Source organism: Kitasatospora sp. NPDC001540 (genome assembly GCF_042894345.1).
GTDB classification, from domain to species: domain Bacteria; phylum Actinomycetota; class Actinomycetes; order Streptomycetales; family Streptomycetaceae; genus Kitasatospora; species Kitasatospora phosalacinea_C.
Window position 1 is genome coordinate 5,253 of sequence record NZ_JBIAVO010000048.1, and the last position, 50,121, is coordinate 55,373.

Genomic DNA, 50,121 nt, shown 5'->3' on the forward strand with positions numbered 1-50,121 from the left:
CTTTTTTTTGTTCAAATAACAGTTGATTCAAAACCCCCCCCCCGGCCCCCCCCCCGGGGGGGGGCGCGGGGCCGGCCGGGGGGTGGGGGGGGGGGGGGGGGCCCCCCGGCCCCCTCCCCCTCGGCGGGCCGTCAGGCGCGGGCGCGGTGGGCGGCGATGAGTTGGGCGTAGCGTTCGCCGCTGGCCTTGAGGGTGCGGACCTGGGTGTCGTAGTCGACGTGGATCAGGCCGAAGCGCTTGTCGTAGCCGTACGCCCACTCGAAGTTGTCGAGCAGGGACCAGGCGAAGTAGCCGGCCAGCGGGGCGCCCTTGGCGACGGCGCGGGCGCAGGCGGCGAGGTGGGACTCGAGGTAGGCGGTGCGCTCGGGGTCGTCGACGCGGCCGTCGGCGGTGACGGTGTCGCGGTAGGCGGAGCCGTTCTCGGTCACGTAGATCTCGCGGACGCCGTAGTCCTCGGTGAGGCGCAGCAGGAGCTCCTCGATGCCGGGGGCGTGCACCTCCCAGTCCATGGCGGTGCGCTCGGGGTTGGGGCCGGGGACCTGGCGGAAGTGCGGGACGGGGCCGGTGGGGTCGTCCTCGACGATCTGGCGGAAGTAGTAGTTGAGGCCGACCCAGTCGAGCGGGGCCGAGATCAGCTCCAGGTCGCCGTCCCGGACCGGGAGTTCGACGCCGTAGAGGTCGACCATGTCCTGCGGGTAGCCGCGGCCGAGGACCGGGTCGAGCCACCAGCGGTTGATGTGGCCGTCGGCGCGCCGGGCGGCGGCGAGGTCCGCGTCGGACTGCGAGGCGGGCTCGATGGTGGAGAGGTTGTTGACGATGCCGATCCGGGCGCCGGGGACGGCGGCGCGCAGCGCCTGGACGGCGAGGCCGTGGCCCAGGTGCAGGTGGTAGGAGGTGCGGACGGCGGCGGTGAGGTCGGTCAGGCCGGGGGCCATCTTGCCCTCGAGGTGGCCGATCCAGGAGGAGCAGAGCGGCTCGTTGAGGGTGCACCAGTCGCGGACCCGGTCGCCGAGGCGCTCGGCGACCACGGCCGCGTACTCGGCGAAGCGCTCGGCGGTGGCGCGCTCGGGCCAGCCGCCGCGGTCCTGCTGGGCCTGCGGGAGGTCCCAGTGGTAGAGGGTCGGGAACGGGGTGAGGCCGCGCTCCAGCATGCCGTCGACCAGGCGGTCGTAGAAGTCGAGGCCGGCCGCGTTGACCCTGCCGTCGGCCAGCGGGACGACCCGGGGCCAGGCGATGGAGAAGCGGTAGGCGTCCAGGCCGAGCGAGGCGGCCAGGTCGAGGTCCTGCGGCCAGCGGTGGTAGTGGTCGCAGGCCGTGTCGCCGGTGTCGCCGTTGTCGACCTTGCCGGGGGTGTGCGAGAAGGTGTCCCAGATCGACGGCGCGCGGCCGTCGGTGCTCGCGGCGCCCTCGATCTGGTAGGCGGCGGTGGCGGCGCCCCAGCGGAAGTTGGCCGGCAGCGCGTCGAGGTGGTTCACGGGGGGTCCTTTCGAGGGTGAGGGGGCGGCGGTCCTGGCGGCGCGTCAGTTGACGGCACCCTGACGGTGCCTCACTTGACGGCACCGGCGGTCAGACCGGCCACCAGGTAGCGCTGCAGCAGCAGGAATCCGGCGACCACGGGGAGGCTGACGACCAGCGAGGCGGCCATCACCTGGTTCCAGTAGACGTCGGTCTGCGTGGCGTACCCCTGGAGCCCGACGGCCAGCGTGCGGGTCTGGTCGTTGGTCATGACGGAGGCGAACAGCACCTCGCCCCAGGCGGTCATGAAGGCGTACACGGCGACCGCGATGATGCCGGGCAGGGCGGCCGGGACGATGATCTGCACCAGGGTGCGGATCGGCCCGCAGCCGTCCACGGCGGCGGCCTCGTCGAGGTCGCGCGGGATGGAGTCCAGGTACCCGGCCAGCATCCAGATGGAGAACGGCAGTGAGAAGGTCAGGTAGGTGAGGATCAGGCCGCCGCGGCTGCCGTAGAGCGCGACGCCGGTGGAGTTGCCGATGTTGACGAAGATCAGGAACAGCGGCAGCAGGAACAGGATGCCGGGGAACATCTGGGTGGACAGCACCGTGATGGTGAAGACCTTCTTGCCGCGGAACCGGTAGCGGCTCACCGCGTACCCGGCCAGCAGCGCGATCAGCACCGACAGGCCGGTGGCCGAGCCCGCGACGATCAGCGAGTTGGTGAAGTACTTCGCCAGCGGGACGGTCTTCCAGATGTCGACGTACGGCCGGAAGGTCAGGTGGCTGGGCATCCAGCGCCACGGGCCCTGGACGTCCTGCAGCGGCTTGAGCGAGGAGCTGAGCATCACCGCGACCGGGGTCAGCGTGAAGACGGCCAGCACCAGCAGCACGACGCGGCGCAGCCAGCGGAAGGAGGCGGGCGGGTTGATCATTCTGCTTCCCCCCGGCGGCGGTTGGTGGCGAACAGGTAGACCGCGGTCACCAGCAGCAGGAAGAGCAGCAGCAGGACCGACATCGCCGAGCCCTGGCCGAAGTTCCAGGTGATGAAGGAGGACTGGTAGATGTGGATCGAGATCAGGTCCGCGGCCTGCGGGGCGGACTTGCCGAACAGCACGAACGGCGTGTTGAAGTCGTTGAAGGTCCACAGGAAGAGGACCAGCACCAGCACCAGGTTGACCGGGCGCAGCGAGGGCAGGGTGATCCGGCGGATCTGCTGCCACACGCCCGCGCCGTCCAGCGCGGCGGCCTCGTACAGCTCGCGCGGGATGTTCTGCAGGCCCGCGGTGAGGGTGAGGAAGGCGAACGGCCAGGACTTCCAGACCGAGACGGTCAGCAGCGCCCAGAAGCTGTTGTCGCCGATCAGCCAGAACGGCTTGTCGTCGGTCAGGTGCAGCTGGTCGTGCAGCACGTGGTTGATCAGGCCGGTGTCCCGCTGGAACATGAACGACCAGGTGATCACGGCCGCGAACACCGGCAGCGCGTACGGCAGCATGAAGGCCGCGCGCAGCAGGCCGCGGCCGCGGAAGGCGTCCTGGGTGAAGATCGAGGCGGTGACGCCGATCAGCCAGGACAGGCCCACCGACAGCACGGTGAACATGCAGGTCACCCAGAACGAGTGCAGCAGCGCCTTGCCGACGGGGGCGTTGAACTCCAGCGCCACCTTGAAGTTGTCGAAACCGGACCACGGGGCCGAGGACCAGTCGCGGATGAAGAACTGGGTGAGCTGCTTGAACGCCATCACGATGCCGGTGACCATCGGCACCAGGTGGATCAGCAGTTCGGCCAGCAGGGCCGGGAGCAGCAGCAGGTAGGGCAGCGCGTTGCGCCCGAACCTGCCGCGGAGGCGTCGGCGGGCGGGGGCCGCCCCCTGCGGGGCGGCCTCCTTGCCGACGGTCGGGTGGTCGATCACTTTCTCGGGCACGTCGGTCAGCTCGCCGGCATCTGCTGCTGGGCCTTGGACAGCTCGTCCTTGACCGTGGCCTCGGTGATCGGCTTGCCCGCGGCGGCGGACGCCAGCAGGTTCTTCACCGCGGTGCCGATCAGGGTCTCGAACTGGCTCTCGGTGGGGACCTGCGGGAGCGGCGCGGCGCTCTTCTGCAGGACGCCCGCGAGGGTCTGCAGCTCCGGGGTGGAGAACGCGGCGTCGGACTGGGCGGCCTTCACCGGCGGCAGCGAGCCGTAGGTGCCGTTGAGGGTCTTCTGCTCCTCGTCGCTGGTCATGAACTTCACGAAGTTCAGGGCGCCGTCGAGGTTCTTGGTGTTCTTGAACACCGCGAGGTTGATGCCCGCCACCATCGAGGTGGTGGCCTTGTCGCCGGTGGCGCCGGCCGGGGCCGGGACGGGGACGACGCCGTAGTCGTCCGGGTTCATGCCGTGCGACTTGAGGTTGGCGCCCGCAGACTGCCACATCAGCATGGCGGCCTTGCCGGTGGCGAAGTCGGTCACCGACTGGTTGGCGGCGTACTCGGCGTTGCCCGGGGCGGCGATCTTGTCGTTGGCGATGAAGTCGACGTACTGCTTGACCGCGGCGACGGCCTCCGGGCTGTCGAAGGTCGGCTTGCCCGAGGCGTCGTAGAAGCCGGTGCCGTGCTGCATGCCCAGGGTGAAGGCGTGGTGGACGTTCTCCGAGACGTTGCCGCCCTCGATCGCCAGGCCGTACTTGTCGCCCGAGGTCAGCTTCTTGCCGTCCTGGACCAGCTCCTCCCAGGTGGCGGGCGGGTTGGCGATCCCGGCGGCCTGGAACAGCTTCTTGTTGTAGTAGAGGCCGTAGGCCATCGAGTACAGCGGCACGGCCGCCGGGTCCTTGCCCTTGGCACCCGCGGAGGCGATGGTCGACTCCAGGAAGCGGTCCTTGCCGCCGATCTTGTCGAAGGTGGCCTGGTCGAACGGGAGCAGCGCCCCGGTCGCCTGGAGGGAGGCGGACCAGGTGTTGCCGATGTTCAGCACGTCGGGGCCCTGGCCGGACGCGGTGGCCGCGAGGATTCTGTTCAGCAGGTCGGACCAGGGGATGACCTCCAGGTTGACCTTGATGCCGGTCTGCTGCTCGAACTTCTTCAGCTCGGGCTCCAGCACCTGCTTGTCGTTCTCCAGGCTGCTGCCCTGGTTGGAGGCCCAGTACGTCAGGGTCTTCGGGCTGGAGTTGCTGCCGCCGCCGCTGTCGCCGCCGCCACAGGCGGAGGCGGTCAGGACGATCGCGGCGGTCAGGGCGAGGGCGGCGGAGATCCGGTGGGTGCGCATGGGAGGAGCCCCTCTCGGGCTGTCGTCTCGTGGGGGTGAAGAGGCAGTCTGCGCTGCTTACTTCACGCCGAGATTTAACGTCTGAGAAAAGTAGACGTCAAGAGGCGTGACGGCGTAGATTCTGCAACGAAGAAGGGAAACCGATGACACCGCGAGGCAAGCAGACCGTTCGCGACCTGCGCCGGAGCAGCCGTTCCACGCTCCTTCGCCACCTGTACTTCCACGGTCCGCTGAGCCGCCAGGAGCTGGGCACCGCGACCGGACTGAGCGCCGGATCGGTCAGCAACGTCACGGGCGAGTTGCTCACCGACGGGCTGATCGAGGAGTGCGGGTCCGTCGACTCCGACGGCGGCCGCCCCCGCATCCTGCTGCGCGTCACCCCCAGCCAGGCCCACCTGGTCGGCATCGACATCGGCGAGACCCAGGTCCGGGTCACCCTGTTCGACCTCGCGCTGACCGAACTCGCCTCCGCCGACCAGCCGCTGCTCGCCGCGCACGACCCCGAGCGGGTGGTCCGGATGATCGCCGGCGGCCTCGACCAGGTGCTCGCCGCCGCGGGCGTCCCCGCCGAGAACGTGCTCGGCATCGGCATCGGCGTCCCCGGCATCGTCGAGCAGGGCACCGGCGCCGACCCCGGGGCCGACACCGTCGTCCACGGCCAGACCTTCGGCTGGGACGCCGTCCCGTTCGGCCGGATGCTGCGCGAGCACACCCCGCTGCCGCTGTACGTCGACAACGGCGCCAAGACCCTCGGCCAGGCCGAGATGTGGTTCGGCGCCGGGCGCGGCAGCCGGCACGCCGTGGTCGCCCTGTTCGGCTCCGGCGTCGGCGCCTGCGTGATCGCCGACGGCGCCCGCTTCCGCGGCGCCACCAGCTCGGCCGGCGAGTGGGGCCACACCAAGGTGCACGTCGGCGGCCGCCCCTGCCGCTGCGGCTCCCGCGGCTGCCTGGAGGCGTACGTCGGCGCCGAGGCCCTGGTCGAGCGCTGGGACGGCACCGTGCCCGGCACCAGCGAGAAGGCCGGCCTGGCCGCGCTGCTGCGCGCCGCCGAGGAGGGGCAGCCCGGCGCCGTCGACCTGCTCGACGAGGCCGCCGAACTGCTCGGCGCCTCCATCGCCGACCTGGTCAACCTGTTCAACCCCGAGCGGATCGTCATCGGCGGCTGGGCGGGCCTGCTGCTCGGCCCCCGCCTGCTCCCCGCGATCGGCGAGGCCGCGACCCGCCACGCCCTCGCCTACCCCCGCTCCCGCACCACCATCACCCTCTCCGACCTCGGGCCGGACGCGGTGACCCTCGGCGCCGCGACGCTGCCGCTGACCCACTTCCTGGACAGCGGCGGCGAACTGCCCGACCACCTCGCGGCGGTCGCCGTCGTCTGACCCCGCCCCGCGCCGTCCCGCGCCGTCCCGCACCACCCCGCCCCACCCCCCGAGACGCCGTCCCGCCCGCGCCCCGTCCCGCTCAAGACGGCGCGGGCGGGACGGTCCGTTCCGGGCCCCGGCGGTCCGCTCCCCCGGCTGGACGGTTTGTGCCACGGCATGAAACGACCACTCCCGAATCGTTCGGGCACCGAGGGGAATGGTCGAAGATGGGAGCATGTACCTCATTCATGCGCGCATTCGGATACCGGACGGCGGCGGAGTCCCCCCCGGCCTCGCGGGAATGGTCCGCTCCCACGCCTCGGAGGGCGACGCGTTGGAGCACGTGAGCGTCCATTCGGAGATCCCCGGCGAGGTCACCGTCGGGCTGTTCAGCCTGGCCCCCGGCCTGGTCGAGGCCGAGTCGCTGGCCGCCGCACTGCTGGAGCGGGTGGTGGCGGTGGAGCCCGAACTCGTCGGCTTCGCCGTGCTGTCCGTGGGCGCGGCACCGGTTCCCGGGCCCTGGTGGGGCTTCGAGTGAGGCCGGCGTGGACGGCTTAGGTCAGTGCATGTTCCGTCCAGCCGTCCGCTGTTCCCTCCGGAGCGCGGGAGGCGCACAGTAGTGGTGTCGGCAGGGGCGAGCGCCCCGGCCGGGAAATCCCGGAGGGATTTCCCGGGAGAAACCACTGATTCCGAGGAGAATTCCGTGCTGGTCACCCGTGTCTCCAAGTTCGTGCTTTCGCTGGCCGTTGCCGCCGCCGCACTGACCGTTTCCGCGGGCACCGTGGAATTCTCCGGAAACCTCGCGGACGGCGCCGGGGCCGTGCAGGTCGACCCGACCGCCGCCCCGCACCCGGCCGTCACCCCGCACCCGGCCGCCTCCCCGCAGGGCGACGTCACCTGGGGCGGCTGAGTCCCGTCCGCACGACAAGCACGGCCCATAGGACCCGATCGCGTTCACGGGGGTGAAGGACGATGGAATTCCTGGTACTGGGCGCCCTGGAGGCCCGCCAGAACGGTGCCCCCGTGGACGTCCGGGGCATGCGGCAGCAGCGGCTGCTGGCACTGCTCCTGCTGAACGTCGGCCGGGTGGTGTCGATGGACTTCCTGGTGGACGAGCTCTGGGAGGACCCGCCCTCCTCGGCCCGGCCCCAGGTGCACAACGCGATCCGGGACCTGAGACGCGTCCTGGCCGTCGGCGAGCACCGGCTGGTCACGGCGGACGTCGGCTACCGGCTGGCCGCCCCGGAGGACGCGGTAGACGCCAACCGGTTCGCCCGCAAGGTCCGGGAGGCCCGGGCCGCGGAGCGGGACGGGCGGACCGCGGAGGCGATCTCGCTGCTCCAGTCGGCGGTCGACCTGTGGCGCGGCGAGGCCTTCGCCGGCATCCACTGCCCGGCGGTGACCAGCGCCGCCGCGAAGCTGAACGAGCAGCGGCTGACCGCCGTCGAGGACCTGATGGCGCTTCGGCTGAAGGCCGGTGAGACCTCCTCGCTGGTGGGCGAGTTGACCGCGCTGCTGGCCGAGTACCCGCTGCGCGACTCGCTGCGGCGGAGCCTGATGACGGCGCTGTGCCGCAGCGGCCGACAGGCCGACGCGCTGGCGGTGTACGACGAGGGCCGGCGCTTCCTGGCCGACGAACTGGGCCTGGAGCCGAGCCCGGGACTGCGCGCCCTGCAGGCCGAGATCCTGGCCGACGGCCCCGGCGTGCACGGCGCGGAACCGACCGGCACCTCCCCCCAACTCCCGCCCGTGGCACGGGAGTCGGCCGGGCGGCCGAACTGCCTGCCGCACGACCTGGCGGACTTCACCGGTCGGCGCGCCGAGTGCGCGCTGCTGCTGGAGGCCGTCGAGCGGCGGGCGCCGGGCGCGCCGCTGATGCTGGTGGTCGACGGCATGGGCGGCGTCGGCAAGACCACCCTGGCGGTGCGGATCGCGCACGAGCTGACCGACCGCTTCCCGGACGGGCAGTTCTTCGTCGCGCTGGACGGCTTCGACGAGTCGCGTCCGCCGGTGCCGCCGCTCCGGGCGCTGGCCGCGCTGCTGCGCGCGGACGGGCTGCGGCCGGAGGAGGTCCCGGCCTCGCTGGAGGAGCGCAGCGCGCTGTGGCGCTCCCGGCTGGCCGGGCGGCGCTGCCTGCTGGTGCTGGACGACGCGGCGGACAGCGCGCAGGTCCGTCCGCTGCTGCCGGGCGCCGGGGAGACCCTGGTGCTGGTCACCAGCCGCCGCAAGCTGGGGGCCCTGGACGGCTCGGTGGCCCTCCCGCTGGACGTGCTGCCGCCGTCCGACGCGGTGGAGCTGCTGGCCCGGGTGGCCGGCCGGGCCCAGGTGGCCCGGGAGCCGGACGCGGCCGCCGAGGCCGTCGCGCTCTGCGGCCACCTGCCGCTGGCGGTGCGGATCGCCGCGACCAAGCTGCGCGACCGCCCGGCCTGGACGGTCGCCGAGCTGGCCGCCCGACTGGCCGACCCGGCCCGGCGGGCGCACTGCCTGCGCACCCCCGACCGGGACCTGATGGCGCTGCTGCGCGCCTCCTACCAGTACCTGGACCGCTCGCAGCGGCGCTTCTCCCGGCTGATGAGCCGGCAGGGGACGGAAAGTTTCGACGCCCGCCGGGCCGCCGCGGTCACCGGCCTGAGCCCGGACGAGGCCGAGGGGGTGCTGGACGTGCTGTTCGAGCACAACCTGGTCCGGCAGGAGGCGTCGGCGCTGTTCTCCTTCCACCGCCTGCTCCGTGACTGCTCGTCTGCCCTTCCCGAGCCCGCCGCCGAGGCCTTCCCGGAGCCGCTCCCCGAGGTGGCCGAGCTGGTCGGCCGGCTGCGGGTGCCCGCCGCGGTGTGAACCCCGTACGCCCGTCACCTGCTCGTCCGTTGTCGGTCGTCCTTCCGGAAGGTCACCGTAGGTGCGCGGTTCCCCCGAATCAGTAAGCTCTGGCTCCGAGCAAACGTTACTGGCGCTGATCGAAACGGGGATCGATTCATGCTGGAGGCATTGGGGCTCGACACCGAGGCCGAATCCATCTACCGCCGGATGCTGGCCGAACCGCAGTCCGGGGTCCTCGCCCTGGCCCTCGGCCTGGGCATCAGCGAGGAGCGGGTCCGCCGCGGGCTCGACCGGCTGAGCGAACTGGCCCTGGTCCAACCGTCCGCCCGGGAGGGCATCGGGTTCCGGGCGGTCGGCCCGGAGACCGCGATGGAGATGCTGCTGGCCCGGCAGCAGGCCGAACTCGCCGCCCAGCAACTGCGGGTGGAGGCTTCCCGGGCCGCGGCCGCCCAACTCATCGCGGAGTGCTCGGCGTTCCGGCCGACCGCGACCGACGCGGCCTCCGAACAGCTGAGCGGGCCGGAGGCGATCCGCGAGAGGCTGGCCGAACTGGCCGGCTCGGTCTGCCACGAGGTGGCGACCTTCGCCCCCGGCGGCGCGCACTCCGAGGAGGACCTGCGGGCCAGCCGGTCGCCGAACGCCGCCCTGCTGGAGCGCGGGGTGCAGATGCGCACCGTCTACCTGGACAGCGTCCGCAACCACCGGCCCACCCTGGAGCACGTGACCTGGCTGAACCAGCACGGCGGCCAGGTCCGGACGGTGCCGGAACTCCCCATCCGCATGATCATCTTCGACCGGCGGCAGGCCGTCCTCCCGATCGACACCGAGGACGCCCGGGCCGGAGCGGTGGTGCTGCGCGGCGCGGGCACGGTCGCCGCGCTGTGCGCCCTGTTCGAGAGCGTGTGGGAGAACGCGATCCCGGTCGGCAACGTCCCCAGGTGCGGCGCGGACGAGATGCCGCCGCAGGAGCTCGCCGTCCTGAAGATGCTCGCCCAGGGCCACACCGACGAGGCCATCGCCAAGCGGATGGGCGTCTCGCCGCGCACCGCCCGCCGGTTCGCCGCCAACCTGATGGAACGCCTGGACGCCCGCAGCCGCTTCGAGGCCGGGGTGCACGCCGTCCAGGACGGCTGGCTCCCCGCCACGCGCTGACCGCGGGCGTCCCCCCGACGCGCCGTCAGACCGCCCGCGCCGCCCGGCGCTTCTCCCGGAGATCGGCCAGGAGGAGCGCCAGCGCGGGCAGCAGCGTCACCCCGTACACCCCCAGCAGCCACCCGAAGGTGTGCGCGAACGCCGCCGGCACCATGCCGCGGTGCGCCTTCGCCGAGTCGGACAGCACCACCGTGACCACCGCGACGGCCAGCGCGCCGCCGATCCGCTGGGTCAGGTTGAGCTGCGAGGAGGCGTCCGGGATCGACTGCTGCCGGATCGACTGGAACGCCCGGGTCATCGTCGGGACGATGGTCAGCCCGGTGCCCAGGCCGCGCACCACCAGGCTCGCGCAGATCAGCGGGTACGCGGTGGTGCCGGTCAGGCCGGTCATCGGGACGGTCGCCAGCATGGTCAGGCCGATGCCGATCAGCACCGTCGCGCCGCCGCCGATCCGGCGCAGCAGCACCCGGGACAGCCAGGCCGCCGTCACCACGCCCAGGCCGCCGGTCGACATCAGCAGGCCGGTGGCCACCGCCGACTCGCCGCGGGCGTCCTCGAAGTACAGCGGGATCAGCATCATCGGCGAGTACAGCACGAAGCCCAGGCAGAAGACGTTCACCACCGCGGCCGCGTAGACCGGGATCCTGAAGAGCCGCAGGTCCAGCAGCGGCGCCTGCGCCCGCAGTTCGCGCACCACGAAGACCGCCGCGCCCAGCACCGCCAGGCCCACCGGCACCAGCAGCGCCGCCTCGGCCCGCGCCCCGTGCTCGGCGTACTCGTGGATCGCCAGCACCGTCGAGACCGTCGCCGTCGCCGAGGACACCAGGCCCAGCACGTCCAGCGGCCGCGCCCCGCCCTCCGCCGGCGCGTCCCGGCGCACCCAGCGCAGCGCCGCCGCCAGCAGCACCGCGCAGAACGGCACGTTCACCACGTACACCGCCGACCAGCCGCCCCATCCCACCAGCAGGCCGCCGATGGTCGGGCCCAGCAGCGGACCGATCAGCATCACCGAGCCGTTCAGCGCCTGCACCCGGCCGAGGTGCTCGCGCGGCACCCCCCGGGTCAGCAGGATCGTCGACACCGGCGTCAGCACGCCCGCCGCCGCACCCGACAGGCCGCGCGCCGCGACCAGCTGGTCCAGCGACTGCGCGGCCGCGCAGCCCGCCGACCCCAGCGCGAACAGTGCGACCGCCGCGACGAACACCCGCTTCGTCCCGAACCGGGTCGCCAGCCAGCCGGTCGCCGGCATCACCGCCGCCAGCGCCAGCAGGTACGCCGTCACCACCCACTGCACCTGGTTGAGGCCGCCGAACCGGGCGGTGGTCTCCTGCATCGAGACGTTCACGATCGTGGTGTCCAGCAGCGCGATGAAACCGCCGGCCATCGCGATGACCATCGTGAGCAGCGCGGCCTTCGACGGCGCCTCGGCGGACGCGGGGGCCGCCTGCTCGGGGGCTGCCTGCTCGGGGGTCGGCGTCGCGGCCGCGGGCGTCTCGGCCGCGGCGGGGCGCTCCTCGACCGCGACGGGTGCCTTCGCGGCGGACGCGGACGTCTTCGCGGCGGACGCGGGCTTGGGCCTGGACGCGTCGGCGGTGGGCTTCGGGGCGGGCTTCGGGGCGGGCTTGTGGCCCGGCCCCGGCTTGCGGCGGGCCTTGCCCTTGGCCGCGTTCACCGTGGTGCGGGCGGGTGTGGTGGGCATCTTCGCAGGTCCTTCATCAGCGGGGAGGAGAGGATCGGGGGCCGGGCCGGGGTCAGTCGGCCGCGAGCAGGGCGCGCTCGACCTCGTCCAGCACGGCCTCGGCGGCCGGGCGGGCGTCGGGACGGTTGCGGCAGGACAGGGTGAGCTCGGTGCGGTCGTCGACCTGACAACTGCTCAGGAACATCTCGGCGTACGGGACGAGCATCGGCAGCGTGTGGTAGCCGGTGGGGCGGAAGTCCGCGGTGCGGTACAGCCCGGTGTCGATCCGGCCGTGGTCGGTGAGGATCGCGGTGCACGGGAAGCGGCTGCCGTCCAGCTCCCGGGCCTCGCGCAGCGAGTTCGCGAACGGGTTGTCGCGCAGGAAGTCCCTTGCCAGAGAAGCGACTTCGCGCTTGCGGAGCATCGCGGCGAGCAGCTGGCTGTGCAGCCGGTTCCAGCGGTCCTCGCGGTGCAGGTCGAGCACCAGCTGGGAGGTCAGGTTGGCGGTGGAGCGCACCTCGCGGTCGTGTCGGCGCAGGTCCACCGGGATGATCAGCCGACCGCCCTCGGCCGCCAGCAGCCGGGAGATCGCGGCCCCCACCCGGGCGGTCACCGCGGACGGCGTCGCCGCGACCGAGCGGCGCAGCCACAGCGCGCCGCCGTCCGCCGCGCCCTGCCCGAGGATCGCCGGGAACCCGGCCACCCGGGCCGGGACGGGCGCCGCCGGGACGGGGGCGGCGGCGGCCCGGAAGTGCGTGTCGTCCACCGTGGAGTCCGCCCCGAGCAGCGGCTCGCCGCGCAGCGCGCGGAACAGGTCCTCGATCCAGTACCGCAGCCCCCGGCCGTCGGTGACGATGTGGCTGGCCCGCACCACCAGCCGGGTCACCGGCCCGTTCGCCAGGCCGAGTTCGCACACCGGGCCGGTCACCACGTCCAGGTCGCGGTGGAAGAACGGGTGCGCGTACCCGGCCTCGGCGGGCAGTTCGGTGATCGGCGGCAGCGCGCCCTCGGCCCGCCAGTTCGCGCCCTTGCGGCGCACCGCGAGACCGGGGTTGGCGGCGGTCGACCGCCGTACGGCGTCGGCGAGTTCGGCCGGGTCGATCCGGCCCTCCCCCTCGATCACCATCTGGATCAGCTGCGGGGTGCCGGTGGCGTTGGCGTTCAGGTAGCCGCGCTCGATCTGGGAGATCCGCCGGGTGTACGCCTTCCCCGGGGCGGCGGTGGCGGTGGCGGTGGCGGTCATGCGACGGACTCCAGGGACGGGGTGGGGAGGGGGACGGCCGGGGGGGGGGGGGGGGCGGCCCCCCCCCCCCCCCCCCGCGGGGGGGGGGGGGGGGGGGGGGCCGGGGGGGGGGGGCGGGACCCGCCCGCCACCACCAGCGGACGTGGGCGGGGGCGTCGGTGGCCAGGGCGAGCTGGAGGCCGCCGCCGAGGTCGGCGGAGCGGACCAGGTAGCCGACGTTGGTGGGTCGCCAGCCGGGCGTCCAGTCCGGGAGGCGGACGCCGGCGAAGGTCTCCTTGCGGATGTGCGAGGCCTTGATCAGCGCCTCGCACTCGGCGAAGTCCCGCATGGTGGCGGGTTCGCCGTCCGGGCGGCCGAGCAGCGCGCCCAGCCACTGCATCGCGAACGGCCGGTCCCGGTGGTCCTGCAGGTCCACCCCGACGCTCTGCCCGGCCACCAGCGCCACCGTCGAGTAACCGGCGCAGTGCGCGACCGAGGCGGTCAGGCCCAACTCCGGCACGCTCCACCGCCGGTGCTCGTCCCGGGCCAGCGCGCGGGGCGGGATCCGGACCCCGTGCAGGTCGTCCACCGCCTCGGCGATCAGCCACCGCCCGGCGTCGTTCAGCCGGTTGCCCATCCGGTCCCGGGGCAGGTGCGGGTGCCGGGTGACCAGGCAGTCGACGACCGCCTCCGGCTCCGCGCCCGGCACCGCGGGCGCCGCCGCCGTACGGGGCGCGGACCGGGCGGGGCCGCCGCCCGGCCGTCCCGCCGCCCCGCCGCCCACCAGCCGGACGGTCAGCCGCCGGGCCGCGAGGCACGCCGCGGCCAACCGGCCGCCGGCCCCGCCGACGCCCGCAGGGGCCGTCGGCAGGCCGGGACTCGCCAACGCTCCTTCGAGCGAAGCGAGTCGGCCCACAGGCCACCCGACGCCGATCGGAGCGAGCACCAGGCCAGCACCTTCCGACCTCCCGCGGTCCGAAGCGGGCCAACCCACAGGCCCCCCGACGCCAGCCGGAGCCGCCGGGAGGCAGGTCCCCGCCGAGGAACCACCGCGCGGGGCAGGACGCTCGGCACCCGCAGGGGCCGTCGGCCGACCGGAACTCGCCAACGCCCCTTCGAGCGAAGCGAGTCGGCCCACAGGCCCCCCGGCGCCAGCCGGAGCCTTCGGCAGGCCGGGACCCGCCAGCGGAGCCGGGCTCCCGGCGTCGGCCGGAGCCGTCGGTAGGAGGGAGCCTGCCGACGTCCTGGCGCCCGAAACGAGTTGCCCCGCAGGGACGTTCGCGTCGGCCGGAGCGAGCGCCGGGAGGTCGGGGCTCGTCGGCGACCCTTCGAGCGGAGCGGGTCGCCCGGCCGGGCCCGCCGCGTGCTGGAGCGGGCCGAGGCTGGGCGACCGGCCGGCCGTCAGGGCGGTGGAGCCGGTGGCGGTGCGCAGGGTGGCGCTCATCAGGACCTCGCGTCGAACACCGCGGCGGCGTAGGAGCCGCCGTAGGCGAAGCTGGAGAGGAGCAGGCGGCCGGCCGGGGCGTCGCCCGCGAGGGCGGCGACCAGGCCGAGGGCTCCGGCGGAGCCGTAGGTCTCGCCGAGTTGGGCCTTGGGGGTGCGGGTGGGGCGGTCGGCGAGGCCGGCCAGGGCGAGGGCGCGGCGCTGGGCGAGGTCGACGAGGCGGTAGCCGGAGGCGGCGGAGACCACGGTGTCGATCTGCTCGGGGGTGGTGTCGGCCTCGGCGAGGGCGGCGCGCAGGGCGCGGGCCCAGGCTTCGCCGTCGCGGCCGATCCGGCCGATGCCGACGGACTCGCCGGAGGCCCCGAAGCCGCGGACGTCCGCCAGGACGGTCGCGCCGCGGGCGGCGGCGGAGGCCTCGGACTCGAGCAGGATCGCGGCGGCGCCCTCGGCGAGGACGGTGCCGGTGCCGCCGTCGGGGACGACGTGCGCGGTCTTCGCGTACCCGGGCAGCCGGGCCTGGGTGGCGAGGGCCTGCTCGGGGAACTCGTCGGCGACCACGACCATGATCCGGTCGGCCATGCCGCGGGCGATCACCCGGGCGGCGAGTTGCAGGGCCAGGACGGAGGAGGTGCCGCCGTTGGCGATGGTCGCGGTGTAGCCGCGGTAGCGGTGCAGCATCGCGACGTGTCCGGCGGCGGCGTTGACCACGGTGTTGGCGAACATCGCCGGGTTGGCGCCGGTGATGCCCTGTTCCAGCACGCCCTGGTGGAAGTTGAGCACCGAGGTGACCGGGCCGTAGCCGGTGGCGAAGACGATGCCGGTGCCTTCGGCCTCGGCCCGGGAGGGCTTGCCGTGGCGCTCGTACAGGTCGCCGACGGCGCCGGCCGCCAGCACGCCGAGCGGGTCCATCCGGCGGGCCTTGCTGGGGTTGAGGCGCTTGGTGACGGCCTTGACGTCGACCCGGCCGATCGGACGGTCGCCGATGCCGGTGACGTGCTCCACGGCCTCGAAGCCGACCCGGCCCTCGGCGAGGGCGGCGGTCAGTTCGGCGGTGGAGCCGGCCGAGCCGGCCAGGCCGGCCACGCCGGTGACCACGACGTGCTGGACGGGCTGGGTGTGCCGGGCCGAACGGGCGGGCCGACCGGGCTTGTTGAGGACGACGGTGGCGTTGTTGCCGCCGAACGCGAAGGAGTTGGAGGCGACCACCTCGAGCGGCGCGGGCCGTCCGGTGTCGGGGACGATGTCCAGACCGAACGGGGAGACGGTGCCCCGGGTGTTGACAGTCGGCGGGATGACGCCCCGGTCGATGGCGAGGGTGGAGACGATCGCCTCGACCGCGCCGGCCGCGCCCAGGGTGTGGCCGAGCATCGACTTGGTGGAGCTGGCGGGCGGCAGCTCGGTGCCGAACAGCAGCTTGACGGCCTTGGGCTCGGACACGTCGTTGGCGGGGGTGCCGGTGCCGTGCAGGTTGACGTAGTCGACGTCCTCCGGCGCCAGTCCGGCGGTCTTCAGGGCCTGGGCCATCGCGGCGGCGGCGCCCTTGCCGCTGGGGTCGGGGGCGGTCTGGTGGTAGCCGTCGCAGGAGAGGCCGTAGCCGCCGAGTTCGGCGAGCGCGGTGGCGCCGCGGGCGGCGGCCCGTTCGGCCGACTCCAGGACCATGAAGCCCGCGCCCTCGCCGAGGGTCAGCCCGGTGGAGGCGGACATCGGCGCGCAGGGCTCGGGGTCGAGCGCGCCGAGGGCGGAGAAGCCGTACGCGGAGAGTTCGGCCAGCGGGTCGACGCCGCCGCAGATGACGTGGTCGACCTCGCCCTTCCAGAGCAGTTCGGCCGCGTAGCCCAGGGCCACCGCGCTGGCCGCGCAGGCGTTGGAGAGCACGATGCGCGGGCCGCGCAGGTCGAACTCGGCGGCGATGTAGTCACCGACGCAGGGGAGTTGGGAGGCGGCGGCGGCCGGGGCGTCCAGTTCGCCGTCCTTGACCAGGCCGCGGTGGACGCTCTCCAGGGTCGGCATCGCGCCGAGGCTGGAGCCGACCACCACGGCGACCCGGTCGCGGTCCACGGTGTCCAGGTCGAGGCCGGAGCTGCGCAGGGCCTCGCGGATCGCGGTGGCGGCCAGCGCGTAGCAGCGGTCGAGGTCGGCGGGCTGCTCGGCGGTGACCATTCCGGCCCAGTCGGTGAGCAGTTCGGTGGTGTCGAAGAGGGTGTTGGTCTTGATCCCGGAGATGCCCTGGGAGATCGCGGTCCAGCTCTTCTCGGCGTCGTCGCCGGCTCCGGTGATCAGGCCGATCCCGGTGAGGGCGATCCGTTCGGTGGTGGTGGTGTCGGTGTCGGTCATCAGTGGATCCGGGTGGTGAGGGAGCGGGCGATGACGCGGGGCTGGGTGACGGTGCGCAGCGGGGTGGCGGCGTCGTCGGCGGCGGCGAGCTCCAGGCCGGGGACCCAGAACGGGGCGTCCAGCAGGGCGACGACCAGCTCCTCGTCGGCGTTGGCGGACGGGGCCTGCCAGAGGACGGTGCCGACCCGCTGCCCGCCCGCGGTGACGGCGGTGCCGGGGGCGACACCGGCGCCGGCGGGGGCGACCAGGGCGGTGGTCCTGGCGGTCTCGGCGGTGGGCTTGACCAGGTCGTCGGAGCCCTGGAACTCGCCGATCCGGTTCCAGTCGACCATCCAGGCGAGGTCGGCCTCGTGCACCGGCAGCCCGGCGAAGCCGGTCGCGTAGACGGCCATCCCGGCCTCGGCCTGGACCCGGGCCAGGCCCTGCGGGCCGACCTCGGCGCCGCCCTCGGCGGTGACCGCCTCGACGACGGCGGCGTGCGCGGCCTCGGGGGCGTTGGAGAGCAGCAGGTAGCCGTACTCGCCGGTGGTGCCGACCCGGGCGAGGTGGGCGAGCGCGGCCGGCTCGCCGGGGACGGCGGACTCGGTGACGCCGTGCAGGGTCAGGCCGGAGATGTCGAGCTCGACGAACTTCGCCGCGGCGGACCAGGCCTGCGGGCCCTCGAAGGCGCTGGCGCCCCAGCCCTCGGGCTCGACCTCGACGGTGACGTCGGACGGGGCGTCGACGGCGTCCAGGTAGGCGGTCAGCTCCGCGGCGGTGACCGGGGTGCGGGGCAGCAGCCAGGAGTCGTCGCCGATCTCGAAGTGCAGCAGGATCGCGAACGGCGAGCCGTCGGTGTTCAGCGCCAGGGCCTCGCGGACGGTGTCCGGCTCGACGTACTCGCTGGACTTGGCCAGGAACAGGTCGAGGAACTCGTAGCGGTCGCCGCCGGAGATCCGGACCAGCGGGGCGGTGATCCGGTAGGCGCCGATGGTGGTGCGGACGGTGGTGTAGTCGTCCTGCGCGGTGCGGGCGGGGGCGGTGGTCATGGTCTCTCGGTGTCCTTTCGGGGAGTGGTCAGATCGCGGGTGCGGGGTGGACGGACAGCTGCCAGGCGGCCTCGGGGTCGGCCGAGGCGCAGCCGACCAGCAGTCCGGAGGAGGTGGTGCGCAGGACGAGCTCCCGGGTGCCGACGGGGTCGGCGGGGTCGGCGGGAGCGATGTGCAGCCAGTGGCCGCCGCTGAGCCGGACGGAGGCGGCGGCGGCCCAGACCTGCCGGAAGGCGCCGCTCTCCAGTTCGTGCCGGGTGCCGGCCGTGTCGATCACCACGGTGGTGTCGGCCGGGGTGTCGGGGGTGAGCCACAGGACGGTCTCCTCGTCCGCGCCGGGGGCGCGGACGTCGATCCGGACCGGTTCGGCGGTCCGTTCGGGGGCGGTGACCTCCCAGCTGACGCCCTCCTGCGGGGCGGCCAGGCCGAGCGGGTGCTTCTGCTCCCACTCCGGGGTGGCGACGCCCCAGCCGAGGCCGGTGGCGAGGCTGTGCCGGTGGTGTTCGCGGGTGACCCATGCCCCGGCGCGCCAGCGCGGGTTGCAGCCGAAGGCGCGGGTGCGGGGGGCGGGGCTGCGCAGCACCTTGGTGCCGGCCTCGGTCCAGCCGGTGATCCCGCCGGCCGCCGCCTTGACGGTCACCTTCCGTTGGCCGTCCAGCGGTCGGCCCTGCGTGGCGACGCGGGGAGCGGCCGCCGCGGTGCCGGTGGCGAACTCGGTGCGCAGCCGGGCGGTGCCGTCGGCGTCGGGGACCAGGTGGCGTTCGACCAGGGTGGCGGTGATCAGCCGGACGGGGTGGTCGGCCGGGAGCGCGACCCGGGTGGTGCCGTCGGTCCAGGCGAGCGCGCTGCCCGCCGGGACGGTCCGGGCGGCGGCGACCACCTCGGAGGTGTCGCGGACGCCGATGCCGGTGCCGATCGGGTGCCGTTCGGCGCCGTCGGGGCCGGTCAGGGCGAACTCGCCCTGGCGCAGTCCGACGGTCTGGAAGATCCGGCCGGGCCGGGTGGTGTACGTGAACCGCTGCTCCAGCACGCCCCGGTGGAGCGTGAGGGTGCCGGTGACCAGGTTGCCGTCGGTGCGCTCGGAGACCTCGACGCCGTGCTCGACGGGCCTGACCTCCAGCGTGCGGGCCTGGCCCTCGCGCCAGCCGGCCGAGCGGTCGGCCTCGGCGCTGGGCCAGGTGGAGACGAACACCGGACCGTGGTGGCCCTCGGCGTGCACGGTGAGGGTGCCCTCGGCGGGGTCGAGTTCGGCGGTGAGGCCGTCGTCGCCGAAGCGGTGCGGCGGTCCGCCGGCCGACTCCTCGACCTCGTACGGGGCTTCGGCGATCCGCAGCGGCCGGGTGGCGCCGTCCGGGTCGGTGAGCGTGGCGCCCAGCAGCAGGCCGCGGTCGACGTCGATGTCGGCGGTGAGGGTGAAGCCGCCGAGCGCGAGGGCGTAGCCGACCGTCCGGACGCCGTCCACCAGCCGTACGTCGGAGCGGAGTTCGCCGTCCCGGCCGTGGGTGACGCTGCCGAAGCTGCTGAGCTTGCCGAGTTCCGCCACGGCCTCGGGGCCGAGGTCGTGGAAGACGCCGCGCAGGATCAGCGGGATGTAGTTGTGCAGTTCGACGTTGCCGTCCTCGCCGGGGACGGTCTCGCCGACCGAGACGCAGCCGACCCGCCGGTAGAGCTTGAAGGCGACGGTGTTGGCCGGGTTGACGGTCAGCCGCAGGACGAGGCAGCCGCAGCGCATCATCCACTCGACGGCCTCGGTGAACAGCCGGCCGGTGATGACGCCGTTGCGGTAGGCCGGGGCGACGAAGAACATGTCGGCGATCAGTTCGCCGGCCCGGGCGGAGCGCCGTCCGGTGCTGTGGAACAGCCCGAACGTGCCCACCACCCGGTCGTCCTCGACGGCGACCAGGAACGTCGCGGTGTCGCGCTCGGCGAGTTCGCGTTCCAGTTCGGCGCCGGTGATCCCGCCCGCCACCGGGTTGGGGTTGTCGCGGTGCCGGTTGTAGAGCTCGGCGATGTCGTGCGCGTCGCCCTCCTGGTAGGGGCGGATCGTGATGGACATGGCACACCTCCTTGTCTGTGCTGGGGCGGGTCCTACGGGGGGCGGGGTCAGCCCTTGCGCTCGGTGGTGACGATCAGCGAGCCGGCGGCGGCGAGTTCGGTGCCGACCGAGGCCCGGACCGAGACCGAGCGCAGGCCGCCGAGCCGCTGGCCGAGCTTGGCCTCCAGGGTGAGCTGGTCGCCGGGGACGACCAGCCGGGAGAACTTCATCGAGCTGATCGAGCCGAGGTAGCCGACGCTCGCCGACGGGTCGGCGGGGCCGTCCTGGGCCGGCGGGGCCTCCAGCAGCTCGGCGACGTAGACCACGGCGACCAGCTGGGCCATCGCCTCGACGATCATCACGCCGGGCATGATCGAGTGGTCGGGGTAGTGGCCGGCGAAGAACGGCTCGTTCACCGAGACGCTCTTGACGCCGCGTCCGGAGACGCCGGGGACCACGTCGTAGGCGCGGTCGATCATCAGCATCGGCCAGCGGTGCGGCAGCATCCGCTTGATGTCGTCGGAGGAGTAGGCGAAGGTCTTCGGCTTCTCCCGGACGGCGCCCCGGGCGGGGGCGGCGGCGGTGGCGGGGGTCACGGTCAGACCTCGCGGGCTTCGATGAAGTCGACCAGGGCGTTGACGGAGCCGAAGGCCTCGAAGTCGTCGTCGCTGATCAGCACGTCGTACTCGTTGTTGATCATGACGACGATCTCCAGGGTGTCCAGCGAGTCCATCTCCAGGCCGCGGCCGAACAGCGGCTGGTTGTCGGAGACGACCTCGGCCTCGGCGTCCAGGCCCAGGCGGTCGATGATCATCGACTTGATCTTCAGGTTCCGCTCCAGGCGCTGCTCGGCCTGGGCGCGGACGTCCTCGAAGGTGGCGGTGGACATGGTGGGGGTTCCTCTCGATCGGAATGAATGGAACGTGAGTTCGATTGCGGGGGTCAGCTGTAGAGCATCCCGCCGTCGACGGTGAGCACCTTGGCGGTGATGTACGAGGCCGCCGGACTGGCCAGGAAGACCGCCGCCCGGGCGACCTCCTCCGGCGTGCCCATCCGGCCCAGCGGGATCGCCGCCGCCGCCTCCTTGAGCTGGGCGCGCGGCACCTTCTTCACCATGTCGGTGTCGATGAAGCCCGGCGCGACCACGTTGACCCGGATGTTCTTCGGCGCGCCCTCGTAGGCGAGGGTCTTGGCCATCGCGATCACCCCGCCCTTGGAGGCGGCGTAGTTGGCCTGGCCGACCCGACCGGCGATGCCCGAGGTCGAGGCGATGAAGACGATCGAACCGCCGGAGGCGTACATCTGCTTGGTCGCCTCGCGGGCCGTCAGGAAGGCGCCGGTCAGGTTGGTGGAGATCACCTCCTGCCACTTGGCGGCGCTCATCGCCGCGAAGTGCCCGTCGGCGGTGATGCCCGAGTTGAGGACGGCGACGTCGACCCCGCCCCAGGCGGTGCGGATCTCCTTGTACATCGCGGTGACCTGCGCCTCGTCCGAGACGTCGGCCTTCACCAGCAGGGCGCGCCGGCCCAGGCCCTCGATCTTCTCCGCCAGCTGCTCGGCCTTCCCGGCGCTGGAGCGGTAGTTGAGCGCGACGTCGCAGCCGTGCTCGGCGAGCTGGAGGGCGATCGCGGCGCCGATGCCGCGCGAGGCGCCGGTGACGACGGCCCGGGTGCCCTCGGGGAACAGTCCTGTCACGCCGGGCTCCCGGTGAAGTGCGAGGTGACCTTGTGGGTGCCGGGGTCGAAGCCGTCGACCTCGGTGCCGAGCCCGGCCTTCTCCGCGGCGGTCAGCACCGCCTCGGCGACGGCCAGGTCGAGCACCCCGAGGCCGAACGGGGAGAACACCACGGTGCGGGCGTCGCCCGGCAGTTCGGCGGTGCCGTCGAGCAGCGCGCCGATCTCGGCGGTGACGAAGCGGCGGTGGCCGACCTGCTGCTCGGCCTTGTGCAGCGAGGTCTGCTCGCGGATCGCGTGCTCGGCGTCGTCGACCACGTTGACCGCGCCGAGCACCGACTCCACCGACAGGTCGCGCAGCGACAGGTGCAGCACGACCTGGCCGTGCGGGCGCTGCGGGTGGGCGGCGAGGTCGAGCCAGTACGTGGAGTCGGTGGTGGCGACCGAGACCGTGTCGGCGGTCAGCACCCGGCCCAGCGGGACGGCCCGGAAGGCGATGTGCGGGTACTCGGCGGCGAGTTCGGCGGCGAACACCTCGGCCCGCTCGGGGAAGGCGTCCTGCAGCAGGACGGTCTCCAGGCCCTCGTGCACCTGGGTGAGGAAGTGCACCACCCGGTGGTTGATGGTGCCGCAGCCGACCAGGCCGACGGTGCGCACCTCGCGTCCGGCGTTCAGCAGGCCGGACGCGAGCGCCGCGCCGGCCGCGGTGCGGACCGCGGAGATCTGGCTGCCCTCCATCAGGGCCAGCGGGTAGCCGGACTCCAGGTCGTTCAGGATGCACAGCGAACTGGCCCGCTGCATCCCGCGCTTGACGTTCTCCGGGAAGGACGAGATCCACTTCAGGCCCATCACCGGGGCCGGTCCGCCGAGGTAGGCGGGCAGCGCGATGATCCGCGAGTCGGAGCGGTGCAGCGGGCGCAGGAAGGTCGAGAAGGGAAGGTCGGACTTGCCCTGGCCGTGCAGCACGTAGGCGTCGCGGACCAGGTCGATGACGGCGGGGTCGAGGTCGGTCAGGGCGCTCCTGACGTCCTCCCGCCCGAGGATCCTCATGGCGTGTCTCTCTCTTGCTCGGTGGGCGGCAGGTACTGCCGGAGGTAGGACTCCACCCAGTGGTCGTCGTAGATGGTGTCGAGGTAGCGGTCGCCGCCGTCCGGGAGCACGGCGACGCAGGTGGCGCCGGGTTCGATCCGGGCGGCGGACTGCTGGAGCGCGGCGATCACCGCACCGGAGGAGCCGCCGGCCAGGATCGACTCCTCGGCCAGCAGGCTGCGGCAGCCCCGGATGCACTCGGAGTCGGTCACCTTGACCACCCGGTCGGCCAGGCCGGGCCGCAGCAGCGCGGGGACGACCGCCGCGCCGTGGCCGGGGATGGTCCGCTTGTGGGCGGCCTCCCAGGGCTCCGGCGGACCGAAGATCACGCTGCCGACCGCGTCCACCGCCACCACCCGGGTGGGCAGGCCCTCGGCGCGCACGTACTCGGCGCAGCCGCGCAGGGTGCCGGTGGTGCCGGCCGCCAGGAACAGGTAGTCGGGGGCGGCGGGCAGCGCCTCGACGATCTCCCGCATGGTGTCGTGGTGGGCGCGGGCGTTGTCCTCGTTGGCGTACTGGTTGGGCCACCAGGCGTCGGGGACGGTCTCCAGCAGGTGCCGGACCCGGGCGATCCGGGCCGGCAGGTACTCGCCGGTGGCGGGGTCGCGGTGCTCGACCACCTCCACCTTCGCGCCGTAGGCCCGCATGATGGCGAGGTTCTGCGGGGTGGTGCGCGGGTCGACCACGATGACCAGGCCGAGCCGGTGGAAGTTGCACAGCTGGGCGAGCGCGATGCCCAGGTTCCCGGAGGAGGACTCCACCACGGTGGAGACGCCGGGGACGATCCGGCCGCTGGCGATGGCCCGCTCGACCATCGACCTGGCGGCGCGGTCCTTGATGGAGCCGCCGGGGTTGAACCGCTCGCACTTGGCGTACACCTGGAAGCGGGCGGGCGGGAAGAGGCGGTCCAGCGCCACCAGCGGAGTTCCGCCGATCGTGGCGACGATGTCGGGGTCCGACGGCCGGTGCGGGCGGGCCCGTACCGCGGCGCCGTCGGGGACGAGCACGGTCATTGCGGCACCTCTCGGCTGATCTGGAGCCGAAGCTCGCTGACGTAGCGCTCGCCGTCGGCGTCGGACAGCCAGGACTCCTCGGGGGCCGGCAGCGGCTCGCTGACGGTCACCACGGCGTCCGGGTCGGACCGCACCGCGCGGCGGACGAGGTTGGCGAAGGAGAGCACCAGCACGGGGCTGGTGAAGTCGACCAGGGAGGGCTTGGTCTCCTCGGGGAACTTGACGAAGGCCCGGTCCGGCAGGCCGTTCTCGCTCACCCAGCGGCGCACCGCCAGGTAGTCGCGGTGCCGGTCGGCCTTGGCGGGCAGGTCGACGCCGGTCGGCGGCAGCCGCCAGGTCTCCCGGAACAGCACCAGGCCGTCCAGGGTGACCCGGGGGGCGTGCGGCCGGTCCAGGCCGATCTTGAAGGCGTCGCAGGCGATGATCGAGATCAGGACCGCGAGCAGTTCGGGGAGCGAGCGGGTGCGGCCGTCGGCGGTGGTCGCGGTGACCCGGCCGTCCTGCTCGGCGAGCGTGACGGAGACCGCGGGTTCGATCCGGTCGCGCTGGTCGAACGGGGCCCGGGTGAAGCCGATCAGCCGGTCGCCCGCGCCGATCGGGGCGGGCACCATCCGGCCGCTGTTGCGCTTCCAGCCGACCGGGAGCAGCGGCACCAGGCGTTCGGCGCCGATCACCCGGTTGACCCTGTCGCGGACCGAGCCGTCGGGGCCGGCCGTCCAGTCCAGGAAGGGCAGGTCGAGGGTGGCCAGGCAGGCGTGCATCTCGCCGAGCACCACCAGGTGCTCGCCCGCGTTGACGGCGTCCGCGGAGCGGGCCACCACCTGCAGGTCGGGGCTGTGCACGGCGAGGTGCGGGGAGCGCACCGGGCCGGTGGCGAAGACCTCCCGCACCCGGGCGGCGATCCGGTCGGCGGACAGCTCGACCCGGGTGGCGTCGGCGGGGACCTCGCCGATCACCTCGCGCCACTTCACCGCGAGTTCGCCGACCGCGCGCCGGACGGGGTGGTCGTGCTCGCCCCAGAACAGCGCCAGGGTCTGCGGCCAGACGTCGGCGAGCGTGACGGCCGTACCGGCCGGCTGCTTGGCCGCGGCGGCCCGGACGAATCCGGCCACCTCGGCCTCGACGAGTTCGGCGAGCCGGTTGCCGAACCAGTCGGCGGCGTCGGCGACCAGGGCGAGCGGACGGGCCAGCGCGTCCAGGAAGTCCCGGCCGAGCTCCATCCGGCAGTCCCGCAGCGCGTCCTGGTAGCTCAGGGTGCGCCCCGCGTAGGCCTTGCCCTCCTCGCGGGAGGCGGCCTCGCCGGTGGTGGCGACGAAGTAGGCGTCCAGTGCGTCCAGCGCCTCGACCAGTTGCTCGGCGGTCTCGGCCCGGCCGATCTCCCGCTTGTGGCGGGCGAGTTCGGTGAGCACCGCGTCGTAGCGGACGAACAGGGCGGGGTCGCCGATGCCGTCGACGCGGCGGCGCAGCACCTGCTCGGCGCGGACGTCGACCGGGATGTTGGCGTCCCAGCCGAGGACGCGCCGGCGCAGCAGTCGGCCGAGGGTGCGCTCCACCTTGTCGCGGGCGGTGGCGGCGTCCCAGCCGTGTTCGGCGACCAGCAGCTCGGTGATCCGCTCGGCGTTGCGGTCGCCGTCGGCGAGGCGCAGCAGCTGGGCCTCCTCGGGGCGCAGCCGGAGCACCTTGCGGGTGGGCAGCACCAGCCGGTCGCCGTCCAGGTGGACGTCGGGGCGCAGCACCGGCGGGAACCACCAGCGGGCGCCGGGCTGTTCGGCCATCCAGTCGGCGACGGCCGCGACCGTCCAGTGCTCCAGGGCGGTGTGGGTGGCGGCGACCAGGTCCGGGCCGTGCTCGATCGCCAGGGCGCGGTCGGTGCGGCCGACGCCGATCCAGGCGGCGGGGCCGAAGAAGCCGATGGTGTCGGCCTTGGCGCAGTAGCGCAGCCAGTACATGGCGAGGGTGCGTTCGCGCTGGCGGCGCTTGGTCTCCTTGCCGCCGGGGGCGGCCAGCGAGTCGAGGATCCGGTAGACGGTGCGGTTCTGCCAGGCGATGGCGAGGCGGAGCTTGGGGTCGGTGGCGAGGCGGGCGAGGGCGGCGCCCTCGCGGTCGGCGTCGGCGGCGTAGGCGGCGCGGAACGCGTCCTCGGTGCCGTGGCCGGCGGCGAGCGCGGCGGCGGCGGCCGGGGCGCGGGTGCCGCCGACCAGGTCGAGGCCGGAGACCGGGAACCCGGCGTTGCGGAGCAGTCCGACGCCCCAGACCCGCCAGTCGGTGCCGGCCAGCCGGTGGCGCGGGCCGAGGTCCGCCCAGTCGACGGGGGCGGGCCCGACGGCGGCGGGCGCGGTCATCCGGCCACCTCCGCCAACTCGCGTCCTACCGACGACGGTTCGGTGAGCGACGGTTCGGTGAGCGCGGCGGACAGCCGGCCGACCGCCTCGGCGATCTTCTTGCGGGGCACGTTGCTGAAGCACAGTCGCAGGCCGTGGGCGTGCTCGCCGTCGATCGAGAAGTGCCCGCCGGGGACGACCGAGACGCCGCGGTCGGCGGCGGCCCGCGCGTACGGTCCGGCGTCGGCCCGGTCGCGGTGGCGCAGCCAGAGGTAGAAGCCGCCGCCGGGTCGCTGCCAGTGCCAGGGACTGTCGGCGCCGAGTTCGGCCTCCAGCGCGTCGGCCATCAGGGCGCAGCGCTCGCGGTAGCTGTCCCGGTAGCGGTCGATCAGGGTGTCCCAGCCGGAGCGGGAGTGGTAGGCGGCCAGCGCGCCCTGGGCGAGCGCGGAGGGCGACAGCGAGATGATCTCGGCGACCCGGCCCAGGTCGTGCCGCAGGTGGGCGGGGGCGGCGATCCAGCCGGAGCGCAGGCCGGGCGCGAAGATCTTGGAGAACGTCCCGAGGTAGACCACCCGTTCGGGGTCGAGCGCCTGGAACAGCGTGGTGGTGGTGCCGTCGAAGCCGAGCAGGCCGTACGGGTTGTCCTCGACCAGCAGCAGGTCGAGCTCGCGGCAGGCGGCGAGGACCTCGGCGCGGCGCGGGACGGCGAGGGTGGCGCCGGTCGGGTTCTGGAAGGTCGGGTTGGTGTAGAGCAGTCGGACGGTGCGCCCGGCGGCGCGCAGCTCGGCGACGACTCTTCTGAGTCCGGCCGGGTCGAGGCCCTCGGCGTCCTCCGGTGCGGCGTGCGGGAGCAGGCCGGCGGTGCGGAAGGCGGCGGTGGCGCCGGGGTAGGCGGGGGTCTGGGTGAGGATGGTGTCGCCGGGGGCGCCGAGGGCGAGGGCGACGGCGGTCAGGCCCATCTGGGAGCCGCTGGTGGGGATCAGGTTGTCGGCGTCGGCCCGGCCGCCCTCGCGGCCCATCAGGTCGGCGACGGCGGGGACGAGGGACTTGGCGACGTGCGGGGTGGTGTACTGCAGGGCGAGTCTGCCGCCGAGTCGCACGAGCCGTCCGAGCTGGGCGGATATCTCGTCCAGCGGGAGGACGTCCAGGTCGGGCAGGCCGCCGGCCAGGGAGATCACGTCCGCGCCGCGCTCGAAGAGCTTCGGCAGCTCGGCCGGGGGTCTGGTGTCGGTCCACATGGCTGCCGGCTCCTCAGATCCCGGCCGGGGAGGCGGTGTTGGCGTGCACGTAGCGCAGCAGGCCGGCCGGGGAGGCGAGCGCCGGGTCGGCGAGGGCGTCGGGGTCGACCTCGAAGCCGAACTCCTCCTCGATCGCCATCAGCAGGGCGATGGTGTGCAGGGAGTCGACGCCCAGGTCCACCAGCGGGGTCTCGGAGTCGGTGACCCGCACGGAGCAGGTCCGCTCGACGAGCTGGTCAAACTGCGACTGGTTCATGGCTGCTCCTCAGGGCGGTGGGTTCGGCGGTCTCGGTGACGGCCTCGGCGGCCTCGGCGGCCTCGACCAGGCGCCGGGCGGCGGCGCGGTCGGGCTTGCCGTTGGCGGTGAGCGGTACGGCGGCGATCGGGACGACCCGGTCGGGCATCCGGCTGTGGTCGAGTTCCGTGGCCAGCAGGGCGCGGGCCCGGTCGGCCGGGATGCTGCCGCACACGGCCAGCAGCAGCGGGCCGCCCTCGGGTTCGGGGCGCAGCGCGACGGCGGCGTTGACGCCGGGGATCCGCTCGGCGGCGTCCTCGACCTCGGTGAGGGCGATCCGCACGCCGCGGCGCTTGACGATGTCGTCGTCGCGGCCGACGAAGTAGAGCCGGCCCTCCTCGTCCAGCCAGCCGTTGTCGCCGGTGCGCAGTTCCAGGCCGCCGTCGGGGTGCGGGACGAACCGGTTCTGCTCGGCCATCGGGACGTTCCAGTAGCCGGCCATCACGGTGGCGCCGCGGACGGCGATCTCGCCGGTGCGGCGGGGGCCGAGTTCGGTGCCGTCGGGGGCCAGGATCCGGATCCGGTCGCCGGGGATCGGCGGACCGACCGAGTCGGGGTGGGCCGCGTACTCGGCGGGGTCGAGGATGGAGATCCGCTTGCACTCGGTCATGCCGTACATCGAGGCGAACTCGGAGCCGGGGAACAGTTCCAGCAGCTCGGCGGTGACGGCCCGACCGGGGCGGGCGCCGGTGTTGGTGAACAGCCGGACCTTCGTCGGCCGGTGCGCCCTGCCCTGCAGCAGGGTGAGGATCTGCGCCAGCGAGGGCACCAGCGGGACGACGGTGACGCCGGTGCGTTCGACCAGCTTCAGCAGGCCCATGTCGTCGCTGCGCCGGGCCAGCACCAGGGTGCCGCCGACCAGCGCGGTCATCAGCGCCTGGTAGAGGCCGTAGTCGAAGGAGAGCGGCAGTCGGCACAGCACCACGTCGTCGGCCCGGTAGCCGAGGCAGGCGTGCACCGCGTCGACGGCGGCGAGCATCTGCCGGTGCGGGCAGACCACGCCCTTGGGGCGGCCGGTGGTGCCGGAGGTGTAGATCAGCATCGCCACCGCGTCCTCGTCGACCTCGGCCCGGTACGGGTCCTCGGCGGTGGCGAGGACCTGCTCCCAGGCCCGCTCGACGTCGGTGCTGCGGGCGGCCCGGCGGCCGGCCCCCGGGCGGCAGACCGCGAGGGCGGCGCCGCTGTCGGCGACGACGTGGTCGATCTGCTGGTCGGTCAGTTCGGGGTGGACCGGGACGAAGACGGCGCCGGCCCGCAGGGTGGCCCAGAACAGGGCGAGGAAGGCCCGGTCGTTGCCGCCCGCGTACACCACCCGGTCGCCCGGGGCGATGCCCTGGCCGCGCAGCCAGCCGACGGCGCGGTCCACGGCGGTGCCCAACTGGCGGTAGTCCATCGGGCCCCGGGCGTCGATCAGGGCGGTGTGGGCGGCCCGCTCCGCGCGCGGGTACTCCAGCAGGTCAGACACCGGCATGGGCGGTCGCTCCTCGGCCGGCGGGGGCGGCCAGCCGCTCCCGGACCCGGGTGACGTCCCGGGAGGTGGTGACGGAAAGGACGTCCAGCTCGGGGTGCTGGCGCTTGAGGATGCCCGCGAGCGTCTTGGCGGGCGGCAGCGACACGGTCAGTTGCGGTGCCACCGAGGCGAGCTGGGTCAGGCAGTGGTCCCAGCGGACCGGACCGACCAGCTGCCCGACCAACCGCCGGCGGATCTCCGCCGGGTCGTCGACGGACGCACCGTCGGCGTTGGAGAGCAGCAGCTGGTTCGGCGCGGCGAAGGGCACCAGGGCGGCGGCCTCCTCGAAGGCCTGCCGGGCCGACTCCATGTACGGGGTGTGGAAGGCGCCGGCGACGGCGAGCCGCTTGACCGTGGCGCCGGTCGGCGGGGCGGCCACGAGCTGGTCGAGGGCGTCGACCAGGCCGGCCGCGACGATCTGGCCGGGGCCGTTGAAGGTCGCCGGGAAGAGGCCCAACTCACCTATTCGGTCCAGGACTTCGCTCTGGTCGCCGCCGACCACGGCGGCCATCGAGGTGGGTGCCTCGGTGCAGGCCACCGCCATCGCCCGGCCGCGGACGGCGGCGAGGCGGACGGCGTCGGCGGGGCTCAGCACCCCGGCGTACGCGGCGGCGGTGAGCTCGCCGACCGAGTGGCCGGCGGCGACCGCGCCGCCGTCCGGGACGGCGTCGTGCAGGGCGTGGTGGGCGAGCAGTCCGGCGGCCACCAGCAGCGGCTGGGTGTGCTCGGTGCGGGCGATCTCGGCGGCCGGGGCCCTGGTGCCGAGGTGGACCAGGTCGGTGTCGGCGGCCTCGGACCAGGCCCGCACCCGCTCGGCGGTGGCCGGGTCGCGCAGCCAGGCGGCCAGCAGGCCCGGGGTCTGGGACCCCTGTCCCGGCGCGATGAATGCGAACATGTGTTCTAACCCCCTTTCGGGTGGGGCCCGCGCCCGAGGAGGCGGGCGCCGGACGGCGGTGTGCTCGGGAAGGCGTACTCGGGAAGACGTACTCGGGAAGGCGTGCCCGGGAGTTCGGGTTCCGGCGCTACGGGCGGCCGGTGGACTTGCGGAAGCGGCGGACCGCCAGGAACGAGAAGCCGGCGAACCAGGCCAGCAGGTTGAACACCGCGCCGGCCACGCTGGAGTGCTCCCCGTGGAAGGAGAAGCCGTCGTTCAGCGGGTACCGGGCAAGCGTCGCCACCCCGTACATCGGGGTGTAGCGGGAGACCTCCAGCATGGTGCCGCTCAGCGGGATGAACAGGTTGCCCAGGAAGGCCAGCGCGGTCATCACCAGGCCCGGCATGTGCATCACCACGTCGGGCTTCATCGCCAGGCCCATCCCGATGCCGAGCGCGGCGAACACCGCCGAGCCGACCCAGGCCACCAGCAGCGACACCAGCCAGACCTCCGGGTCGGCGTGCGCGCCGGTCAGCGAACCCAGCACGCCGACGATCGCCACCGGCACGCCCGCCATCAGCACCGAGCACAGCACCTTGACCAGCAGGTAGCCGGGCGGGGTGAGCGGACTCATCGCGACGGTCCGCATCCACCCGACCGACTTCTCCACCGAGATGGTGGCGGCCGAGCTGACCGCGGCGGTGGCCGCGCCGTACACCGCCTGGCCGATCATCATCCAGGCCGCGAAGTTCCCGTGCGGCAGGCTCGCCCCGCCGGACGGGGCGGTGCGGAACAGCGCCAGGTACAGCACCGCGGGCAGCAGCACCGTGAAGATCGTGGTCTGGCGGTTGAAGCGCCGGCGCAGCTCGTACCGGACGAAGGTCGGGTTCACCCCGTTGAAGACCGAGGTGCGGGCGGCGGCGGGCGCCGAGACGGCGGCCATCAGGCGTTCTCCTTCACGAGGGCGGGCGTCGTGGTGCGCGCCTCGCGGGCGGCACGGGCGTTCTCGGTGATGGCGAGGAACGCCTCCTCCAGGCTGCGCGGCGCGACCTCGACCTCGCGGGCCCGGGTCTCGGCGACCAGCACCCGCAGCAGCGCGTCCGAGTCGGCGCAGGTGAAGTAGGTGCGCTCGCCGCGCACGGTGGTGGAGCGCACCCCGGGCGTCCGGGCGACCAGTTCGGCCTCGTACGGGCTGATCAGCGCCGAGACGGTCCGGCCGCTGATCGCCGCGCGGATCGAGGAGGCCGAGCCGTCGGCCACCACCGCGCCCTTGTCGATCATCACCACCCGGTCGGCGAACTGGTCCGCCTCCTCCATGTAGTGGGTGGCGAACATGACGGTGGTGCCGCGCGCCGCGTCGTCCCGGACGGCCGCCCAGAAGTCCCGCCGCGCCACCACGTCCATGCCGGCCGTCGGCTCGTCCAGCACCAGGAAGTCCGGCTTCGACAGCAGCGCCAGCGCGAACCGCAGCCGCTGCTGCTCACCGCCCGAACAGGCCGCCACCCGGCGGTCGCGCAGTCCGGTGACGCCGGCCCGGTCCATGCAGCGCTCCGGGTCGGCACCCGGGTGCAGCGAGGCCAGCATCCGCACCGTCGCCTCGACCGTGAGGTCCGGCAGCAGCCCGCCGGACTGCAGCACCGCCGCCACCCGGCCGGTCCGCACGGCCCGCTCCGGGTCCGTCCCGAACAGCCGCACCTCGCCCTCGTCCGGACGCGTCAGGCCGAGCAGCATGTCGATCGAGGTGGTCTTGCCCGCGCCGTTCGGCCCGAGGAACGCCACCACCTCTCCCCGCCGGATCCGCAGATCCAGCCCGTCCACCGCGGTGAACACCTCACCCTTCGCGTTGCCGAACCGCTTGACCACACCGGTCAGTTCGGCCGCCAGGGGTTCGGACGCCGTCCCCCTCGACGCCGTTCGCTCCTGATATTCCGTCATCATCCGAGTCCTCACGCTCCGGCGGGATCCCGCCTGCTGTGAGCACCACTCTCCCGGCCGCCCCTATCCCCCCGAACCGCCCCGCCTATCGGCCCCCTATCCCCCGCCCCGGCACGCCGATGGCGGCGCTCCGGGGGCGAGGACCGGGTCGGCGCCCGCTCATCCGCGCGCCCGCGGCCCGCCGTCGGCCCGACCCGCGCCGCCCGGCTCGCCGTCCTCGCCGATCCGGTCCTCGTCACCGAAGAACCCGTCCGCCTCTGCGCGCATCCGTGCGGCGTCACTCGCCGGGGCGCCGCGCCACGCCCGTTCGGGGCGGCTCAGCGGTCGGTGACCAGCTTGCGGACCAGGGCGGTCAGCTGGTCGCGCTCGGCCGGGGTGAGGGGGGCGGTGAGGTCGGCGTTGGCCCGCTCGCCGAGGCGTTCGGCCTCGCGGAGGAGGGTGCGCCCGTCCGGGGAGAGGGTGATCAGGTTCTTGCGGGCGTCGCGGGGGTCGCGTTCACGGGTGACCAGGGCGCGGGACTGCAGTTCGTTGAGGGCGGCGACCATGTCCTTGGGGTCGATCCGGACGGTGCGGGACAGCTCGGCCTGGGCCAGCGGGCCGTGCTCGGCGAGGGCGCAGAGCACCGCGTGGTGGCCCATCCGCAGGCCCGCCTCGGCGAGGCGTTCGGCGACCAGGCGGTGGGCGAGGGCGCCGGCCCGGCCGAGCAGCCAACTGGGCAGGGACTGGAGGCGGGTGAGTGCGGGGTCGTCCATGGCCGGAAGCCTACCTCCGAAAACGTTGGACACTCCAATGAATCCGAGGCTATCGTTGGAGCTCCCAACGACCTTCCGAAGGACCTTGTGCCATGCGCGAGTTCACCCTGCACAGCTACGACGGCCCGGCCGGACTCCGGCTGCAGGACAGCCCCGAGCCCACCCCCGGCCCCGGCGAACTCCTGGTCCGGGCCGAGGCCGCCGGGCTCACCCCGCCCCTGCTGCGCACCCTGCGCGGCCACGGCCGGGCCCCGCTGCCGCACTCCCCCGGCGGCGACCTGGTCGGCCGGGTGCTCGCGGTCGGCGAGGGCGTCACCGGCCACCGGCCCGGCGACCGGGTCGGCGGAGTCGCCTTCTCCGGGGTCTACGCCGAACTCGCCCTGGTGCGGCCCGAGTTCGTCACGCCCGTGGCCGAGGACGTACCCGCCGCCGAGGCGCTCGCGGTGGTCCGCAGCGGCCTGGTCGCCCTCGCCGCCCTGCGCACCGGCGCCCTCGCCCCCGGCGAGTCCGTGCTGATCACCTCGGCCGCGGGCGGTGTCGGCCACCTCGCCGTCCAACTCGCCCGCGCCCTGGGCGCGGAGCGCGTGGTGGCCGCCGTCGGCTCCGCCGCCAAGGCCGGGTTCCTGCACGACCTGGGCGCCACCGAGGTGGTCACCTACGACCGGCTCGCCGACAGCGACGTCCTCGACGACCTCGAACCCGTCGACCTGCTGATCGACAACGCGGGCGGCGGGACGTTGGCCGCCGCCCACGCCGCACTCGCCCCGTTCGGCCGCCTGGTCGTCAACAGCGGCGCCGGGGGCACCCTCGACGCGGGCGCCCTGCTCCGCGGCGCCCACACCGCCACCGGCCTCGCGATGGCCCGACTCTCGCGCCACCGGCCCGACTTCGTCGCCGACTGCCGCACCGAACTCTGGCACCGCCTCGCCACCGGCACCCTCCGGCCCGTCTGCACCACGCTCCCGTTCACCCGGCTCCCGGAGGCCGTCGCCCTGATGGAGCGCCGCGAGAACCTCGGCAAGCTCGCCCTGCTGCCCGAACTCGGCTGACCACCGGCGCAGTTGCCGACCAGCGCCGCCAGGACGGCAGCCGGTGCGAACGCGGCGGCCCGCACCGCACCGTCGACCCCGGCACATCCGGGCCGACCGGCGAGAACGCGCCATGTCCCGTGACCGCCGTCCCCGGAGTACGGGCGCGACCGGCCGAAGGGCGCCCGGACGAACGGCGACGCGGCACGGCAGGTCGGGAACGAACCACCTCAACGAGACAATTGACACGAATTGGCCGCCAATGGGCCCAAAGAAATTCAGAGCCGCCGTCACCACACTTCGCCAGAACACGACTTGACGGGAGATAAGTCGTTGACGTCGCGTCTCCCGCGCCCCGAAACTCTGTGCGAACTTCCCGATCACGGCCCCGGCCCTCCGCACGGCAAGGCCCTTTCCACCTCGACCACCAAGGAATTCCCAGTGAAGATCCGCAGCAGGATTGCCGTCGGCGTCCTCTCCGTAGCCGCGCTCGGCCTCGGCCTGGTCTCCGCGTCGCCCGCGGCCGCGTCCAGCGGCTACTGCGCCAACACGTACGACGCCTGCCTCTTCTACAGCCCCGGCTACGCCGGAGGGTACTTCGGCGACGGTGAGGGCACCACCAAGGGCTACGAGACCTATCAGTACAGCTCGACCTACACCTTCGGCGGCGGCGGCGCCGGGAGCGGCCAGTACGTCCGGAACAACGCGGCGTCGGTCTTCAACTACAACATCAACGACAGCCTGACGATCTACTACAGCCCCGGCGGCTACGGCGTCAGCCAGTTCTTCAGGCCCAACACCGGCGGCAACCTGATCTCGGCGCTCCGGAACAACAACGCCTCGCAGTGCTTCGACACCTTCGACATCTGCCGCTGACCGCCCTGCCGGTGCTCTTGCCGCCCGCGGCACCGCACGGCAGGAGGTGCGGTGCCGCGACCCCTTGCGAAATAAGGCCCAGACCATGCCGCACGTGAGACCGACCCGACCGCTCGGCGCATCAGTGACGGCCGCGGCGGTGATGCTGGTCGGCTCGGCCGCGGGGTGCGCGGCGCCCGGCCCCGGGCCGACCCCGCACGCGCCCTTGCCGACCAGTGCGGCGCCCACCGCGGCGGGCCCGGACGGCCGGATCCTCCCGATCGCCCGGTACCTGATCAGCCCGGACGAGGACCGGCGCATCCAGGCCGCGCGTGCGGCGCTGATCGCGTCCTGCGTGAAGCGGTTCGGACTCGACTACTCACCGGCGAAGACCTCGGAGAAGCCGGATCCGATGGCTCGACGCTACGACCTGACGGACGCCCGGAGCGCGGCCGCCCGGGGCTACCACCGGGAGGGGGACCCGGTTGCGGGAGGGACGGGGCCGTCGCCCCGGGAGCTCCCGCCGGACGTGCAGGCGGTCCTCGGGAACGGACGGGCGGCCCCGGGAGGTCCGTCGGCCGCCCCGCGGCCGTCGACCACTGCGGTCAACGGCACAGCCGTCCCCGAGGGCGGGTGCTTCGGCGAGGCGGACGACGCGCTCACGGCAGGCGGCGGGGTGATCCAGGACCAGCCGCTCGCGGACGAGATCAACGGGCGCGACTACGAGAAGTCCCTGGCCGACAGCCGGGTCCGGGACGTCTTCCGCCGCTGGTCGGAGTGCATGGGGAAGAAGGGCCACCCGTACGGCACCCCGATCGATGCGGTGAGCGACGAGCGGTGGCGCACGGCCTCGCCGAGCGAGGTCGAGATCGCCACCGCCACGGCCGACGTCGACTGCAAGCAGCAGACCGACCTGGTCGGTGTGTGGTTCACGGTGGAATCGGAGTACCAATCCGCCGACGTCCGATCGAATTCCGCAGCCCTTCAGCGGATCAGGAAGGCGATCGACGTCGCCCTCGCCAACGCGGACAAGGTCGCCGCGGCGAAATGACGGTTCCCCTCGAGGGCGCGGTCAGGGCGCCGAGTCGGGGACGCCCTTGCTGCGGTCGTACGCCTGGACCGGGGTCATGCCGCCCCAGTCGGGGAGGGAGACCGTCTTCTCGTGGCCGACCCTGGCGCAGCCGCTGGTGTCGTCGGCGGTGCTGACGTCGGCGCCCTTCAGGGCGGCCGCGGGGTCGGCGGCGGCGGTGGAGGAGGCGGTGCCCCCGGCGGCGGCCGGGTAGCTGGTGCCGGTGGTCCAGTCGGTGCCGATCCACAGCTCGACGGAGGGGCCGTCGCCCGCCCGTACGGCGCTCGCGGGCAGGCCGAGCGCCGCCGCGACCTGCTGGGCGGCGGCCTCCTTGCCCGCCGGGTAGGTCACCGCGCTGTGCGCGGCGGTGACCTTCTGGCCGGCGGCGGTGCCCTTGGCGAAGCCCGCCTGCTGGAGCGCCTCGGCGAGCGCGGTGGCGCGGCCGGTGACGCCGGTTCCGTTGCGCACCACGACGGTGATGCCGCTGCGGGCCGGGCCGTTCGCCGCCGGGGGCGTCGACGGGGCGGCGGGGGCGGAGGCGGGATCGGCCGGAGCGGACGGGGCGGTGGACGGCGCGGCGGGGGCGGGGTCGCCGGTGAGCGGCCGGTCGTCCTTGATCATCCGGAACAGGTCGGTCGCGCCCGGGCCGATCAGCCGCCGGTTGTCGTCCGCCGGGTCGTGGATGACCTGCATGGTGGTGAAGGTGATCCGCTCGGAGGGCACCTTGCTGATGTCCTGGCCGAGGCCGACCAGCTTGGTGACGCCGTCCAGCCCGGGGTCGACGGTGAGCGCCCTGGTGGCCGCGTCGGCGAGCGAGAGCAGCTCGGCCGGGTTGGTGAGCGTCCCGGCGCTCTTCAACTGGCGGACCATCGAGCCGAGGAACAGGTGCTGGGCGGTGGAGCGGCCGGTGTCGGTGCCGTCGCCGAAGCCGTGCCTGGTCCGGACGAACTGCAGCGCCGCCATGCCCTGCAGGGTGTGCTCGCCCTTGGACAGCTTGAGGTGCGACTGCGGGTCGTACACGTTGTCGGTGACGCACACCGGGACGCCGCCCACCGCGTCCGACATCTTGATCACGCCGCTGAAGTCGACCTGCACGAAGTGGTCGATCGGCAGGTCGGTGAGCTTGCGCACCGCCGCCACGGTGCAGCCGGGGCCGCCCTGCAGGGTGGAGTTGATCAGGCCGCGCTGGGCCTTGAACACGGACTTGCCGGTCTTGGGGTCCTTGCAGCCCGGCAGGTCGGTCCTCAGGTCGCGCGGGATGCTCATCACGGTCGCGTTGGTGCGGTCCGCGGAGACGTGCAGCAGCAGGTTGACGTCGGCGTTGGCGCCGTCGCCGCAGTCGGCGCCGCCGATGTTGCAGTCCTCCGGGTTCGCGCGCGAGTCGGAGCCGATCACCAGCACGTTGATGGGGGTGCGGCCGAAGGCGTCCGGCACCTCCTTCCCGGCGTCGCCGTCCTCGCCCGTGTACAGCGGCGCCTGGTGGATGTTGGCGTTGAGCCGGTAGTACAGGTAGCCGCCGGTGGCGGCGGTCAGCACCACCACCCCGGCCACCCCGTACACCAGCCCCCGCTGCCAACGCCGCATCCGGCGCCTGCCGCGCCGCCCCTGCTGCCGGGCGGCCGCCCGCCGGGCCTCCGCCCGACCGCCCGCCCGCTGCCCGGGCAGCGGGCCCCCGGCCCCGTCCTCCGCCGGCTGGGCGGTCTCGGCCTGTCCGCGCATCACATCGCACCCCCGTGGCCCGGCCGCTCCGGGCTGTCACCCCTATAGATGCACGACTGCCCGCAGGTGTTGCACCGAAGTTCGCACAGGTGTCCGGCGCCACTGCCCGACGGGGCCGGAGCCGACGCCGTCCGGGCTCCTCCGGGGAGCCGAGGGCCGTCGGGCGCTCCCGCCGGGACGCACAGGGGTAACCTGCGCAGTTGTGAGGCAAGGTCATACCGGCGCACCCGCAGCCGATCGCGCCCGATCCGGGTCCGGACGGGCCTGCGGAACGGCCCCGGCGGTCCACCGGGACGCGCTGCGGGCGGGCCGGACGCCGCGCGACCGGGTGCCGCCCTGCCCGCGCGACCTGCTCGCATCGACCCGGGGCGGGCGGCGGCGCACCGCCCACCGGCGCACCGCGCACACGCACCGGCCGACGACGCCGCCCACTGAGCAGGTCACCGCGGCCGGTGCCGAGGTGCGCACCCGGGCGGAGATCGTCGAACGGCCGGTCGGCCAGGAGGTCCGGATCGACGTGGCCGCCCCCGTCCCGGAGCCGGTCGGCTGACCATGGGCACCGAACGACTCGCGACCCGCCTGGCAGCGGTGGTCGGCCCGGCGCACGTGCTGGCCGACCCCGGCCTGCGGGCCTCCTACGAGACCGACTTCACCGGCCGCTGGACCGGCCGGGCCCGGCTGGTGGTCCGGCCCGGCGACACCGCCCAGGTCGCCGAGGTGCTCCGGACCTGCCGGGACGCCGGGGTCCCGGTCCTCCCGCAGGGCGGCAACACCGGCCTGGTCGGCGGCTCGGTGCCCACCCCCGCCGGGGACCAGGTGGTGCTGTCGCTGCGGCGGCTCGACACCGTCGGCCCGGTCGACCCCGACGCCCGGCAGATCACCGTCGGCGCCGGGCTGACCCTCGCCGCCCTGCACGGCCGACTCCGGCCGCAGGGCTGGGAGTTCGGCGTCGACCTGGCCTCCCGGGACTCCGCCACCCTCGGCGGCATGATCGCCACCAACGCGGGCGGCGAACGCGTCCTGAAGTACGGGACCACCCGGGCCAACGTGGCCGGCCTGCAGGCGGTCCTCGCCGACGGCACCGTGCTGGACCGGCTGGCCGGACTGCCCAAGGACAACACCGGCTACGACCTCACCGGCCTGCTGGTCGGCAGCGAGGGCACCCTGGCCGTGCTCACCGCGGCCCGGCTGCGCCTGGTGCCGCGGCCCCGGCACCGGGTGGGCGCCCTGCTGGCGGTCGACTCGATCGCGGCGGCCACCGCCCTGGTGACCCGGCTGCGCGGGCTCGAGTCGCTGGAACTCGCGGAGTTCTTCACCGCCGAGGGCCTCGACCTGGTCCTGGAGCACACCGGCCTGCCCGCGCCCTTCCGCGCCCGGCACCCCGTCCACCTGCTGGTGGAGTGCGCCGCCCGGCACGACCCGACCGACGAACTCGCCGACCTGCTGGCCGACGCCGACGTGCTGGACGTCGCCGTCGCCGTGGACGCCGCCGACCGGCACCGGCTGGCCGCCTACCGGGAGCGGCACACCGAGGCGATCAACGCCGCCGGCACCCCGCTCAAGCTCGACGTCACCCTCCCGACCGCCGCCCTGCCCGGCTTCGCCGCCGAACTCCCCGGCCTGCTCGACGGCCGGGCCCGCCCCTACCTGTTCGGGCACCTCGCCGAGGGCAACCTGCACGTCAACCTGCTCGACGTGGCCCCGGCCGACGAGGAGGCGGTCGTCCTGGCCGTCCTGGGCCGGGTCGCGGCGGCGGGCGGCAGCATCAGCGCCGAGCACGGGATCGGCCGGGCCAAGGCCCGCTACCTGCACCTCACCCGGTCGGCCGCCGAGATCCGCGCCATGCGGGCCGTCAAGTCGGCCCTGGACCCGACCTGGCTGCTCAGCCCCGGCACGCTGCTGGCCGGACCGGACTGACCGGCCCCGCACCGCGACGGGCGCCCGGGCTCAACCGCCGTACGGTCGCGGCGAGGCGCCGCGGCTTCCCGAGGCGGGAGCGGCGGCAGGGCGGCCGTACCGGCTCCGGGAGGTCGGCCGGTGGTGGCGGGGCCGTTCGACGACCGGGTCGGGGATCGCGACGGGCACGCCGGTGGGGACGCGGGCGCCGGTGATCCGGGTGAGTTCCGCGTCGCCCGCCCGGACCGCGGTGGTGACGGGCGTGACGCCGGCCGTGGTCATCATCCGGGCCGCCCCCCGCCGCTGCTCGGGCAGGACCAGGGTGACGACGGTGCCGGACGCACCGGCCCGGGCCGTGCGTCCGCCTCGGTGCAGGTAGTCCTTGGGGTCGGCGGGCGGGTCCAGGTTGACGACCAGGTCGAGGCCGTCGACGTGGATGCCGCGGGCGGCGACGTCGGTGGCGACCAGCGCGGCCACCTGCCCGGCCCGGAACTGCTCCAGGGTGCGGGTGCGCTGCGGCTGGGACTTGCCGCCGTGCAGGGCCGCGGCCTTCACGCCCTTCGCGAGCAGCGCCTCGACCAGGCGGTCCGCGCCGCCCTTGGTGTCGGTGAACATGATCACCTTGCCGTCCCGGGCGGCGATGTGGGCGATCGCGGCGTCCTTGTCCGCCCTCCGCACGTGCAGCACGTGGTGCTCCATCGTGCTGACCACGCCCGCGGACGGGTCCACCGCGTGCGTGGCCGGGTCCTTCAGGAAGCGCCGGACCAGGCGGTCGACGTTGCGGTCCAGGGTGGCGGAGAACAGCAGGGTCTGGCCGCCCTCGGCGACCTGCTCCAGGAACCCGGTGACCGTCGGGAGGAAGCCCATGTCGGCCATCTGGTCGGCCTCGTCGAGGACGGTGACGGCGACCGCGTCGAGTCGGCAGAGCCTGCGCTCGATCAGGTCCGCCAGCCGCCCGGGCGTGGCCACCACGATCTCCGCCCCGCGGTTCAGCGTCTGGGCCTGGCGGCGGACCGGCACCCCGCCGACCACCGTGGCCGTCCGCAGGCGCACCGCCTGGGCGTACGGCGTGAGGGCCTCGGTGACCTGCTGGGCCAGCTCGCGGGTGGGCACCAGCACCAGGGCGAGCGGGCGCCGCGGCTCGGCCTGCCGCCCCGCGGTGCGGGCCAGCACGGCGAGACCGAACGCGAGCGTCTTGCCGGAGCCGGTGCGGCCCCGTCCCAGCACGTCGCGGCCGGCCAGCGCGTTCGGCAGCGTCGCGGCCTGGATCGGGAACGGCGTGCGAACCCCCCGGCGGGCCAGCACCGGCAGCACTTCCGCGGGCAGGCCCAGGCCGTCGAACGAGTCGACGGCCGACGGTTCCGGTGCGGCGGGCGCCGGTACGGCGGGCGCCGGTACGGGGCGGGGCCGGGGGTCGGCGTGCTGGCGGGGGGAGCGGTTCATGCGGATGCCTTCCCAGGAGCGGCACCTGACGCACGGCCGGCGCCCGTCGGACGCACGGGAACGGGAGGTGACATGCCGAGGGGCCCGCACCGAGCGTGACGCGTACGGTGCGGGCCCCTCTCCGCCGGGCGGTGCCGCGGCGGTGGAAGAACTACAGCGGGCGGATGTTCTCGGCCTGCGGGCCCTTCTGGCCCTGCGTGACGTCGAACTCGACCTTCTGGCCCTCGAGCAGCTCACGGTAGCCACCGGCGTTGATGTTCGAGTAGTGGGCGAACACGTCCGGACCGCCGCCCTCCTGCTCGATGAAGCCGAAGCCCTTTTCCGAGTTGAACCACTTCACGGTGCCATTAGCCATGTAAAAAATCTCCTTCAGGGGCTTTCCGGCATCCGCACGATACGCATGCCGAGTCACCGTGATGGGAGCCCGCCCGGAGAAGATCCGGAAAAACAAAAATGCGCCTGCAAGTACGTGAGCGGGCGCACACAAAGTTCATGGGAACCATTACTGCAACTACCTCGACTGTAGCAGCCCGGGGCCCGCAACGGGCGGAAATGTGCACCACGATTTTCCGGCGCCGCACCCCCACCCCCCGACCGACCGCGCCTCCCCCAGCCAACTCCCGCCCCACCCGGACCCGTTGATCCACACCCGGAGCACCGACCCGCCGGCGCGCCCGACTCCCCCGTCCGCCCCCGGGGAGGCGATGTCGGTCACACCCGGCATTTCGGACCACCGGAATTCGTCCGCCCGAGAGGGGGCCAACACCGTTCGCCGCAGCGCATACTGGACTGGATGAAGAAAACCGAAGCAGTCCGCCGGCACCTGCCCACCAGCCCCTTCAAAGCCAGAGCCGAAGCACCGCGCAAGCACTTCTCGGTCGGCGAGCGCGTCACCCACGACGCCTACGGCCTCGGCCGGGTCGTCGGCGCCGAGGGCGACAGTGCGGTCACCGTCGACTTCGGCTCGCGACAGGAGCGCATCGTCGAGCCGTACACCGGCATGTACCCCCTCTGACCCGCACCGACGACCAACGGCCCGCCCCCACCGACGCCCGAGAACGCAGCAGCCCCCGCCGCCCGAACCGGCCAGGGGCTGCTGCGCGTGCGAGCGCGGCGTGTCCGCGGCGGCGATCGTGCCCACCTGCGCAGCCGAGGCATCCGATGCCCCCTCCCGACAGGGCCGACCAGGCACGCAACCGCCGGGAGCCCGCCGAAGGACTCGACCGGCTCGACGGCGGCCTCCTCGAAGGACTGCGGGTCACCGCCTCGCCACCGGCGATCACGAGCAGCGGGCGGGGAGCGATCTCGGCGACGTCGGCCCGCGGCTCGACGTCCTCGCGTTCCGTCACCGCTGACGGAACGGGTGCCGGCCCCCGAAGCGAAAACACCCGGAAAAGGTGACGTTTTCTGTCAGTTTTGCCGTGAACGATGGATGACATGAGCAACGAGGAGATCACCGACCGGAACACTTCGACGACCGCGCGGGCAGCCGCGGCGGGTCCGCTCGCGGGGCGGGTCGCGCTCGTGGCGGGCGCCACCCGGGGGGCGGGGCGGGCGCAGGCCGTGGAGCTGGGCCGGGCCGGTGCGACCGTGTACGTCACCGGCCGCACCACTCGGACCCGGGCCAGCGAGGTCGGCCGGACCACCGAGACCATCGAGGAGAGCGCCGAACTCGTCCGCGCGGCGGGCGGGACCGGGATCGCGGTTCCCACCGACCATCTCGACGAGGCCCAGGTGCGCGCCCTGGCCGAGCGGATCGACCGGGAGCACGGACGGCTCGACGTCCTCGTCAACGACCTGTGGGGCGGCGAACACCTGCTGGCCGCCTCGGTGTTCGGGAAGAAGAGCTGGGAGACGCCGCTCGCGGACGGCCTGCGGATCCTGGAACTCGGCGTCCGCTCGCACGTGATCACGGCGGCGCTGCTGCTCCCGCTGCTGATCCGCTCCGACGCGCCGTTGCACGTGGAGGTCACCGACGGCACCGCGCGCTACAACCGCCGCTACCGGGAGAACATGTACTACGACCTGGCGAAGAACGCCCCGATCCGCCTCGCGTTCGGGCTGGGACAGGAGCTGGAGCAGTACGGGGGCACGGCGGTCGCGGTCTCGCCGGGCTTCCTGCGCTCGGAGCAGATGCTCGCCCACTTCGGCGTGCGCGAGGAGAACTGGCGTGACGCGATCGCCCAGGAGCCGGCGTTCGCGATCGCGGAGTCCCCGCGCTACCTGGCCCGCGCGGTCGCGGCGCTGGCCGCCGACCCGGACCGCGCGAAGCGGTGGAACGGCGCGTCCACTTCCAGTGCGGAGCTCGCCAAGGCGTACGGGGTGACGGACGTGGACGGCAGCCAGCCGGACGCCTGGGCGTACTTCGAGGACGTCGCCCGCGGCGGGGAGATCTCCCCCGAGGACTACCGCCGCGCCGCGCCCTCCTCGGGTGCCGCCGCCTCGGGTCCCGACTCCGCGGGTTCCACCTCCGCGGAGTCCGCCCCGTAGAGGGCGGACAGGGCGGCGGCGCGCTCGCGGAAGCGGGCGCGCAGGCGAGCGGGGGCCAGGACCTCGACGTCCGCGTCGAGCCTGGCCAGTTGGTCGAAGGCGACGTCCTCGGACTCCACCGGCAGGTCGAGGGTGACCAGGCCGGCCGGGTCCGGGGCGCTCGCCGAGGCGAGCGCGTCCGCGACGGCGGCCCCGTCCACCACTGCGGGCAGCCGTCGCAGGCCCCGCCCGGTCAGCCGGACGGTGACGGTGGTGCGCAGCAGGGCACGGGCGAAGGCGAGGGACCTGGCCTCCCAGTGGGCGGCCAGGTCGAAGGCCGGGTCGCGCACGAACGGATCCTCGGTTCCGGCGGCGGCGAGCGCGGTGATCCGGTCGACGCGGTAGGTGCGCCAGCCGCCGTCGCGGTCCTCCCGTGCACCGGGGACGCGGGCCACGACGTACCAGGTGCCGGCCTTCAGCACGAGGCCGTACGGCTCCACCACCCGCGCCACGGCGGTGGGCGGCGCGCCGTCCCGGCCGGGCCGCGCGTACGACAGCTCGACGGGCCGGTCCGCCCACACGGCGCGGGCCAGCTCGGGCAGCAGGTCCGGGGCGGCGGGTTCGCGGAACCAGGCCGGGGCGTCGAGGTGGAAGCGGCGCACGGAGGACTCGGCGGCCCGGCGCACCGAGGGGAGCAGGGTCGCCGTCAACTTCAGCCGGGCGGTCTCGGCCGCGTCCGAGAGCCCCAGGTCCTGCAGGGCCGAGGGCACGCCGGACAGGAAGAGCGTCTCCGCCTCGCCGGGACGGAGCGTGGTGAGCCTGGTCCGGTACCCCGCGGCGAGGAAGTACCCGCCCACCCGACCGCGCTCCGACCGCACCGGGACGCCCGCCTCCTGCAGGGCCTGGGCGTCGCGGATCACGGTGCGCTCGGAGACCTCCAGCTCGCGGGCGAGAGCGGCCGCGGTCAGGCCGGGGTTCGACTGGATCAGGAGGGCCATGCGGATCAGGCGGGCGGCACGCATCCTCCAAGGATCACCGACCCGGCGGCCGCCCGACACCCCCCGCCGGACCGCTCGACGGCAGCGCCCGAGCACACGCGCTCAGCCGGGCGCTCCGCGCGAGTTCGAAGAAGAACCCGGCCTCGGCCCGGCCCTGGTGGCCACCGAGCCGGAGCCGGTCCGGACCGCCGCCGCCCGCACCCCCGGAAGCACGTGCGGCACCCCGGGCCGGAGAAGCTGCCGGGGTGCCGCACCGAAAGCCGGAGGCAGTGCGGTCGCCTCGTGTCAGGTGGGCCGCCGGACGATCGGGGACGGGACCCGTGGTGCCAGCCGGAGGGCCCCGTCCCCGCGTGCGCGTGACGGCCGACCCTGGCTCCGCGCACACCCTTCGTTCGGGGCGGCGGGGCCACGGGCTTGGTGCGGGCCGCAGGCATTCACCCGTTCGGCGCAGCGTGGGTCCCGGACGTCCCGGGTCAGGGCCGGGCGAGACGGGCCGGGTCGCCGCCGAGTCCGGTATAGAGCCGCTGCCAGGCCCGGTCCGCGGCGGTGGGCTGCTTCCCGTCGCAGTAGGGGGTGCGGCCGTTGGCCGTGTAGTAGCGCATCATCTCCAACACCGCGCCGGTGTCGGCCTCCCGACCGGCGGTGTAGCGCTCGGCGGGCTGGCGGGTCTGGTGCGCGAGGCAGGTGGGCGACGCGGTGGCGGGTCGGGTGTCGAGGCTGCCCCGCTCCGGGCCGCCGCAGCCGACCAGGAGCAGGGCGGACAGGGTTCCGAGGACCAGGCCGCGCAGGGGCGCGGCGGGGTGGACGGGCACGTGGTTCTCCCGGAGTGTCGTCAGACGGCGGACGGCAGACTGCGCAGGACCATGCCCGCGCCGACGGCGAGGACCAGCAGCGCCGTCAGCAGGGCGCTGTACGGGGCGAGGCCGCGCAGGCGGGCGAGGGCCGGGCGGGCGGCGAGCGGTTGCATGCGTTGGCCGAGGCCGACGAGGAGCAGACCCGCTCCGGTCAGGGTGGCGGCCATGCCCAGTCCGTAGACGACCACCAGGGCGGCGCCGAACAGGGTGCGTCCGAGGGCGACGGCGCCGAGCAGCACCACCAGCGCGGAGGGGCTCGGGACCAGGCCACCGGCGATCCCCAGACCGATCAGCCGGCGTCGTTCCGCTCCCCGGCTCGGCTCGTGGGCGTGGTGGTGGTGATGATGATGACGGCCGAACAGGCCGTGCCGGCGCCCGTGTTGCTCGTGACGGTGCTCGTGGCCGTGGTGTTCGTGCCCGCCGTCGTGGCCGTGGCCGTGGTGTTCGTGCCCGCTGCCGGAGTGGACCGCGGCCCCGGCCGCCACCCCCGCCAGGACCGGGTGCGGTTCGTGCGCGCGCTGTCCGGTGCCCTCCGCCGACGGTGCCCGGTGGTCGCGGCGGGAGCGCAGGGCGTCCCGTAGCAACAGGGCACCGACGAGCAGGACGAGCGCACCGCTGACGATGCCGAGCCGGGCCAGCAGGCGGTCTCCGGCGAGGGTGGAGAACGTGGTCAGCAGCAGGCCGGTGACCAGGACGCCGGTGGTGTGGGTGAGGGTGACGGTGGCCCCGACGGCGAGCGCGTCGCGCGGACGGCCGCGCTTGCCCGCGAGGTAGGCGGCCATGACGGTCTTGCCGTGGCCGGGCAGCAGGGCGTGACCGGCACCGAGGACGAGCGAGAGCAGGACGGCGAGCAGGCCCAGCGGCAGGGTCAGGTGACGGGCGGTGCCCAGCGCGGCGAGGCGGGCGTCGAGGGAGGCCAGCCAGGCGCCGGTGGAACCGGTGGACGCGGCTCCCGCCCGCGGAGCGGCACCCGGGCCGCCGGGGCGGGCTCGGAAGACCGCCGCGGTGACGCCTTCGGGGGTGTCGAGCAGGTCGCGCGGGTAGTCGCGCAGTTCACGGCTCACGGAGTCGGCCGGGACGTCGGAGGGGTCGAGCGTGGCGCCCTCGCCCCTGGCGGTGATCTCGTTCCAGCCGACCCGGGCGGGGTCGGCGCCGGTCGCGACGCGGAAGTCCGCACCGTCCGCCGGGAGTCGGTGGTCGGCGCGGAGGCGGCATTCGAGGCGGCTGGTGCGCAGGCCCGCCGCACCGTCCTGATAGGCGAACGAGGACGAGGCGACCGCCCAGCGGAGGGGTTCGCCGTCGGCGGTGAGGCGGATCCGACGGGCGGCCTCGTCGCACTGCCGGGCGGCCCGGGCGGTGCGTTCGGCCGCGTCGACGGTGCCGTCGTGGTCGGTGTCGGTGCCGCTCTGCTCCTGGAGGGTGGGGATCTCGGCGAGGTCGGTGACGGCGAGGGCGTCGACGCCGTCGGCCCTGACGGTGAGTCCGAGGTAGTGGTTGACCGAGAAGTTGCCGAGCGGATGGGCCTGCGCGGACGGTGCGGCCAGTGCGGTCAGGGCGAGGGCCGCAGCGAGGGCGGCCCCGGTGCGGATCAGGGTGCGGTGGACTGCCACGCGGTGCCTCCGGGGAGCGGAACGGCGGTGGGCGCGGGCGCCCCGTGCGGGCTGGCGGCGCGGCAGGGTTTCGGCGCTGGGCCCGCACACTGTGGCGTCCGCCCGCTCGCCGTGTCCACCGGCACGGCCGGGCCGTGCGACCGGACGGGTGACCGTGCTGGGCCGCCAGGGTGACCGGAGCACGCCGGAGGGCTGTTCGCGGCGAACCGCACGCGACGGCGGAGGACAGTACGTGTCGGCCGACCCGCCGCACGACATCCGCACGCCCCGCATCCCCTACGGATGCGGACGTCCGTTCCTGACAAGGAAATCGGAGACTCCTTGATGAGCCTTCTTCGTCGATCCACGGGTCGCAGCTCCGCCGCGCGGGGGGCCGCCGTCCTCACCGCCCTCGCCCTCGGCACGGCCGGCACCGCCCTGCTCGGCACCGGCGCCGGGACGTCCTCGGCGTCCAGCCACCGCGAGGCCCCGCTGATCGCCGCCGACCCCCAGGTCGACAACACCGACCTGTACGCCTTCACCAGCCCGGACAACCCCGACACGGTCACCCTGATCGCGAACTGGCTGCCGTTCCAGGAGCCCAACGGCGGCCCGAACTTCTACCCGTGGGCCGACGGCGCGCACTACGACATCAACATCGACTCGCAGGGCACCGGACACCCCGACGTCACCTACCGCTGGACCTTCCGCACCGAGGACCTGCGCGGCACCGACACCTTCCTCTACGACAAGGGACCGGTGAACAACCTCACCGACGACACCCTGCGCTTCCGCCAGTACTACACGCTCCAGGAACTCCACCCGAACTGCGCCCCGGTGACCCTGGTCGAGCACGGCCAGGTCGCCCCGTCCGACACCGGCCGGGCCTCGATGCCCGACTACGGCAGGCTCCGGCAGCAGGCCACCGTCCAGCTCCCGGGCGGCGGACAGACGGTGGCCACCCAGGCCGCCGACCCGTTCTTCCTCGACCTGCGGGTCTTCGACCTGCTCTACGGCGGCAACCTCTCCGAGGTCGGCCAGAACACCCTGGCCGGGTACAACGTCAACTCCGTCGCGCTGCAGATCCCCAAGAGCCACCTGGCGTACAAGGGCGACCCGACCCGCAACCCCGTCGTCGGCGTCTGGTCGAGCACCGAGAAGCGGAGCATGAAGCTCAGCCCCGGCAAGGCGGACCCGGTCGGCCCGTACGTCCAGGTCTCGCGGCTGGGCAATCCGCTGGTCAACGAGGTCGTCGTCCCGGCCGGACTGAAGGACGCGTTCAACGCGCTGCCCCCGTCCGAGGACCACAACCAGCCCGCCGTCGTCGCCAAGGTCCTCGACCCCGAGGTACCCAAGCTCGTCCAGGCGATCTACGGCCTGCCCGCGCCCGCAGCACCCCGCACCGACCTCCAGGAGATCTTCCTCACCGGCATCGCCAAGGCCGCGAACGGTCCGCTCGCCGTCGACCTCAACTCCCAGCTGATGAACCGGGACATCGACCCGAACCGGTTCGTCCCCGCCGAGGAGCTGCGCCTGAACCTGACCACCCCGGTGACGCCGAAGCCGGACCGCCTCGGCGTCCTGGGCGGCGACTTCCAGGGCTTCCCCAACGGCCGCCGCCTCGGCGACGACGTCGTCGACATCGCCCTGCAGGTCGTCGAGGGCGCCACCCCCGGCACGTTCGTCCAGGCCCTCGCCGCGGGTGACAAGGTCAACGGCCCCGACAGGCCGTTCGCCGCGACGTTCCCCTACCTGGCGCTGCCGTACGACAAGGCCGTCAACCAGAAGTGACCCCCGCGCGGCGGCCCCGACAGCCGGGGCCGCCGCCCGCTCCTCGTCGAGGGAACCCGTCGTGCGCCGTCTGCCCCTGCTGCTGACCGCCGCCGCCCTGTGCGCCGGCCTCGCCTACACCGGCGGCCTCACCGACCCGCCGCCCGCGCCCGCCACGCCCCGCGCCGCACCACCCGCCGGGTCCGCCCTCGCCGCGGCGATCGGCACCGACCAGCAGCACCTGCGGGCCCGCCCCGACGACGCCGCGGCCTGGGCCCGGCTCGGCGGCGAGTACGTCGAACAGGCCCGGCTGACCGCCGACGCCTCGTACTACCCGAAGGCCGACGAAGCCCTCCACCGCTCGCTCACCCTGGCCCCCGAGGGCAACACCGACGCCCTCACCGGGCTCGGCGCGCTCGCCAACGCCCGCCACCTGTTCGCCGAAGCCGCCGACCACGCCCGGCGGGCCCTCGACGCGGCGCCGCTGCACTGGCAGGCGTGGGCCGTCCTCACCGACGCCCGCACCCAGCTCGGCGACGACGCGGGCGCCACCGATGCCGCCCAGCACCTGCTCGACCTGCACCCGGGCACCGCGTCCTTCACCCGCGCCGCCTACGAGCTCGAACAGCACGGCCGCCCGGAGGACGCCCGCACGGCCCTGCAACGCGCCCTCACCGACGCCTACGACCCCGCCGACCAGGCGTTCTGCCGCTACCAACTCGCCGAACTCGACCGGAACTCCGGCCGCACCGAGGCCGCCCTCGACGGCTACCGGAGCGCCCTGGCCACCGACCCCGCCCACACCGCCGCCCTGGCCGGACAGGCCCGGGCCGAGGCCGCCCTCGGCCGCACCGACGACGCCCTCGCCCACTACGCGCAGGCCGTCGCGAAGGTGCCGCTGCCCCAGTACCTCCTCGAACTCGGCGAACTCCACGAATCCCTCGGCCACACCGCGCAGGCCGCCGAGCAGTACCGGCTGCTGCGCGCCGAAGCCGACCTCGCCGCCGCGAACGGCGTCGTCGACGACCTGACGATCGGCCAGTTCGAGGCCGACCACGGCGACCCCGCCACCGCCGTCCGACTGCTGCGGGCCGAGTGGGACCGCCGCCACGACGTCCTGGTCGCCGACGCCCTCGCCTGGGCCCTGCACCGCACCGGCGCCGACCGCGAAGCCCTCGGCTACACCGGCCTCGCCCTCGCCCACGGCTGGCGCAACGCCCCGTTCCTGTACCACCGCGGCGAGATCGAGCGCGCCCTCGGCCGCACCGACGACGCCCGCACCGACCTCTCCCTGGCCCTCGCCACCGATCCGCGGTTCAGCCCCCTCCAGGCGCCGCGGGCCCGCGCCGCACTGACAGCGCTGGCTCCCTGACCCGGCGCCGGAGGCACCCGATGGGGTGAAGGACCGGCCCGCGACCACGCCGCCGTCGCGAGCACCCCGAATCACCGGTGCCGCCCCGCCCGGGGCGGCGTCCCGTCCGACCGCAAGGAGCCGTCATGTCCGTCACCCGCACGTCCCTCGCCCTGACCGCGCTGGCCGCCACCGCCGTGCTCGGCACCGCCGGGGTCGCCTCCGCGTCCGCCGGGGCCGAGGGCGTGGCCGCCGGTTCGCCCGGTGTCCTCTCCGGCAACCTGATCCAGGTCCCGGTGCACGTCCCGGTCAACCTGTGCGGCAACACGGTGAGCGTCGTCGGCGCGCTGAACCCGGCGTTCGGCAACTCCTGCGCCAACCTCGGCTGACCGTCGTCCGGCTGACCGCCGTCCACGGGCCCGAGCCGTGGCCCGTGGACGGCGCGAGGGCCCCGACCGGTTCCGGTCGGGGCCCTGCGCGTGACGGCGGGTCAGGAGGTGGGCATCAGGACGGTGTCGACGATGTAGACGGTGGCGTTGGCGGTCTGGACGTTGCCGCACAGGACCTTGGAGTTGCCGTTGACGGTGAAGTCGGGCTGGGCGCCGGTGACGGTGAG

Annotated in this window: 44 protein-coding genes; 15 read left to right on the top strand and 29 right to left on the bottom strand. The window is 74.2% G+C overall.

Annotated elements, in window-relative coordinates:
* Positions 1 to 131 precede the first annotated feature (131 nt).
* The 4 genes from ACFY00_RS34590 to ACFY00_RS34605 all read right to left on the bottom strand — a co-directional run bounded on the left by ACFY00_RS34590 (position 132) and on the right by ACFY00_RS34605 (position 4,694).
* On the bottom strand, positions 132 to 1,475 hold the full coding sequence (locus ACFY00_RS34590) for a GH1 family beta-glucosidase (protein WP_388037282.1): 1,344 nt from the start codon (positions 1,473 to 1,475) through the stop codon (positions 132 to 134).
* Between the two features lie 71 nt (positions 1,476 to 1,546).
* Complete coding sequence (locus ACFY00_RS34595; protein ID WP_388037283.1) at positions 1,547 to 2,389, bottom strand: carbohydrate ABC transporter permease; 843 nt, start codon at positions 2,387 to 2,389, stop codon at positions 1,547 to 1,549.
* Positions 2,386 to 3,378, bottom strand: a complete 993-nt coding sequence (locus ACFY00_RS34600; protein WP_388037286.1) for a carbohydrate ABC transporter permease — start codon at positions 3,376 to 3,378, stop codon at positions 2,386 to 2,388. Before ACFY00_RS34600 ends, ACFY00_RS34595 begins: the two co-directional genes overlap by 4 nt.
* A 5-nt stretch (positions 3,379 to 3,383) precedes the next feature.
* Positions 3,384 to 4,694, bottom strand: coding sequence for an ABC transporter substrate-binding protein (locus ACFY00_RS34605; protein WP_388037288.1), 1,311 nt, complete (start codon positions 4,692 to 4,694; stop codon positions 3,384 to 3,386).
* Between the two features lie 143 nt (positions 4,695 to 4,837).
* On the opposite strand from ACFY00_RS34605, the gene ACFY00_RS34610 reads away from it, so the two are divergent.
* The 5 genes from ACFY00_RS34610 to ACFY00_RS34630 all read left to right on the top strand — a co-directional run bounded on the left by ACFY00_RS34610 (position 4,838) and on the right by ACFY00_RS34630 (position 10,024).
* Positions 4,838 to 6,073: an ROK family protein gene (locus ACFY00_RS34610; protein WP_388037291.1), complete on the top strand. Its 1,236-nt coding sequence runs from the start codon at positions 4,838 to 4,840 to the stop codon at positions 6,071 to 6,073.
* A 325-nt stretch (positions 6,074 to 6,398) separates the two neighbouring features.
* Positions 6,399 to 6,593 (top strand): hypothetical protein, encoded by a 195-nt coding sequence (locus tag ACFY00_RS34615; protein ID WP_388037294.1) that lies wholly within the window; start codon positions 6,399 to 6,401, stop codon positions 6,591 to 6,593.
* A 165-nt stretch (positions 6,594 to 6,758) separates the two neighbouring features.
* Complete coding sequence (locus ACFY00_RS34620; protein WP_388037296.1) at positions 6,759 to 6,965, top strand: hypothetical protein; 207 nt, start codon at positions 6,759 to 6,761, stop codon at positions 6,963 to 6,965.
* Positions 6,966 to 7,027: 62 nt separating this feature from the next.
* On the top strand, positions 7,028 to 8,890 hold the full coding sequence (locus ACFY00_RS34625) for a BTAD domain-containing putative transcriptional regulator (protein WP_388037299.1): 1,863 nt from the start codon (positions 7,028 to 7,030) through the stop codon (positions 8,888 to 8,890).
* 138 nt (positions 8,891 to 9,028) lie between these two features.
* Positions 9,029 to 10,024: a LuxR C-terminal-related transcriptional regulator gene (locus tag ACFY00_RS34630; RefSeq protein ID WP_388037301.1), complete on the top strand. Its 996-nt coding sequence runs from the start codon at positions 9,029 to 9,031 to the stop codon at positions 10,022 to 10,024.
* A gap of 25 nt (positions 10,025 to 10,049) precedes the next feature.
* Here ACFY00_RS34630 and ACFY00_RS34635 read toward each other — a convergent pair whose 3' ends face one another.
* The 18 genes from ACFY00_RS34635 to ACFY00_RS34720 form a co-directional block, all read right to left on the bottom strand.
* On the bottom strand, positions 10,050 to 11,723 hold the full coding sequence (locus ACFY00_RS34635) for a DHA2 family efflux MFS transporter permease subunit (RefSeq protein WP_388037303.1): 1,674 nt from the start codon (positions 11,721 to 11,723) through the stop codon (positions 10,050 to 10,052).
* A gap of 52 nt (positions 11,724 to 11,775) precedes the next feature.
* Positions 11,776 to 12,945, bottom strand: a complete 1,170-nt coding sequence (locus ACFY00_RS34640; RefSeq protein WP_388037305.1) for a hypothetical protein — start codon at positions 12,943 to 12,945, stop codon at positions 11,776 to 11,778.
* 1,422 nt (positions 12,946 to 14,367) lie between these two features.
* Complete coding sequence (locus ACFY00_RS34645) at positions 14,368 to 16,701, bottom strand: beta-ketoacyl synthase N-terminal-like domain-containing protein (protein WP_388037307.1); 2,334 nt, start codon at positions 16,699 to 16,701, stop codon at positions 14,368 to 14,370.
* Entirely contained in the window at positions 16,701 to 17,729 is a 1,029-nt protein-coding gene (locus ACFY00_RS34650) for an aminomethyl transferase family protein (RefSeq protein WP_388037309.1), read from the bottom strand. The genes ACFY00_RS34645 and ACFY00_RS34650 overlap by 1 nt, the downstream gene beginning before the upstream one ends.
* A gap of 28 nt (positions 17,730 to 17,757) precedes the next feature.
* Entirely contained in the window at positions 17,758 to 19,785 is a 2,028-nt protein-coding gene (locus ACFY00_RS34655) for a GNAT family N-acetyltransferase (protein WP_388037312.1), read from the bottom strand.
* A gap of 47 nt (positions 19,786 to 19,832) precedes the next feature.
* Positions 19,833 to 20,360 (bottom strand): 3-hydroxyacyl-ACP dehydratase FabZ, encoded by a 528-nt coding sequence (gene fabZ / locus ACFY00_RS34660; protein ID WP_388037314.1) that lies wholly within the window; start codon positions 20,358 to 20,360, stop codon positions 19,833 to 19,835.
* Between the two features lie 2 nt (positions 20,361 to 20,362).
* Positions 20,363 to 20,653, bottom strand: coding sequence for an acyl carrier protein (locus tag ACFY00_RS34665; RefSeq protein ID WP_285738883.1), 291 nt, complete (start codon positions 20,651 to 20,653; stop codon positions 20,363 to 20,365).
* Between the two features lie 53 nt (positions 20,654 to 20,706).
* Entirely contained in the window at positions 20,707 to 21,459 is a 753-nt protein-coding gene (fabG, locus tag ACFY00_RS34670; RefSeq protein ID WP_388037317.1) for a 3-oxoacyl-ACP reductase FabG, read from the bottom strand.
* On the bottom strand, positions 21,456 to 22,487 hold the full coding sequence (sbnB, locus tag ACFY00_RS34675; protein WP_388037319.1) for a 2,3-diaminopropionate biosynthesis protein SbnB: 1,032 nt from the start codon (positions 22,485 to 22,487) through the stop codon (positions 21,456 to 21,458). The genes fabG and sbnB overlap by 4 nt, the downstream gene beginning before the upstream one ends.
* Positions 22,484 to 23,539: a 2,3-diaminopropionate biosynthesis protein SbnA gene (gene sbnA / locus ACFY00_RS34680; RefSeq protein ID WP_388037322.1), complete on the bottom strand. Its 1,056-nt coding sequence runs from the start codon at positions 23,537 to 23,539 to the stop codon at positions 22,484 to 22,486. Before sbnA ends, sbnB begins: the two co-directional genes overlap by 4 nt.
* Positions 23,536 to 25,881, bottom strand: coding sequence for a lantibiotic dehydratase (locus ACFY00_RS34685; RefSeq protein WP_388037324.1), 2,346 nt, complete (start codon positions 25,879 to 25,881; stop codon positions 23,536 to 23,538). The genes sbnA and ACFY00_RS34685 overlap by 4 nt, the downstream gene beginning before the upstream one ends.
* On the bottom strand, positions 25,878 to 27,098 hold the full coding sequence (locus ACFY00_RS34690; protein WP_388037327.1) for a PLP-dependent aminotransferase family protein: 1,221 nt from the start codon (positions 27,096 to 27,098) through the stop codon (positions 25,878 to 25,880). The genes ACFY00_RS34685 and ACFY00_RS34690 overlap by 4 nt, the downstream gene beginning before the upstream one ends.
* A gap of 13 nt (positions 27,099 to 27,111) precedes the next feature.
* Positions 27,112 to 27,354 carry an acyl carrier protein gene (locus ACFY00_RS34695; RefSeq protein WP_388037329.1) on the bottom strand — a complete coding sequence of 81 codons (243 nt, stop codon included), beginning with the start codon at positions 27,352 to 27,354 and terminating at the stop codon, positions 27,112 to 27,114.
* Positions 27,335 to 28,864: a class I adenylate-forming enzyme family protein gene (locus ACFY00_RS34700; RefSeq protein WP_388037332.1), complete on the bottom strand. Its 1,530-nt coding sequence runs from the start codon at positions 28,862 to 28,864 to the stop codon at positions 27,335 to 27,337. The genes ACFY00_RS34695 and ACFY00_RS34700 overlap by 20 nt, the downstream gene beginning before the upstream one ends.
* Positions 28,851 to 29,798, bottom strand: a complete 948-nt coding sequence (locus tag ACFY00_RS34705) for an ACP S-malonyltransferase (protein ID WP_388037334.1) — start codon at positions 29,796 to 29,798, stop codon at positions 28,851 to 28,853. Before ACFY00_RS34705 ends, ACFY00_RS34700 begins: the two co-directional genes overlap by 14 nt.
* A gap of 127 nt (positions 29,799 to 29,925) precedes the next feature.
* Positions 29,926 to 30,720 (bottom strand): ABC transporter permease, encoded by a 795-nt coding sequence (locus tag ACFY00_RS34710; protein ID WP_388037337.1) that lies wholly within the window; start codon positions 30,718 to 30,720, stop codon positions 29,926 to 29,928.
* Positions 30,720 to 31,712: an ABC transporter ATP-binding protein gene (locus ACFY00_RS34715; protein WP_388037340.1), complete on the bottom strand. Its 993-nt coding sequence runs from the start codon at positions 31,710 to 31,712 to the stop codon at positions 30,720 to 30,722. The genes ACFY00_RS34710 and ACFY00_RS34715 overlap by 1 nt, the downstream gene beginning before the upstream one ends.
* 317 nt (positions 31,713 to 32,029) lie before the next feature.
* Positions 32,030 to 32,464, bottom strand: a complete 435-nt coding sequence (locus tag ACFY00_RS34720; protein ID WP_388037342.1) for a MarR family winged helix-turn-helix transcriptional regulator — start codon at positions 32,462 to 32,464, stop codon at positions 32,030 to 32,032.
* Between the two features lie 92 nt (positions 32,465 to 32,556).
* On the opposite strand from ACFY00_RS34720, the gene ACFY00_RS34725 reads away from it, so the two are divergent.
* The 3 genes from ACFY00_RS34725 (at position 32,557) to ACFY00_RS34735 (ending at position 35,398) form a co-directional block, all read left to right on the top strand.
* The gene (locus tag ACFY00_RS34725) at positions 32,557 to 33,513 is read left to right on the top strand and encodes a zinc-binding alcohol dehydrogenase family protein (RefSeq protein WP_388037345.1); all 957 of its coding nucleotides are present in this window, start codon (positions 32,557 to 32,559) and stop codon (positions 33,511 to 33,513) included.
* Positions 33,514 to 33,933: 420 nt separating this feature from the next.
* Positions 33,934 to 34,368 carry a hypothetical protein gene (locus tag ACFY00_RS34730; RefSeq protein WP_388037346.1) on the top strand — a complete coding sequence of 145 codons (435 nt, stop codon included), beginning with the start codon at positions 33,934 to 33,936 and terminating at the stop codon, positions 34,366 to 34,368.
* A 94-nt stretch (positions 34,369 to 34,462) separates the two neighbouring features.
* Positions 34,463 to 35,398: a hypothetical protein gene (locus tag ACFY00_RS34735; RefSeq protein ID WP_388037349.1), complete on the top strand. Its 936-nt coding sequence runs from the start codon at positions 34,463 to 34,465 to the stop codon at positions 35,396 to 35,398.
* Positions 35,399 to 35,419: 21 nt separating this feature from the next.
* Here ACFY00_RS34735 and ACFY00_RS34740 read toward each other — a convergent pair whose 3' ends face one another.
* Positions 35,420 to 37,135 (bottom strand): LCP family protein, encoded by a 1,716-nt coding sequence (locus tag ACFY00_RS34740; RefSeq protein WP_388037351.1) that lies wholly within the window; start codon positions 37,133 to 37,135, stop codon positions 35,420 to 35,422.
* Between the two features lie 328 nt (positions 37,136 to 37,463).
* Here ACFY00_RS34740 and ACFY00_RS34745 point away from each other — a divergent pair, with 328 nt between their 5' ends.
* Entirely contained in the window at positions 37,464 to 37,685 is a 222-nt protein-coding gene (locus ACFY00_RS34745; protein WP_388037354.1) for a hypothetical protein, read from the top strand.
* A 2-nt stretch (positions 37,686 to 37,687) separates the two neighbouring features.
* Positions 37,688 to 39,052 (top strand): FAD-binding oxidoreductase, encoded by a 1,365-nt coding sequence (locus ACFY00_RS34750; protein ID WP_388037357.1) that lies wholly within the window; start codon positions 37,688 to 37,690, stop codon positions 39,050 to 39,052.
* Between the two features lie 30 nt (positions 39,053 to 39,082).
* Here ACFY00_RS34750 and ACFY00_RS34755 read toward each other — a convergent pair whose 3' ends face one another.
* Together ACFY00_RS34755 and ACFY00_RS34760 are read right to left on the bottom strand one after the other, a co-directional pair.
* Positions 39,083 to 40,474 carry a DEAD/DEAH box helicase gene (locus tag ACFY00_RS34755; protein ID WP_388037359.1) on the bottom strand — a complete coding sequence of 464 codons (1,392 nt, stop codon included), beginning with the start codon at positions 40,472 to 40,474 and terminating at the stop codon, positions 39,083 to 39,085.
* A 151-nt stretch (positions 40,475 to 40,625) separates the two neighbouring features.
* On the bottom strand, positions 40,626 to 40,829 hold the full coding sequence (locus ACFY00_RS34760) for a cold-shock protein (RefSeq protein WP_285738925.1): 204 nt from the start codon (positions 40,827 to 40,829) through the stop codon (positions 40,626 to 40,628).
* A 438-nt stretch (positions 40,830 to 41,267) separates the two neighbouring features.
* Here ACFY00_RS34760 and ACFY00_RS34765 point away from each other — a divergent pair, with 438 nt between their 5' ends.
* Both ACFY00_RS34765 and ACFY00_RS34770 read left to right on the top strand, forming a co-directional pair.
* Positions 41,268 to 41,489 (top strand): hypothetical protein, encoded by a 222-nt coding sequence (locus tag ACFY00_RS34765; RefSeq protein WP_388037361.1) that lies wholly within the window; start codon positions 41,268 to 41,270, stop codon positions 41,487 to 41,489.
* Positions 41,490 to 41,911: 422 nt separating this feature from the next.
* Positions 41,912 to 42,964: an SDR family oxidoreductase gene (locus tag ACFY00_RS34770; RefSeq protein ID WP_388037364.1), complete on the top strand. Its 1,053-nt coding sequence runs from the start codon at positions 41,912 to 41,914 to the stop codon at positions 42,962 to 42,964.
* Here the strand turns inward: ACFY00_RS34770 and ACFY00_RS34775 are convergent.
* From ACFY00_RS34775 to ACFY00_RS34785, 3 genes are all read right to left on the bottom strand, one after another.
* Positions 42,880 to 43,965, bottom strand: coding sequence for a helix-turn-helix transcriptional regulator (locus tag ACFY00_RS34775; protein WP_388037365.1), 1,086 nt, complete (start codon positions 43,963 to 43,965; stop codon positions 42,880 to 42,882). The genes ACFY00_RS34770 and ACFY00_RS34775 overlap by 85 nt on opposite strands.
* 449 nt (positions 43,966 to 44,414) lie before the next feature.
* Positions 44,415 to 44,753 carry a hypothetical protein gene (locus tag ACFY00_RS34780; protein ID WP_388037367.1) on the bottom strand — a complete coding sequence of 113 codons (339 nt, stop codon included), beginning with the start codon at positions 44,751 to 44,753 and terminating at the stop codon, positions 44,415 to 44,417.
* Positions 44,754 to 44,773: 20 nt separating this feature from the next.
* Positions 44,774 to 46,405 (bottom strand): high frequency lysogenization protein HflD, encoded by a 1,632-nt coding sequence (locus ACFY00_RS34785; protein WP_388037370.1) that lies wholly within the window; start codon positions 46,403 to 46,405, stop codon positions 44,774 to 44,776.
* Between the two features lie 324 nt (positions 46,406 to 46,729).
* Between ACFY00_RS34785 and ACFY00_RS34790 the strand changes: the two genes are divergently transcribed.
* The 3 genes from ACFY00_RS34790 (at position 46,730) to ACFY00_RS34800 (ending at position 49,894) form a co-directional block, all read left to right on the top strand.
* The gene (locus ACFY00_RS34790; RefSeq protein WP_388037373.1) at positions 46,730 to 48,175 is read left to right on the top strand and encodes a DUF4331 domain-containing protein; all 1,446 of its coding nucleotides are present in this window, start codon (positions 46,730 to 46,732) and stop codon (positions 48,173 to 48,175) included.
* A 61-nt stretch (positions 48,176 to 48,236) separates the two neighbouring features.
* A complete protein-coding gene (locus tag ACFY00_RS34795) occupies positions 48,237 to 49,526 on the top strand; it encodes a tetratricopeptide repeat protein (protein ID WP_388037376.1) in 1,290 nt (429 codons plus the stop codon).
* 125 nt (positions 49,527 to 49,651) lie between these two features.
* The gene (locus ACFY00_RS34800; protein ID WP_388037378.1) at positions 49,652 to 49,894 is read left to right on the top strand and encodes a chaplin; all 243 of its coding nucleotides are present in this window, start codon (positions 49,652 to 49,654) and stop codon (positions 49,892 to 49,894) included.
* Positions 49,895 to 49,995: 101 nt separating this feature from the next.
* Here the strand turns inward: ACFY00_RS34800 and ACFY00_RS34805 are convergent.
* On the bottom strand, positions 49,996 to 50,121 hold a 126-nt coding region (locus tag ACFY00_RS34805; RefSeq protein WP_388031438.1), incomplete at its 5' end, for a fasciclin domain-containing protein.

Bases quoted from the DNA above. Each gene is read 5' to 3' on its own strand.
- ACFY00_RS34595 (WP_388037283.1), bottom strand. From the start codon at position 2,389: ATGATCAACCCGCCCGCCTCCTTCCGCTGGCTGCGCCGCGTCGTGCTG.
- ACFY00_RS34605 (WP_388037288.1), bottom strand. From the start codon at position 4,694: ATGCGCACCCACCGGATCTCCGCCGCCCTCGCCCTGACCGCCGCGATC.
- ACFY00_RS34610 (WP_388037291.1), top strand. From the start codon at position 4,838: ATGACACCGCGAGGCAAGCAGACCGTTCGCGACCTGCGCCGGAGCAGC.
- ACFY00_RS34625 (WP_388037299.1), top strand. From the start codon at position 7,028: ATGGAATTCCTGGTACTGGGCGCCCTGGAGGCCCGCCAGAACGGTGCC.
- ACFY00_RS34630 (WP_388037301.1), top strand. From the start codon at position 9,029: ATGCTGGAGGCATTGGGGCTCGACACCGAGGCCGAATCCATCTACCGC.
- ACFY00_RS34635 (WP_388037303.1), bottom strand. From the start codon at position 11,723: ATGCCCACCACACCCGCCCGCACCACGGTGAACGCGGCCAAGGGCAAG.
- ACFY00_RS34640 (WP_388037305.1), bottom strand. From the start codon at position 12,945: ATGACCGCCACCGCCACCGCCACCGCCGCCCCGGGGAAGGCGTACACC.
- ACFY00_RS34645 (WP_388037307.1), bottom strand. From the start codon at position 16,701: ATGACCGACACCGACACCACCACCACCGAACGGATCGCCCTCACCGGG.
- ACFY00_RS34650 (WP_388037309.1), bottom strand. From the start codon at position 17,729: ATGACCACCGCCCCCGCCCGCACCGCGCAGGACGACTACACCACCGTC.
- ACFY00_RS34655 (WP_388037312.1), bottom strand. From the start codon at position 19,785: ATGTCCATCACGATCCGCCCCTACCAGGAGGGCGACGCGCACGACATC.
- ACFY00_RS34665 (WP_285738883.1), bottom strand. From the start codon at position 20,653: ATGTCCACCGCCACCTTCGAGGACGTCCGCGCCCAGGCCGAGCAGCGC.
- sbnB (WP_388037319.1), bottom strand. From the start codon at position 22,487: ATGAGGATCCTCGGGCGGGAGGACGTCAGGAGCGCCCTGACCGACCTC.
- sbnA (WP_388037322.1), bottom strand. From the start codon at position 23,539: ATGACCGTGCTCGTCCCCGACGGCGCCGCGGTACGGGCCCGCCCGCAC.
- ACFY00_RS34685 (WP_388037324.1), bottom strand. From the start codon at position 25,881: ATGACCGCGCCCGCCGCCGTCGGGCCCGCCCCCGTCGACTGGGCGGAC.
- ACFY00_RS34690 (WP_388037327.1), bottom strand. From the start codon at position 27,098: ATGTGGACCGACACCAGACCCCCGGCCGAGCTGCCGAAGCTCTTCGAG.
- ACFY00_RS34695 (WP_388037329.1), bottom strand. From the start codon at position 27,354: ATGAACCAGTCGCAGTTTGACCAGCTCGTCGAGCGGACCTGCTCCGTG.
- ACFY00_RS34700 (WP_388037332.1), bottom strand. From the start codon at position 28,864: ATGCCGGTGTCTGACCTGCTGGAGTACCCGCGCGCGGAGCGGGCCGCC.
- ACFY00_RS34705 (WP_388037334.1), bottom strand. From the start codon at position 29,798: ATGTTCGCATTCATCGCGCCGGGACAGGGGTCCCAGACCCCGGGCCTG.
- ACFY00_RS34710 (WP_388037337.1), bottom strand. From the start codon at position 30,720: ATGGCCGCCGTCTCGGCGCCCGCCGCCGCCCGCACCTCGGTCTTCAAC.
- ACFY00_RS34715 (WP_388037340.1), bottom strand. From the start codon at position 31,712: ATGACGGAATATCAGGAGCGAACGGCGTCGAGGGGGACGGCGTCCGAA.
- ACFY00_RS34720 (WP_388037342.1), bottom strand. From the start codon at position 32,464: ATGGACGACCCCGCACTCACCCGCCTCCAGTCCCTGCCCAGTTGGCTG.
- ACFY00_RS34725 (WP_388037345.1), top strand. From the start codon at position 32,557: ATGCGCGAGTTCACCCTGCACAGCTACGACGGCCCGGCCGGACTCCGG.
- ACFY00_RS34740 (WP_388037351.1), bottom strand. From the start codon at position 37,135: ATGCGCGGACAGGCCGAGACCGCCCAGCCGGCGGAGGACGGGGCCGGG.
- ACFY00_RS34750 (WP_388037357.1), top strand. From the start codon at position 37,688: ATGGGCACCGAACGACTCGCGACCCGCCTGGCAGCGGTGGTCGGCCCG.
- ACFY00_RS34755 (WP_388037359.1), bottom strand. From the start codon at position 40,474: ATGAACCGCTCCCCCCGCCAGCACGCCGACCCCCGGCCCCGCCCCGTA.
- ACFY00_RS34760 (WP_285738925.1), bottom strand. From the start codon at position 40,829: ATGGCTAATGGCACCGTGAAGTGGTTCAACTCGGAAAAGGGCTTCGGC.
- ACFY00_RS34765 (WP_388037361.1), top strand. From the start codon at position 41,268: ATGAAGAAAACCGAAGCAGTCCGCCGGCACCTGCCCACCAGCCCCTTC.
- ACFY00_RS34770 (WP_388037364.1), top strand. From the start codon at position 41,912: ATGAGCAACGAGGAGATCACCGACCGGAACACTTCGACGACCGCGCGG.
- ACFY00_RS34775 (WP_388037365.1), bottom strand. From the start codon at position 43,965: ATGCGTGCCGCCCGCCTGATCCGCATGGCCCTCCTGATCCAGTCGAAC.
- ACFY00_RS34790 (WP_388037373.1), top strand. From the start codon at position 46,730: ATGAGCCTTCTTCGTCGATCCACGGGTCGCAGCTCCGCCGCGCGGGGG.
- ACFY00_RS34800 (WP_388037378.1), top strand. From the start codon at position 49,652: ATGTCCGTCACCCGCACGTCCCTCGCCCTGACCGCGCTGGCCGCCACC.